General features: G+C 37.9%; 40 protein-coding genes. 9 read left to right on the top strand and 31 right to left on the bottom strand.

Annotated features, from left to right (window positions below; all coding sequences use genetic code 11):
- The first annotated feature begins 265 nt into the window (after positions 1-265).
- Positions 266-2,317 carry a methyl-accepting chemotaxis protein gene (locus tag Q9Q35_RS01040; RefSeq protein WP_304651748.1) on the top strand — a complete coding sequence of 684 codons (2,052 nt, stop codon included), beginning with the start codon at positions 266-268 and terminating at the stop codon, positions 2,315-2,317.
- Here the strand turns inward: Q9Q35_RS01040 and Q9Q35_RS01035 are convergent.
- The 7 genes from Q9Q35_RS01035 to Q9Q35_RS01005 all read right to left on the bottom strand — a co-directional run bounded on the left by Q9Q35_RS01035 (position 2,265) and on the right by Q9Q35_RS01005 (position 10,688).
- The gene (locus Q9Q35_RS01035) at positions 2,265-5,756 is read right to left on the bottom strand and encodes a MucBP domain-containing protein (RefSeq protein WP_304651747.1); all 3,492 of its coding nucleotides are present in this window, start codon (positions 5,754-5,756) and stop codon (positions 2,265-2,267) included. The two genes, Q9Q35_RS01040 and Q9Q35_RS01035, sit on opposite strands and share 53 nt — an antisense overlap.
- A gap of 676 nt (positions 5,757-6,432) precedes the next feature.
- The gene (locus tag Q9Q35_RS01030; RefSeq protein WP_304651746.1) at positions 6,433-7,662 is read right to left on the bottom strand and encodes a site-specific integrase; all 1,230 of its coding nucleotides are present in this window, start codon (positions 7,660-7,662) and stop codon (positions 6,433-6,435) included.
- Complete coding sequence (locus tag Q9Q35_RS01025; protein WP_304651745.1) at positions 7,659-7,874, bottom strand: DUF3173 family protein; 216 nt, start codon at positions 7,872-7,874, stop codon at positions 7,659-7,661. The genes Q9Q35_RS01030 and Q9Q35_RS01025 overlap by 4 nt, the downstream gene beginning before the upstream one ends.
- A 44-nt stretch (positions 7,875-7,918) precedes the next feature.
- Positions 7,919-8,500, bottom strand: coding sequence for a replication protein (locus Q9Q35_RS01020; RefSeq protein ID WP_304651744.1), 582 nt, complete (start codon positions 8,498-8,500; stop codon positions 7,919-7,921).
- A gap of 112 nt (positions 8,501-8,612) precedes the next feature.
- Positions 8,613-9,191 carry a hypothetical protein gene (locus Q9Q35_RS01015; RefSeq protein ID WP_304651743.1) on the bottom strand — a complete coding sequence of 193 codons (579 nt, stop codon included), beginning with the start codon at positions 9,189-9,191 and terminating at the stop codon, positions 8,613-8,615.
- Between the two features lie 2 nt (positions 9,192-9,193).
- Positions 9,194-10,273, bottom strand: coding sequence for an AAA family ATPase (locus Q9Q35_RS01010; protein ID WP_304651742.1), 1,080 nt, complete (start codon positions 10,271-10,273; stop codon positions 9,194-9,196).
- A 97-nt stretch (positions 10,274-10,370) separates the two neighbouring features.
- Positions 10,371-10,688 carry a hypothetical protein gene (locus Q9Q35_RS01005; protein WP_304651741.1) on the bottom strand — a complete coding sequence of 106 codons (318 nt, stop codon included), beginning with the start codon at positions 10,686-10,688 and terminating at the stop codon, positions 10,371-10,373.
- 217 nt (positions 10,689-10,905) lie between these two features.
- Between Q9Q35_RS01005 and Q9Q35_RS01000 the strand changes: the two genes are divergently transcribed.
- Entirely contained in the window at positions 10,906-12,189 is a 1,284-nt protein-coding gene (locus Q9Q35_RS01000) for a hypothetical protein (protein WP_304651740.1), read from the top strand.
- Positions 12,190-12,267: 78 nt separating this feature from the next.
- On the opposite strand, the gene Q9Q35_RS00995 is transcribed toward Q9Q35_RS01000, so the two are convergent.
- The gene (locus tag Q9Q35_RS00995; RefSeq protein ID WP_304651739.1) at positions 12,268-12,612 is read right to left on the bottom strand and encodes a helix-turn-helix domain-containing protein; all 345 of its coding nucleotides are present in this window, start codon (positions 12,610-12,612) and stop codon (positions 12,268-12,270) included.
- Between the two features lie 204 nt (positions 12,613-12,816).
- Here Q9Q35_RS00995 and Q9Q35_RS00990 point away from each other — a divergent pair, with 204 nt between their 5' ends.
- Positions 12,817-15,936, top strand: a complete 3,120-nt coding sequence (locus Q9Q35_RS00990) for an SEC10/PgrA surface exclusion domain-containing protein (RefSeq protein WP_304651738.1) — start codon at positions 12,817-12,819, stop codon at positions 15,934-15,936.
- Positions 15,937-16,133: 197 nt separating this feature from the next.
- On the opposite strand, the gene guaA is transcribed toward Q9Q35_RS00990, so the two are convergent.
- Together guaA and coaA are read right to left on the bottom strand one after the other, a co-directional pair.
- Positions 16,134-17,687, bottom strand: coding sequence for a glutamine-hydrolyzing GMP synthase (gene guaA, locus Q9Q35_RS00985; protein ID WP_304651750.1), 1,554 nt, complete (start codon positions 17,685-17,687; stop codon positions 16,134-16,136).
- Positions 17,688-17,823: 136 nt separating this feature from the next.
- Positions 17,824-18,744 carry a type I pantothenate kinase gene (coaA, locus tag Q9Q35_RS00980; protein ID WP_304651737.1) on the bottom strand — a complete coding sequence of 307 codons (921 nt, stop codon included), beginning with the start codon at positions 18,742-18,744 and terminating at the stop codon, positions 17,824-17,826.
- Positions 18,745-18,836: 92 nt separating this feature from the next.
- On the opposite strand from coaA, the gene Q9Q35_RS00975 reads away from it, so the two are divergent.
- Positions 18,837-19,400 (top strand): GDSL-type esterase/lipase family protein, encoded by a 564-nt coding sequence (locus tag Q9Q35_RS00975; RefSeq protein ID WP_304651736.1) that lies wholly within the window; start codon positions 18,837-18,839, stop codon positions 19,398-19,400.
- An 18-nt stretch (positions 19,401-19,418) separates the two neighbouring features.
- Here Q9Q35_RS00975 and Q9Q35_RS00970 read toward each other — a convergent pair whose 3' ends face one another.
- Both Q9Q35_RS00970 and helD read right to left on the bottom strand, forming a co-directional pair.
- The gene (locus Q9Q35_RS00970) at positions 19,419-20,651 is read right to left on the bottom strand and encodes an MFS transporter (RefSeq protein WP_304651735.1); all 1,233 of its coding nucleotides are present in this window, start codon (positions 20,649-20,651) and stop codon (positions 19,419-19,421) included.
- Between the two features lie 164 nt (positions 20,652-20,815).
- Positions 20,816-23,116, bottom strand: a complete 2,301-nt coding sequence (gene helD / locus Q9Q35_RS00965; protein WP_304651734.1) for an RNA polymerase recycling motor HelD — start codon at positions 23,114-23,116, stop codon at positions 20,816-20,818.
- A 128-nt stretch (positions 23,117-23,244) separates the two neighbouring features.
- Between helD and Q9Q35_RS00960 the strand changes: the two genes are divergently transcribed.
- Entirely contained in the window at positions 23,245-25,110 is a 1,866-nt protein-coding gene (locus tag Q9Q35_RS00960; protein ID WP_304651733.1) for a monovalent cation:proton antiporter family protein, read from the top strand.
- A gap of 63 nt (positions 25,111-25,173) precedes the next feature.
- On the opposite strand, the gene Q9Q35_RS00955 is transcribed toward Q9Q35_RS00960, so the two are convergent.
- A complete protein-coding gene (locus tag Q9Q35_RS00955; protein WP_304651749.1) occupies positions 25,174-26,958 on the bottom strand; it encodes a beta-galactosidase family protein in 1,785 nt (594 codons plus the stop codon).
- Between the two features lie 27 nt (positions 26,959-26,985).
- Complete coding sequence (locus Q9Q35_RS00950; protein ID WP_304651732.1) at positions 26,986-28,344, bottom strand: PTS sugar transporter subunit IIC; 1,359 nt, start codon at positions 28,342-28,344, stop codon at positions 26,986-26,988.
- A gap of 138 nt (positions 28,345-28,482) precedes the next feature.
- Between Q9Q35_RS00950 and Q9Q35_RS00945 the strand changes: the two genes are divergently transcribed.
- Together Q9Q35_RS00945 and Q9Q35_RS00940 are read left to right on the top strand one after the other, a co-directional pair.
- The gene (locus Q9Q35_RS00945) at positions 28,483-29,340 is read left to right on the top strand and encodes an AraC family transcriptional regulator (protein ID WP_304651731.1); all 858 of its coding nucleotides are present in this window, start codon (positions 28,483-28,485) and stop codon (positions 29,338-29,340) included.
- Positions 29,341-29,407: 67 nt separating this feature from the next.
- A complete protein-coding gene (locus tag Q9Q35_RS00940; RefSeq protein WP_304651730.1) occupies positions 29,408-30,079 on the top strand; it encodes a histidine phosphatase family protein in 672 nt (223 codons plus the stop codon).
- Between the two features lie 37 nt (positions 30,080-30,116).
- Here Q9Q35_RS00940 and Q9Q35_RS00935 read toward each other — a convergent pair whose 3' ends face one another.
- The 12 genes from Q9Q35_RS00935 to ulaG all read right to left on the bottom strand — a co-directional run bounded on the left by Q9Q35_RS00935 (position 30,117) and on the right by ulaG (position 41,999).
- The gene (locus tag Q9Q35_RS00935) at positions 30,117-30,917 is read right to left on the bottom strand and encodes an ABC transporter permease (RefSeq protein WP_304651729.1); all 801 of its coding nucleotides are present in this window, start codon (positions 30,915-30,917) and stop codon (positions 30,117-30,119) included.
- A complete protein-coding gene (locus Q9Q35_RS00930) occupies positions 30,898-31,620 on the bottom strand; it encodes a metal ABC transporter ATP-binding protein (protein ID WP_304651728.1) in 723 nt (240 codons plus the stop codon). The genes Q9Q35_RS00935 and Q9Q35_RS00930 overlap by 20 nt, the downstream gene beginning before the upstream one ends.
- Before the next feature lie 156 nt (positions 31,621-31,776).
- On the bottom strand, positions 31,777-34,290 hold the full coding sequence (locus Q9Q35_RS00925) for an excinuclease ABC subunit UvrA (RefSeq protein WP_304651727.1): 2,514 nt from the start codon (positions 34,288-34,290) through the stop codon (positions 31,777-31,779).
- A 64-nt stretch (positions 34,291-34,354) separates the two neighbouring features.
- Positions 34,355-34,876, bottom strand: a complete 522-nt coding sequence (locus tag Q9Q35_RS00920; RefSeq protein ID WP_304651726.1) for an HdeD family acid-resistance protein — start codon at positions 34,874-34,876, stop codon at positions 34,355-34,357.
- A gap of 113 nt (positions 34,877-34,989) precedes the next feature.
- Entirely contained in the window at positions 34,990-36,186 is a 1,197-nt protein-coding gene (locus tag Q9Q35_RS00915) for an acetate/propionate family kinase (protein ID WP_304651725.1), read from the bottom strand.
- A gap of 131 nt (positions 36,187-36,317) precedes the next feature.
- A complete protein-coding gene (locus tag Q9Q35_RS00910; RefSeq protein WP_304651724.1) occupies positions 36,318-37,013 on the bottom strand; it encodes an L-ribulose-5-phosphate 4-epimerase in 696 nt (231 codons plus the stop codon).
- A 15-nt stretch (positions 37,014-37,028) separates the two neighbouring features.
- On the bottom strand, positions 37,029-37,901 hold the full coding sequence (locus Q9Q35_RS00905) for an L-ribulose-5-phosphate 3-epimerase (protein ID WP_304651723.1): 873 nt from the start codon (positions 37,899-37,901) through the stop codon (positions 37,029-37,031).
- Positions 37,902-37,918: 17 nt separating this feature from the next.
- Complete coding sequence (locus Q9Q35_RS00900) at positions 37,919-38,560, bottom strand: 3-keto-L-gulonate-6-phosphate decarboxylase UlaD (RefSeq protein WP_304651722.1); 642 nt, start codon at positions 38,558-38,560, stop codon at positions 37,919-37,921.
- Positions 38,561-38,614: 54 nt separating this feature from the next.
- Positions 38,615-38,920, bottom strand: coding sequence for a PTS sugar transporter subunit IIB (locus Q9Q35_RS00895; RefSeq protein WP_304651721.1), 306 nt, complete (start codon positions 38,918-38,920; stop codon positions 38,615-38,617).
- Positions 38,921-38,949: 29 nt separating this feature from the next.
- Positions 38,950-40,434: a PTS ascorbate transporter subunit IIC gene (locus Q9Q35_RS00890; RefSeq protein WP_304651720.1), complete on the bottom strand. Its 1,485-nt coding sequence runs from the start codon at positions 40,432-40,434 to the stop codon at positions 38,950-38,952.
- A gap of 26 nt (positions 40,435-40,460) precedes the next feature.
- On the bottom strand, positions 40,461-40,919 hold the full coding sequence (locus Q9Q35_RS00885; RefSeq protein ID WP_304651719.1) for a PTS sugar transporter subunit IIA: 459 nt from the start codon (positions 40,917-40,919) through the stop codon (positions 40,461-40,463).
- A gap of 12 nt (positions 40,920-40,931) precedes the next feature.
- The gene (gene ulaG / locus Q9Q35_RS00880) at positions 40,932-41,999 is read right to left on the bottom strand and encodes an L-ascorbate 6-phosphate lactonase (RefSeq protein WP_304651718.1); all 1,068 of its coding nucleotides are present in this window, start codon (positions 41,997-41,999) and stop codon (positions 40,932-40,934) included.
- 209 nt (positions 42,000-42,208) lie between these two features.
- Between ulaG and Q9Q35_RS00875 the strand changes: the two genes are divergently transcribed.
- The gene (locus Q9Q35_RS00875) at positions 42,209-42,967 is read left to right on the top strand and encodes a hypothetical protein (protein ID WP_304651717.1); all 759 of its coding nucleotides are present in this window, start codon (positions 42,209-42,211) and stop codon (positions 42,965-42,967) included.
- A gap of 6 nt (positions 42,968-42,973) precedes the next feature.
- A complete protein-coding gene (locus tag Q9Q35_RS00870; protein ID WP_304651716.1) occupies positions 42,974-43,741 on the top strand; it encodes a DeoR/GlpR family DNA-binding transcription regulator in 768 nt (255 codons plus the stop codon).
- Between the two features lie 55 nt (positions 43,742-43,796).
- Here the strand turns inward: Q9Q35_RS00870 and Q9Q35_RS00865 are convergent, their stop codons facing one another.
- The 5 genes from Q9Q35_RS00865 to Q9Q35_RS00840 form a co-directional block, all read right to left on the bottom strand.
- Positions 43,797-44,564, bottom strand: coding sequence for a DeoR/GlpR family DNA-binding transcription regulator (locus tag Q9Q35_RS00865; protein ID WP_304651715.1), 768 nt, complete (start codon positions 44,562-44,564; stop codon positions 43,797-43,799).
- A 69-nt stretch (positions 44,565-44,633) separates the two neighbouring features.
- On the bottom strand, positions 44,634-46,025 hold the full coding sequence (locus Q9Q35_RS00860; protein ID WP_304651714.1) for a hypothetical protein: 1,392 nt from the start codon (positions 46,023-46,025) through the stop codon (positions 44,634-44,636).
- A complete protein-coding gene (locus Q9Q35_RS00855) occupies positions 45,988-46,302 on the bottom strand; it encodes a hypothetical protein (protein ID WP_304651751.1) in 315 nt (104 codons plus the stop codon). The genes Q9Q35_RS00860 and Q9Q35_RS00855 overlap by 38 nt, the downstream gene beginning before the upstream one ends.
- 153 nt (positions 46,303-46,455) lie before the next feature.
- The gene (locus Q9Q35_RS11930) at positions 46,456-47,094 is read right to left on the bottom strand and encodes a WecB/TagA/CpsF family glycosyltransferase (protein ID WP_370648864.1); all 639 of its coding nucleotides are present in this window, start codon (positions 47,092-47,094) and stop codon (positions 46,456-46,458) included.
- A 153-nt stretch (positions 47,095-47,247) separates the two neighbouring features.
- Positions 47,248-48,120: UDP-N-acetylglucosamine 1-carboxyvinyltransferase (locus Q9Q35_RS00840; RefSeq protein WP_304651713.1), on the bottom strand; the 873-nt coding region annotated here is incomplete at its 5' end.

Raw genomic sequence — 48,120 nt, 5'->3', positions numbered from 1 at the left:
TGTTCCAGATGCTGCTTGGGTTAGGGCTGGCAGAATTGCCTTGGGGCTGGGCGGCAATGGATGCGCTGCGGATTTGCCAGCGCATCTAGTATATGTAATTTTTAAACATCTTTTTAATGCAAGAATTAATGTAAGAATTTTCTTGGAATATACTATAAAAATATGGTATACTTGATTAGCAGGAAATTAATAAGCAGCAGGGCTGGGATTTAAACATGTTATATGTACTACAAATATTAAATATCAACAACACAAGGAGAAATAAATGAAATTCAAAAGTATATTTAGCAAATTCATGCTTCCTATGATATTAATTCTGGGCATATTTGCTACAGCCATTTTAGGCATTACTGGAAATCTTTTAGAAAAAACATACAACAGCCAGATTATTAAACATGACGCTGAAATTAACAGCTTTATATCACAGTCAGTTGGAAGTTTTATGAATAAAGCTTATGTAGTAACAGAAGAGCTTGCATATTCCAGGCCAGTCCTTTCCATGAATGGCAGGGTACAACAGCCAATAGTAGAAGGCGTTGCCCAGAGAAATGATTATTTTGAGCTTATATACATACAAGATACTAATGGAGACCAGACTTCCCGCTCTGTAGGTGAGCTTGGCAACAGGGCTAACAGATGGTGGTTTACACAGATGATGCAAATACAGAAACCTTTTATTTCAAAGTCATATTATTCAGTTTCAACCAATATGGCATGTGCATCCATTTTTTATCCACTGGTACAGAACAGCCAGATGAAGGGAATTCTGGCAACAGATATAAAACTGGCAACCCTCCAGTCACTTGTAGAGGAATATTCAGATAAAGAGGACGACAGGATATCATTTATTATAGATGGTGAAGGAACTATACTTGCACACCCGGAAAGTGTTTATTATGAAGAATTATATAATTATAAAAACTTTACAAAAACCATCTCACAAAAAGACTCTGCCGGTAATACCATGTATGATGATGCCGGAAATATTATAACTAAAGAAGAACCTATAAAAGTATCTAAAGAATTTTCAGGTATTATTTCACATGTTATGGCAGGCAAAAACGGTTCAAAAGAGGTTATTTATAATGGAAAAGCATATTATGCAAGTTATTCACCTGTAGAACTGGATGGTTACTCTGACACATGGTCAGTTGTTACCCTCCATAATAAAGAAAAGGCATTATCATTGTTGCAAAAGGTTAATAAATCTGGCATAACTGTTACCATTATTGCAATAATATGTGCAATAATGCTTTTTGCACTTATAACGAAAACTATTACAAAACCAATAAAATTATGTCTTGGGCGCCTAAAGCTTCTTGCAGATGGTGATTTAACTACAGTAATTCCAAAAGTTAAAGGCAATGATGAAAGTGCGGGTCTTTTAATTAATATTAATAAAACAATTGGAACACTGAAAGAAATACTCCAGGAGATAAATACTTTTGCAAAGAGAATAGCTGACGGCAATTTCACTGGTAAAATTTCCAATGAATTTAAAGGTGAATTTAATAATCTTGCTTCTTCACTGGCATTAATAAATGAAAGTATGGTAACAACAATAAACCATATTAATACTGCTACATCTGCAATTATTTCTGGCGCAAAGGACTTTGATGTATCAGCCCAGACACTTGCAGACGGGACATCAGACCAGGCAAGTGCCACAGAAGAATTATTTGCTTCATTAACAGGCATTACAGAGGAAATTAAACAGACTTCATATAATACAAAGCAGGCTGATGAAATGATGTCACAAATTGTAAAGGAAGTAGATGAAGGCAATAAAAACCTCCAGAAGCTTACAGATACCATGACTACAATAGAAGAAAACTCGAATGAAATAAGCAGCATTACAAACCTTATGCAGAATATTGCAGCAAAAACAAACCTGCTTTCCATGAATGCGTCTGTTGAAGCAGCAAGGGCTGGTGAGGCAGGTAAAGGATTTGCAGTAGTCGCATCTGAAATACGCAGCCTTGCTTCACAGTGTAATAACGCTGCACTTAAAACAGCAGACCTTATCAGCAAAACATGCAGCAATGTCCAGGATGGCATGGCAGACCTTAAAATTGCAGTTAATTCATTAAAGAATATAGAAGAGAAAAACCAGGCAACTGATAAACTTGTAAACAGTATTTCAATTGCTACAGAAGACCAGTCAGAAGCAATAACCCAGATACATGAGGCACTTGAGCAGATTTCCATTGTAACACAAGGAAACTCTGCAACGGCACATGAAAATGCCAGCACAAGCAAAGAAATTATATACCATGCAAGCCAGCTAAAACAGCTTCTTGAAAAATACAATTATTAACCTGGTAAAAGCAGTTTTCCATAACACACTGTATATGGGAAACTGCTTCCATTATAAAATTAGTCATATTCTGTAGCCAGAAATTCAAAATCTTCTGCTTTATCAAGTTTGGCAACTGCTTTTTCTTCAATCCGTTTGGATCGGTGATCGGTGGTGGGATATAGCCCTTTGTTGGATCATCTGGATCCACTGGTTTTAGTGGATCTCCATTTGGATCTTTTGGCGTATATCCTGGGATATACGGTAATGGTGGGTTATCTCCTGGTTCTTCTGGTGTTTCGTCATACGGCACTTCTGGTTCATCTGTCCCTGGGTTCGTTGGATCGTACGGATCTCCTGGATTTTGTGGGATATATGGGATATAGCTCCCCAATTCTTGATAAACATAGGTAACAGTTTTTGTTCCCTCACTCACTTCGCCTGTTGTTGCATCTGAAGTTACCAAGTGTCCAGCTTCGTCAACTGTTCCAATAGGATAATTTCCTGCCTTGACCAATAAATAACGTTTACCGTTTGCTCCTATGATACTCTTTTGAGCATGTTCACTCGTATCATATGTTGTTCCAGTAGAGCTAGATGGGGTATCAATAACTTGATCTTTGATAATATTTCCATCTGTATCAACATATGTTACCACTACGTCACCCTTGACCTCACGATAAACATATGTCACATCTGTATTTCCTTCCACTACCGTACCGTGCTCTTCACCTTTAGTCTTATCTGGCACAAGTTCGTAGGTTTTTCCATCTGAGGTAGTGATTCGATTTGGTTTATCGCCTTCATCTGTTGTGTCATAAGGTGTTCCTACATCTACATTTTCTTCATCCTTTACAGGATCTTTGATGACATTTCCTGCTTCGTCTTCATAATGGATAGTCACATTACCTTTAGGAACAACTAAAACATACTGATATACGATCGTTTGTGGCTGTTCTGTTACTCGTCCTGTTTCAGGCGCATCACCAGGAGCAGTACGGATCGGTGTGGTAGGCGACAAAATATAAGTTCTTCCATCTTTTATGATCGTTGAAGGTTTACTTGCCATATATTCAGTTCCGACCTGAGTTCCTTCAGGTTTAACGACCTCTGCTGCTTGAAGCTCTTCTTCTGTTCCTTCAATGACATAACGTGCATTTACTGCACCACCTTTTTGAGCCTCATAATAGTAAACGATCCGCATAGTTCCTTCAACAACTTTTCCAGTCTCACTACCACCTACTTTACCAGCTATTCGCTTATACACTAGCCCATCTTCTGTTGTGATCGTTTCCGGTCGGTTATCTGTTGTCGTATAATCTACACCTGTCGAACCGGTTGGAGTATCGATCACTGCACCATTCCAGGCTTTTTTCTCTACTGTTTCTGTATCAGAAACATTTCCGATCGTCATAGTCTTATCAGGTTGCCCCTCGTAATCGCTGCCGACCCCTGTAAGTTCTTTCCCATCTTCGGTCCTATAAAGTACAACAACGTCTCCTTTTACCTCTTCATAGACATAGGTCACTTCTTGTTTCCCTTGTTGCAATTCTCCAGTCTCAGGAGCACTACCACTTTTTATCTCCTTATACCGATACGTTTTTCCATCAGGGGTCTTGATCGTATTCTCTCGCTTATCAATAGTATTATATTCAACAGGTTTTCCATCGACTTGGATCACAGTGAGCTCAGTATCTGTTACCGGATCTTTGATAACATTTCCATCTGTATCAACATAGTTAACGACTACTTCACCTTGTGGCATATAGTAGTAAACAACGGTTGAAAAATTCACCTTACGATTTGGACTTTGAAGCCGATTATTAACACCATCACCAAGTAAAATACCGGTATCAGCATAAGGTAAAGTAAAACGTACTGTTTGATCGACATTTTGAGTGACAAGTGACGAGGTTGATAAGAATACCTGTATCGGCGTCTTTCCTTCAGGAGTATCCGCATACGGTCTAGCAAGGTAATAGCCATCTCTATCGTTGGAAGCAACATCACTAAACTTCACACCGGAATTAGTTGTTCGTGACATGTCAGTTGCTGAGGTGTAGATCTTATTATTATAGATATTATACTGATCCATGTTCTCAAAAAACTTCTTAGCATCTGTCTCTTCACCTTCATTTGCTTTCGGAGACATATAGATCGTAACTTTTGCGGTTTGGTTATCATCAATAAATTCAAGTTTTCGATAAATAGTTACCGGAGTTTCTTTGTCAGTATCAGTGACTCGCGTTTGTGCAGTCAGATACACAATATCTCCTTTATTACGTGGAACTGCTGTACTAACTATACCATTTACATTTGTTGTTGCATGAATATATTTATAATTCTCGATCTCGATCGGTTTTGTGGTATATTCATACCCAGTCCAACCTGATTGAATATATTCTTCATGAATAACTTCACCTGTTAATTCATTAACATATTTTGTAACTTGATCAGCTAAACGAATACTGGAGATATTTATTGATTGAACCTTCCCTGTACCAGACGTTGAAAGTGCGTTATATAATTCCGTGTAATAACCCGTGATATTTTTTGTAGCGATCTGTATGGTTTTAGAACCCGATAATAAATTGATCTCAGTATTGCCATACTCTGCCACCGTTCCTGGTTGAGCTTCACGATCGATCATTTTTGTAGATTCTACTGTACCATCTTTCATACGTGTTACATAAACATAACGCGCTGTTTTATTTCCTGTTAGATACTCTTGGCTTGTCTTATCTTTATCTATCGAAAAAACATATTGGTATCCTTCACTATCTTGGATCACTTGGAATGTATAGCGACCTTCGACTGGATCACTTATTGGTGATTCTGGAACCGTTAAAGTATAACCATCCTGTGTCTCCGCACTATCGGCTAAAGCTACAGGTGTTGCTTCGCTTGCATCTGTTGCTAGTTCTTTGGATCGTAAAGAAGTTGTTTTTTCTTCTTCAGTAGCAGTAACTTCATTTCCCTGTTGTTGAGTATTTGTTGATAACTCACTTGCGTTAATATCAGTTGATACATTTTCATTTAAAGTTCTGTCTGTTGCTTCAGTAGTCGAATCAGTAGTAAAAGGTGTTGCTTCACCATTTGATAAAGCGCTATCATTTCCTTGTATAGCTACATCATTTGTATTATCGATAGCAACTTCACTTTGTTCTTCAGTGTTTGTCTGTTCTTCACTAGAACTATTGCTTGTAGTTATTTCAGTTGCGGGCTCTGACTCTGTATTTTCTTCTGATACTAGATCACCTTCATCGTTATTTACAGTAGGCGTAACTTGGACTGTAGTTGGTGTTTCAGTATTCAAAGTACTATCAGCCAACGCTACACTGCAGCCTAAAAACATAAATGCCGAAATAGCAACTGAAACTACCCCCACATTTAATTTACGTATAGAAAAATGATAATTTTTATCTGACATAGTGCAGCGCTTAAAATAATTACTATTCATGTTGATATCCTCCTTTACCCTGAACATTAGCAACTGCCTTCTACGCTTAAATTATATAGCAATCTACATAAAAAATTCAATCAAAATGTATAACTAAAAAATTAGTAATACATAGTTTTTTTCGTATATAACTTGAACGTTATTTAAAACAAAAACTTTTATATTATAGAAAAAACCAATAACCACAACAATAAAAGCTATATTTTTATATATTTATATATTTTGCAATAAATAAAAAATTATAACAATATAACCACAAAAAACAGAACTAGTCATTACAAAATGAAAGCAAAACTCATTACTAAATTCATTTTTTCGATCTTCTCTTCTTTTTTTCAAATGAACAATGTTCCAACATTGGGAAAATTTTGGTTTCTATTACAAATAAGTGAACCGATCCATTTTAGTTTGATAAGAGGTGATCAGCGAGTATTCGAGTAGCTCTCCTGGTAGAATATCCTTTTTCACTATCTAAAATCTGATCAAACCGTTGGATACAAAATATTTGGATAACATAGTTAAGATAAAAAAGCTGGATATATAGGATCCAAAGAACCTATATATCCAGCTTTGATTTATCGATAATTGATCATGAAATAAGACTAACAGAATGTTATTCCCATTCAATAAGATCAAATCATTCTCAATTTTATCATTACAGTATTTTCGCTGACTTTTACTGATTTTGGCAAACATTTGGCAAACAATCATTCATAATAAACTGATTTCCGTTAAAATTAATTTTCTTTTCTTCTGAAAATTTAAATTTTATATTACCAGTCATCATTTCTGCCAACATATCATCATTTCTTCTCCATAAATGAGAGTAATGTTTCAAAGTAATATCAGGGCTAGAATGACCTAAGCGACGTGAAACAGTTAAAACATCAGCATTAAATTCATTGATCAAGTAGCTAACATGACTATGTCTAAGCCCTTTTGCTTCAATTTGAGGAACTTCGGCTAATTTGGCATATTTTTTGATGATCCTACTAATAGTCGAACGAACCATAGGCGTATCATCATATGACATAACAAAGTTTTTAACCCCATGATTTAACTGAATCCTTTGCCACTCCCTTAAATAATCAACTGTATCATTATCTAAAGAAATCATTCTTTTTCCACTTGACGTTTTTGTATAGGGCTTTATAGTATAGTTGCTCTTATTCTTAAAATCCAACGTATGATGAACTCTCATTCTTGAGTTTTTTAAATCTATATCAGCCCATCTTAATGCTAATCCTTCGCTAACTCGAACGCCCGTCATGAAATATAACCATATCAAAATGAAACAAAAGTGTTCGTAATAATCGTTGACATAAATTTTCGAAAGGACTGCTTCAAATTGATCTTTATTCCAATATTTAACAACTGATTTACCTTTCGAAATGGACTTAGTTTGCATGGATACATTGTTTTTGAGTATCCCTAACGTTACTGCATAATCTAAAGACTGTCTAAATGCAATATATACCATACTACAATAACTTTTTGAAAAGCCACTTTCAGTCAATAGCCACGTTCGGTATTCTTCGCAATCCATAACCGTTATATCCTCTAATAATTTATCCCCTAATTTACTGATTGCATATTCAAACGCTTTTTTGTGAGTCGAAAATGTACTTTCTTCAACATCTCCACTGTATTTAGGAATAAATTTATTAGTCATAAATGATCTGTATGTCATACGATATACTACTGAGCCGTTTTCTTCTAAATATTCATTTTTTAGGCGGATAGCTTCGATGTAGGCTAACCTTGCAGAAGTAAAAGGTCGTCCTTTTTCATCTTTACGCCCCTTCTTGAACTTCTGCTTTCCTGATATATCACGACCTAAAAAAATTTGATAAAAGAAATTTCCTTTATCGTCTTGATAGACATTCGGATATTTTGTCTTCTTCATTTAATATCATCACTTTCCATTTTTGCAGTGATGATATGTCCTAAAATTTCCTCTACTACTTGTATTGGAACAAGTCCCACCTTTCTTCCATTATAAAAACTATATCCTTGCAAAACAAGCTTAGTTTTAGCACATCGAATAATTTTTCTAGCCTGATTAGCAGGAAAACCAATTCTAACTAAGTCTCCATAACTGATCATTGTCTTTTCCATCAATCTGTCCTCCGTATATATAATTTTTATTTATTACAACAGCTTTAAGCATCTTCATGTTTTTCACCGTACTTGTAGCGTCTGGAGTCTAAAAACTTCGAAAAAAAATACGTATGCCTAAAAATTAGATTTAGTAATATTGAGTCTTCTTTCCGAGCATATTCCACTATTTCAGTAAATTCAGTGAAATCATTCTCTTCTATAATATCCACTACTGTATTAATAAGTTCCTGAGTATTTTGCTCTACTAAAAATTTGTTCAAATCGAAGCCACAACCAGTTTCAATCTCTTTAATATCATAAGATGTCTTATCTTTGTTTTCAGCATGCACAAAATAATCGTACATTCCCTTTGGTGAAATAACCGCTTCTACATGTTCAGGTCCATTCAAACTTTCACTAATCAAATTTGAAACTTGTCTATAGCTTTTGAGGGTGTCAAAATAAAATGCACCGTGTTTATGCGATTTTTTTAATTTCTTCGTTCTTTTATCTTGATCTTTATCGTGCCAAGGACTTAAGATATATGGCACATGCAAATCGTCTAAAATATCAATATAGTTTTCTGGCGCACTATCTTTGTACATCAAAAATGTCCACTTATTGGATCTTTGTTCATTTACCATTCTAGTTTCTCCTCTCTTTTTTTGATTACTGATTATGGACGAATGGGGGTCGTAGTAACCCCATTCGTTGAGTGCTCTGTGCTACTCACTTCGTGAGCGCAGAGCACTCATTTTAACGACGTTTTCCAAAGAAAAACAAACCTCTTCTTTCTCTAATTGGCGCTGAAATGTAGTAATCTGAATCAATATTAGCAATATATTCTTTTAACTGTTCTTCAACATCACTCAAAATTTTTTGCGCCTGATACTGTCGGGGAAATTTAATATACACTGTTATTGAATCTTCTCTTATATCAATCAAGCTTTTATTGACTGCCTTATTGAATACTCTAGTAACTACTGAATTTGAATCGCTCATCAACTGTTTCCCATTATCTATTTTTTTCAAAAAACGATGTAGCAGAAAGGTTTCCTTTATCGAATAGATAAAGTTACTTACTTTATCGCCATTAAAACGTTGTATTAACTCAAAGAGATTTACTAAAAAAAATACCAAAAAACATCCGACACCTCCGATCACTGAAAGCCCCCTCAATACTATTATTGATAATTCTAATTTTCCATTTAATATCGAATAGAGAGATTCTATATGCACATTTTTTAATACTAATTCAACACTTGAAAAAAATAACATACTTACAAACAAATATTTATCCAATAATATAATCTTCATTGTCTCAGTTTTCTTCACGATTATAAGACCCCTTTCTTTGTATAATACGTTGGGCATAATAAAGGTAAGACTTGATATGGGTGTTCGTTATCTATAATTTGTATCAAACCTGTTCCTTTTCCCGTAGGAATAACTATTCCTTTTGGATCTAAATCTGGAAATAAAAACTGTGTCGTTTTTTTATTAATATTTCCAATCTGAATCAATACATTCATTTGTTCTCTGACTGATGTCGGAATAGATGTGTGATCAAATCGTTGACCTACTAATAAAAGATGAACCTTAGTCGAACGTCCTAATAAAGCTATCTGAGATAACAAAGTAAAAAACGAATCTTTAATCGATTTATTAACCCCTTCTGACAATGCAAGTACTTCATCTATGGCTATAGTTAAATGTTTAAACTTTTTATTAGGATCATTGTAAAGTTGCTCTTGTCTCGTTTGTATCATATTTAGTGACGAACTTAATTTTTCATTTATTTCTGATACAAAATCTGATTTAGAACGATTCTTTTGTGGTCTAACAACAGGCACATTATTTTCTCGCGCCCATCTACTTGGCATATCAAATTTTGGATCAATAATGATCAACTCCGAAAACCTATTTAAAGCGCTTAAAAAATATGTTAGAGCATATGACTTTCCAGAACCAGAGTTTCCAGCAATCGCAATCGAAGTCACCTTATTATAGTTAATTGATAAATTTTCCATAATTGGAATATTTGATTCAGTTATATTTAACACATATCTATCAAGATCTGGTATAACCAACCTTTTTGATATTCCTTCTTTCCACGGGAAAAATAATCCTCTTTGAATATGAATATCTGTTGTGTTTATTGGTATGAAATATGCTGTATTCTGCTTTAATAACGTATATCTAGGATAAAGTGAAGCATTTGCGATCAGAAAAATTTTTTGATATAAATCATCATCAATGATATAGCCTGCAGGTAATCTAGGTAAAAATAGAAAACCATCATCCAGCACCTTACAATCAAAACTATTTGTATAACTTGTTTCTCCTTGCATCAGCGATCCTAAAGCCATATTCAAACTCTGTAACAGGTATTGCTCTAATTCTAATTTATTTAACATTGTTATATCCTTTCTTACTTAAAAAGTGAATTTATACCAGTCATAACGTGATATGGTACATCACGTTCATAGTATCCTTTAAACATCTCCAACATAATTATTTACCTACACTTTGGACATTTTCTGCTCTAAAATACACGTTGTATCGGATCTCACAGGCTTCCAAATTATCAAACTCAATAACGTCTAAAAACTCTGGTAGCTTGATCTTATTTGGAAATTTCACGTAAAATGGTGGTAGATCTTCTTGAATAAACCATGCTTTGTAAGAATCAATCTCTTCTGTTGGCTTTCCGTCTTTAAAAACATTTTGTTCTTCTAATTCCGTACTCAAACTATATACTGGTTTTTTCACGTCTATATAGTCGTATGCTGTCTCTGCTGAATAACCACTTTTTCTTTTTTTAATTTTCATTTTATTTTTCTCCTTAATTGAAAATTTCAATAATTTCTACTTGGTGTTTCGATATGTTATTTTTTTACATTAATATCACCTCCCTACCTTCAAATAGGGTTAATTATTTTCTAATACTATGTTAGCATTCTAATTGAGTATATTATTTTAATAATTCTCGTGACATATATAAAAAAATAACCTTATTAAAAATAAGTAAAACATGGAGGATCTAATTATGTCCCAAAAAAAGAAACATCTCCTATCTTCCGAGGAACTCATGGAGATAAGAGACAAAAATGAATGGATTACTTTTGAAGAGGCACTGTCACGTATATATTCTTGGTTTAGTCCAGAATATTTATCGTATACCCCTGATCGTATAAGGAAAATAATTGCTAATGATCTAGAAGCAACTAAATTGGAAAACATAAACGACAAGAAAATACCCTATTACCTTCCAAAACATCTACAATTAAAAGAAGAAAAAGATGCATTAAAGTTAGAGTTGGATAACACAGATAAGAGAGATAGAACCAAAATAAAAGCTATAAATGAGAGGTTAAAAAGGTTAGACAATATTTTTCCTAAATTTGAAGAAAGCCTTGTTAACCCAGAACCTAAATTTCGACTCGAAGCACTTAAAAATAACTATCCTAATGATGTTATAGAACCGCAAAACAGCATTGTTCTCCATACATTAGATGAATTTATCGACGGTGCTGATGATTTTGTCACTCATACATTAGATAAAGCTTTAACTGATCGAGATAAGCAAGAACTAAGAAGCATTGTTGAAGATATGGATTTAGAAGCTAGTGGAGAAAATAATAGCCGAGATACTTTCATAAAAAAAGGACGTCCTCAAATTATTATGACTAATCAATACCTTTATGCTTTGAAACATGAACTTGAAAGACTACAGCACGCCCCTGAAAATGACGCAATTAAGATCTTTACAAAAACAGAACTTAAAAAGATTTATGATGATTTAAAAGATAAGAGTATTCTATCTTTTATCAATTATGTATTTTTTAAATTAAAATTAGAGGTTAGTAATTTCCTAACCACTAAAATCGCTATCAGAAAACAAGAGTTCATTAGATATTTTTATATAACTACCGTTGTTAATAATGAAGATCCAATGGCTACCATGTTATGTAAAGATACAGATACACTCCTAACTGAAGAGGAATTTCAAACATTACTAAAATACAAAGAATATTTAGGGGATATAGAAAATATACCTTTTAATTTTAAAATTATTGATGATGCACATAAAAAAATGATATCTTACCAAGAACCACCAACAATTGATGCTGTGATCGACAAAATATTTATTAAAGAGCGCAATATTTTAAAAAAATTGAATCAAATAAAAAAAGAAGAAGGTTCTAAAATGTTAGAAATACAAACATTCAGAAAGGCACTACATCAAAAAATATACTCATTTTATCAAATAAAATATTTACTTTCTAAAGAAATGCTGTTACGCCTAGAAAATTTGGGATTCAACGCATAAAAATCAAACTAAGTAGAGAAAGTTACAAAACTTCCTGCTTAGTTTTTATTTACATAAATCTAATAATCTACCTAATAATTAATCTTTAGACGATACTCGTAAAATTTCTAAAAAATGCTTGCTAATAATTTCTGTTTTTTCGTAATCTAACTCTGAAAAATACTTATCTAACTGACGTTGATAAGGTCCTTTTTTTATAACCTTTCCTTCACAACCATCTGTCGTAAATAATGAATCCATGGAAATATTTAATGCACGAGCAATCTTAAACAAACTGTCTGCACTAATCTTTTTAGCTACACCACGTTCAACTTTAGATAAATAATTAATGGTTAGATCGCTAAACTCTGCTAACTGTTCTTGTGTCATACCTTGTCTTTTGCGTTCAAATGCTATATTTTTTCCCAAAATATTATTTTCCATGAAGTTCCTCCTATCTATCAACTAAATAAAAGGATATAGTGGTAAAATAATATTTTTAAGTTCCAATAAGATTATTAGTTTTGTAATCCATAAAGATTAGTAGTTCTATTGTATTTTTTTTTTTTTGTTTCTATAGGATTATATACGTAGTATAATAAAAAAGTGTTTAACACTTTTTTATTATACTTTAGGGAGGCTTTATATATGAAAAAAGAATTGCTAACAGCTAGTACTGCTCTAACATCAGCTTTATCATTATTTGCAGTGGCTAATCAGGCTCAAGCTGATACAATTAATAAAACATCTGGGGAAAACATCACTCAAACAGTTAGTCAAACACCAGATTCAAAGACTCAAAATTTGGAAAAAACTTATAACCAAGCTACTAATGAACAAACGCAAGTTCGAAATTCTATCAGTCAGGTTCAAAATACTCTTAATGACGCTAAACGTGAGTTAGATAATGCAGTCAACGAACAAGAACAAGCTAAAAATGATCTTGAAACGGCTAATAAAACACAACAAGAAGCAACACCTGATAATATCGAACAAACAAAACAAGATATTGAAGAGGCTAAACAAGACGTAATCGATAAGACCCAAGATGTTCAGCAAACACAGACAACAATTGAACAAACAAAACCTACAGTTGATCAAGCTCAAGGTGTTGTTGATAAAATCACAACAGATGTTAACAATGCCCAAGATAGTGTTAATAATGCTCAAGATGTTGTTAATAACGCCCAAACCGATTTAGATAATGCTAAAAATGATTTAAATAATACGCAAAACACGATCAATAATGGTCAACAAACAATCGAACAAGATAAAAATGATGTCGATCAAGCCCAACAAAATGTTGATCAAGCGCAACAAGAGGAAGCATCAAAACAAGATGCTATCAAACCGGCTCAAGATACGGTTGACCAAACACAACAAGATGTGAATCAAGCACAACAAGATGTAAATCAATCTCAGCAAACAGTTGATCAAGCACAACAAGGTGTCGATCAAGCACAAACAAACGTTGATCAAGCACAACAAAAAGTTGATGAAGCACAAGATATTTTAAACGGAACTAATGCTGATAAACTTCAAAATGATCTTGAAAATGCTAAAAATGAAGTTGATCAAAATCAACAAAATGTAACTAACAAACAATTTGCTAATCAGATAGCAAAAGATGAACATGAAAGTGCTAAAAACGAATTAGAATCATCTAAAACAGAAAATGATCAAGCTCAAGTCGATTTAAAAGATAAAGAAACAAATGCATCTAATACACAAGTAAACTTAGATAAGGCAAATGAGCAAGTAAATCAAGCTCAAAATAAATTAGATGAATTAACGGCTGATAATGTAGTTAACACCATCAATATGGGATCTGATTATAATACGTATAAAGATTTTATTCAATATGATGAAAATGGATTTCCTTTGCGTGATGAAAATGGCAAAATTAAGATCGATCAAGAAAAATATGATAAATTAATTGAAACAAGACATGAAACAGATTTATTAAATCAATTTCAACATAGTCCGAAAGACGAACAAATCATGGTTGATCCGACAAATTTAAGTGCTGAACAATTACAGGAATTGAACTTATGGATCGTAGATTTATTGAATCAAATTCCAAGCCAGTTGGGATATGATACGCATTATGTAGTAACGCAACAAACAATTGATTATGCGAAGGTGATTGCTGATGCCTCAACAGCTGCAGGCTTTAACCATAGTCAAGAAGCGTTAAAGAAAGGTTCCGATTATGTTCATGGAGCTAATTTCCAAGAAGAATCAATTGGAACAAGTTATAATAAAGTGATTTCTCTAGACGCATTAAAAGCTAGAATTTATGATGTTATGATGGCAATGTTATTCGGAGATGAAGGTTCTAATTGGGGACATGCCGATCATTTATCAACAAACTTAATGCAAAGTTTAGGAGCAAAAGAAATTTATTTTGGTTTTGCAATTGATGGAAACGGAACGCTTCATTTTGAATCATTCATTCCAGAAGATAAAGCCTTTGTTGATCAAGGTGGAATTTTAAACACACCAAAAGAAGATAACAAAGAACAACAAATTGCCGAAGCTAAAGCACAATTAGCACAAGCAAAAGACGATCAAACAAAAGCGCAAATTGCTCACCAAAATGCAAGTCAAGCACTCCAAGATGCACAAAATAAAGCTCAAACAGCAAGTCAAAAATTATCTGAAGCACAACAACTAGTAGCGCAAAAAGAACAAGCATTAAATGGAAGTTTTATTGCGTTACAACAAGCACAAGATGCCTTAAAGACATCGCAAGCTAAATTAGTGCAGGCACAAGCAGCCGTAGATAATTTAAATACGGACACACAAGAAAAGCAAGCTAAATTGGATGAAGCAAAAGCACAGTTAGAGACAGCTAAACAAAATTTAGCTGATAAACAAGCAACATTAGCTCAAGTACAAGCAGAACATCAAAAGATGGTTGAACAGTTAAATGATGCTCAAGCAAAGCATAATACAGCTGTTAAAACGTTAGAACAAGTAAACGCAGACTATGCAAAAGCACAACAAGCAACACAAAATGCAATTAAGACATTAAAAGAAAAGCAAGATAAACTAACAAATGATACCTTAGCTGTTGAATATGCTAAAGCTAGTTTAGATGACAAAAAGAATGCTGTGAATGAGAAACAAACAGCATTAGATAATGCCAAAGTAGAATTGCAAAAACAAAATGATGTGTTGAATAACTTGAAGACTAAGTTGAGTGAAGCTACAAATGATTTAGCAACAAAGAAAACAATTTTAGAACAAGCAAAAGCTGATCATGAAAAAGCAAAACAGGAATTAGCTTCTGCTCGTGATCATTTGATCGAATTAAATCATAAATTAGAGTCATATGAACAAGCATCTGAGAACGTTCAAAAAGCACAAACAGCCTATGAAGAAGCACAAAAGAAAGTAACCGATGCTCAAGCAAAATATGATGAAGCTGTAAAACATTATGAAGCAGTAAAATCTAATTTAGATGAAAAGAATAAACAAGTTGAAGCATTAAAACAACAATTAACTGTTATTGAAAACCATGAAACAGCAAATAAAATTGTTGATGAAGTTTTAAATAATGAATTTAAATCATCAACAAGTAATATTACTATGGGAAATCAACACAGTTTCAAGGCTCATGATCTATCCACCTCAACAATAAAAACAACTGAACTGCCACAAACTGGTGAAAAGAATTCCATTGACAGTATCTTAGGATTACTTTCACTGATGTCAGCGTCGGTTTTGGGTATTGTTTCATCTAAAAGAAAAAGAACTCACTAGATATAAATAACATCTATAAAAAAAACGCTATTCAAAAGATTATCTTTTGGATAGCGTTTTTTATAATCAAAGCTAATTACCAAAAATTTTGGCAAACTTTTGGCAAACAACTATGTTATTCTAAATGTTTTTTAGTGGTTTCTCGTCCTTCAAAAAGCTGGAAATCTAGGCTATATCATCTAAGTTACATATATCACTTATTCCCATTCGATCGTTGCCGGTGGCTTCGAAGTGATATCATAGACGACGCGGTTGACGTGTGCTACTTCATTTACGATCCGCACTGAGATCTCTTGTAAAACATCCCATGGGATCTTCGCAAAGTCAGCTGTCATTCCATCGATCGAAGTCACTGCACGAATACCAACAGTATAATCATAAGTCCGACCATCACCCATCACACCGACAGAACGGATCCCTGGTAAGACAGTGAAGTATTGCCAGATCTCTTTATCTAGACCGTGTTTTGCGATCTCTTCGCGTAAAATGAGATCAGAATCACGCACGATCTGTAATTTTTCTTCCGTGATCTCGCCGATAACACGGATCCCAAGACCTGGGCCTGGGAATGGTTGACGCCAAACAAGTTCGTGTGGCATGCCCAATTTTTCACCTAATTCACGGACTTCATCCTTGAATAATGTGTTCAATGGTTCGATCAATTCAAATTGCATATCTTCGGGCAACCCACCAACATTATGGTGCGATTTGATCGTTTGAGCTGTATCAGTCCCAGATTCGATCACATCAGTATAAAGCGTACCTTGGGCCAAGAAATCGATACCCTTGAGTTTAGTTGCTTCATCATCGAAGACGCGGATAAATTCATTACCGATGATCTTACGTTTCTTTTCTGGATCAGAAACACCAGACAGTTTTTCCATAAAGCGATCTTTAGCATCAACTTTGATGATATTTAAGCCAAACTTGCCACCTAAGCTTTCCATAACTTGTTCTGCTTCACCTTTACGCAACAAACCATGGTCAACGAAGATCGATGTCAATTGGTCACCGATCGCCTTGTGTAACAAGACACCAACAACAGAAGAATCGACCCCACCAGAAAGACCAAGCAAGACTTTACGGTCACCTACTTGTTCTTTGATCTTAGCGATCTGCATATCGATAAAGTCTTCCATTGACCAGTTATCACGAGCACCACAAACATCAAACGCAAAGTGACGCAAGATATCATTACCGTATTCACTGTTACGTACTTCTGGGTGGAATTGCAAAGCATAGAATTTCTTGGCTGTATTAGCCATTGCTGAGATCGGGCAGTTTGCACTTGTAGCGGTAACTTCAAAACCAGCTGGAACTTCTGTAACTAAGTCGCCATGACTCATCCAAACAGTTTGTTCCTTAGGGAGATCTTTGAACATCACTGCATCAGCATCAGCTACTGTGATCTTCGCTTTACCGTATTCCTTATTATCAGCAGCTTCAACTTTACCACCGAGTTCTTGTGTCATCAATTGCATCCCGTAGCAGATACCCAATACTGGGATACCTAAATCAAAGATCTCAGGATCGACTTTAAATGCTCCTTCATCGTAGACACTGTTTGGACCACCAGAGAAAATAATTCCCTTAGGTGCCATTTGTTTGATCTCTTCAGCCGTGATCTTGTGGGATAATAATTCAGAGTAAATACCGAATTCACGGATCCGACGAGTGATCAATTGGTTATACTGGCTCCCAAAGTCCAATACAATGATCTTGTCAAAAGCTTGCATGTCAACATTAGCCAAGATATTCACCTCATCATAAAATTTTTGCATGTATTATCTTACATTGTACTCATTGAGTCAAGCTGGGTCAATCGTTTTTCACGTACATTTTTCATGAATTTAATTAAATTTTAGCTAGAACCCGAATAAACCCGCTCTAGTATTTGCGTAACAGCAACTCATTTATCAAATGATTTTTCCCTTTAACGATGATCAGATCGGCACGATTTCTAGTAGGTAAGATATAATCGTGCAGATTAGGGTGATCGATCTCATCCCAGACTTTAGTTGCCATCTCAAATGCTTTTTTGCGATCTCCTAAAGCATAAGGATAGTAATAATTCTTAGGATCTTTAAACGCTGTATCTAACAGCATCCCGAAGCGCTCCAAATACCACTGCTTGATGTCTTCTTCTTTAGCATCGACATAAATAGAAAAATCAAAGAAATCACTTACATAGATCTTTTGCTTACTTGGCAGTTGCAAGACATTGATCCCTTCGACCAACAAAATGTCTGGCGAAGCGATCTCTTCGTATTCACCAGGAATGACATCGTAGACCTCATGTGAATAGACTGGCGCCTTGGCAGGTAAATTATTCTTAACATCATTGATGAACCTGATCAACCGCTCCATATCATAGCTTTCAGGAAAGCCCTTGCGACTCATCAAGCCTTTTTTCTTTAGCACCTTATTTGGATATAAAAAGCCATCAGTTGTGATCAATTCAACTTTTTTATCGGGATAAACTTCGCTGAGTAATGTCTTCAACAAACGAGCCGTCGTACTTTTACCTACTGCTACCGAACCTGCGATCCCTAAGATAAAGGGCACCTTGTGTGGCCGTATCCCTAAAAAATTCGCCTGATCATCTTGGAGCTTTTGATGAGTAGTCACAAACATCTTGAGCAAATGGATCAACGGCATGTAAATATCAGCCACATCTGTGGTCGAAATGCGGTCATTTAGCGATTTTATCTTTTGCAGTTCAGCTTCAGTCAAGGGAGCGATATGGTCCTTGTAAAAGCCACTCCACTCTTTGCGTGAGATCTTATAGTAATTTATTTGATTTTCCATGCGTATTATTTCCTTGTATAGCGTTTTCTATCTTATAATAGACAATTATAGCACGGATTTTATATAAATTTACCAATAAAGGAAGCGGAAACATGACTAAAGTAGTATTATTCGGTGATAGTTTAACAGCAGGGGTCGTTGATGGTCATTCTAGTCCGATCTTTACTCGACTTTTAGAGGATAAATTCCCTGATGTTGAGTTCATCAACCGTGGTTTACCCGGTGATCAAACACGAAACGCCTGCAAACGACTACGTGAGGATGTCTTAAATGAAGTCCCCGATAGCGTAGTGATCTTCTTTGGCACCAATGATGTTTCCAGCAAAGAAGTCTTTTTAGCTAATTACCACAATAATTTAGCTTATATGCTAACTTGTATCAGTCCTAATAAATGTCTCTTGATCACCCCGGGGATCGCGGGACCAACGCGTGCTAATCTTCGACCACTTTCCAAGATGGAGCAATATGCTAAAGAAACTTTGACTGTCGCAAAAGAATTTGAGATCCCAGCCTTAGATTGGTTTGATATCTGCAAAAATAAAGATCCAAAAGAACTATTACAAGCAGATGATCTGCACTACTCTGAGATGGCGTATCGGCAACTCGTCGAACATCTCACGCCACTGTTACAAAAGAAATTAGATAGTTTAAACTGATAAAAAGGAACACTGAGTTCAGTGTTCCTTTTTATCACTATACAACCATGAGCCAACGACAGCTAAGATCACACTAGCAAAAAAGAAGATCGCTCCTGGTGATAAATACTGAAATAAGGTACCAAAAAGAAAAAGTCCTAGCGGAGAAGCTAGTTCTAATATTGCAGCAGCGGTAGCATTGATCCGACCTTGTTTTTCCACCGCCACTTCTGTACGCATGTGCAGTGCATAAGGAACATTTGCTAAACAGATCGCTAACCCCAGCAAAAATAAACTCACCGTGAATACTGCACTCACAAGTAAAGTACTGCTATACAAAAGTACTAGCGCCATAGCTAACAAAGAAACGACCATCAAGAACGAAACTTTTGCCGTAAAATGACATTTTCCTTGTTTTACTTTGATATTTCCCATCAAAATAGAACCAACGATCATCCCAAAAGCTAAACTAGACATGATCCAACCATAGGTATGTGCGCTTACACCAAGATCTTTGACTAAAACTATCGGATCACCTACTTCTACTGCGGTCAGAACCAGATTAGCCACTACTCCAAAAATAAGTAGTGCTTTTAGTAGCTGATCTTCTTTGATATAATGCATCCCAGCAAAACTACCCGATAATATGTTTTCTCTTTTATCTGTCCTAGTTTCTCTTCCAAATGCCGTAAAATCCAACCGTAATAAGCTAAAAAAGACCCACGCTTCACCAACGATCTCTAAAAACATTATCTGCTTTAATGTAAATACCGGATATAAGACACCACCCAAGATCGGAGCTACTAACATCATCAAAGCAGAGATCGTCTGTTCACCTGTGATCAGCTTTTGATGATCAGCCTTAGCCACTAAGTTCAAGGTAGATGCTTTATATGCGATCGTTTGAAAGTCATCACATAATGTCAACCAAAAGACTAGTGCACCTGCAATGAGCACGATCCCTAGAGTGGTTTGAAACTTTGTAAACAACAACATACTCAAACTTACAAGTAAAATACTACTAAGCTGTGCTGCTAATGCGATAGACTTATGTGGATATCTATCTACCACCTGTCCAACTAGTGGACTTCCTAAGATAGTCGCTAGTGGACCTAACATCAAGATCAATGAAAACGAAAAGCTCGAATCTGTCGCTTTTAAGACGTAAAGACTTAAAACAAAGTTGAATATCCCACTGCTCAAATTCCCAATAAAATAGCTTCCAAGCGATAAATGCAGTTGTTTTTTAGAAAAATCCTTTGTTTTCCCCATAAGATCTCCCCCAATATGGCTTTAATGAGTTAATAATATAACTCAACCCCCCTAAAAAACAACACTTTTTATCATTAAATTTTTATCTATTTTTAATTTTATCTATAAACTTGAAATCATCTCTTCAAAAAAGCGGTGTTTCATCCCGAAACACCGCTGCTAGCTCAACGTTTGATCAATTCATATAAATTTTTATCCACAGTATCAAATAATGGGGATAACTCTTTTAGCGCTAAGATATCCAGTTGATGCATCGCACGTGAACAGATCGTATAGACCAACTGACGTTCACTTTCATCATGGTAATTTTCACGATCAGCATTCCACATGATAACAGCATCAAATTCTAGCCCTTTAGCCAGATAAGATGGGACGATCAAGGTCCCAGGAACTAAGCGCTGATTTTCAGTTCTGATCAGAGTCGTTTCAACACCTTTAGTCTGTAATAGTGAAAAAAGCTCTTCACATTCAGCTAGACTCTTCCCGATGATCGCTGTCGTCTGTTTAGCATCATCATTTTTAGCTAAAATATCCACAACATCATTCACTAAAACATCTTTGTCCTGGTCAACAATGATCGTTGGCTTCTTTCCCTTGCGTTCAAAAGCCGTCACCTTTTCACCGTTGATCAAAACTTCCTTGGTAAAGTCCGTGATCTGTTGGGTCGAACGATATGAAGTCGTCAACTGGACCACTTTGGTCTTTTCTTTTGGAAACATCGTGCTCAATTCCGTTAACAGCGTATGACTATTTTCTTTGGTGAAGATCGCTTGGTTGAGATCACCTAACATGGTGAATTTTGCACGTGGAAATTCATGTTTGAGATAAGCCAACTGAAAGGCAGTGTAATCTTGGATCTCATCGATAAAGACATGTCTGATATCTCGCTCACCTTTTTTCCCTGTGATCTGGTCATATAAGTAAAGGTATGGCGTCACATCAGTCAAAGAAAGACGCCTTTTTTTCAATAGATCGATCGTATTGTCGATCCCTTTTTCCCAAGCATCTCTGGTCAATTCAAATTCACTTAACTCTAGCAACTCTGGTACGCTACGCAAGAAATGTACATATTGCGCGTTGATATTTAAGAAGCGATTGCGCATGATCGCCACTTGGATCTTCTTATAATCTTGCATGACATATTGGCGAGCCAAAAAGTTTAGTTCCTTATCCCCATTTTCAAAATTACGTGGATGATCACCATATAACGCATTCAACTGCTGTTGTGAGAGATCTTGCACAGCTTTTTGGACCGCATCACTTTTAGCCGCAAGTGCAACTTTAGAATTTAGCCGCTTGATCAAAGCTTCTTTGGTCGCCGCCAAACGATTACCGAGATGATAGTTTTCATTAAAGCTGTAGTAAATATCTCTTATTTCTTTTTTGGAGAAGAAAATTTCACCATCATGCATGATGTTTTTAAAACGCATCCCATTTCTTTCAAGATATTTACCATAAGCTGTTGCTACCTTGAAAAACTTCAAACTATCTTTAGTCTCTTTGATCTTTTTGGAAAGTCCACTGTTATCTTCTTCAAAACGCTCTTGCAAAGTTTCGACTCTAACTTTAGGCAAACGTCGGTTGGTGAATTGATGATACGTCATCTGCACCATGTTTTGTTCTCCTAATTCGGGTAAGACCTGATCAATATAGTCATTGAACAATTGGTTAGGTGAAAACAACACTACTTGACCTGAGTTGAGCTTGCCACGATAGCGGTATAAAAGATATGCTACTCGTTGCAAAACAGCTGAGGTCTTACCAGAACCGGCTGCTCCTTGGACAAACAGTAATTCCGAATCAGTATCACGAATGATCTTATTTTGTTCTTTTTGGATGGTCGTGACGATACTTTTCATCTTAGTATCTGAACCTTCATCTAAGACCTCTAGTAGCATCTGATCCCCGACTGTCTCATCGGTATCAAATAAAGTCACGATCTGTCCATCTTCGACCATGAATTGACGTTTCAATTCTAACTCGACTTGGCGCTCACCTACTGGAGTCGTATACTTAACTTTTCCTAATCCCCCATCATAGTACACACTTGAGATCGGAGCACGCCAATCGTAAACTAAAAAGTTATCCTTTTCATCTGAAAATGAAGCTAGCCCGATATAGATCTTTTCGAGCTTTTGTTCACCTTGCTCTTTGATATCGACCCGTGCAAAGTAAGGCTTTTTTTCCATCTTTTCGAGCACATCTAAACGTTTGGCGGCTTGTGTTCGGTTGTTTTCTCTTTCGGCTAATTGTTGTTGTTGTTGGCGCACAGTTAGAGCGGTCTCCAGCATTCCCGAATAAGTTCCCGTCTTGATACGGAGATTATTCTTGAAATCATCTTGGATCGCCTGTGTATCGCTTTTAGCAGTAGCTATATTTTTTTGCGCCTTTTTTTGCGCTTTCTTGATCTGATCGACCACTCGATCCATGCGTTGTTGTTCTTGTTGCTTAATGCTTTCAGCCATTATTTACCCTCCGCTCAAACAAATTTTCGATATTCTATTGTAGCATATCTAATTTTCTTTGTCGTGTTTTTGAACTCAAGGAAATGATTGTGTATAATGAAACAAACATTTTCTAAGGAGGAAATTTCATGTCAGTTTCTGTACTGATAGTCACATTTGCTGCTTTTATCACGCCGATGGTCTTACAGCGCTTTAAGATCAGTGTCTTGCCGACTGCTGTCGCTGAAGTGCTCGTTGGGATCGTGATCGGTAAAAGTGGCTTTGACCTCGTTCAAACAGAAGGTACTTTAAGCTTTCTTTCAAACTATGGTGTTATCTTCTTACTTTTCTTGAGTGGAATGGAGATCGATTTTTCACTTTTCAAGAAAAACAATGGACCACTAACACCACTAGCACGCAAAAAAGCTGCAAATGCACCTTCAACTTCACCGGTCCAAGTTGCCGCGATCGCTTATGGCGGTAGCTTACTGATGGCACTTGCTTTAGCCTTGCTCTTTAAATTCTCGGGTCTATTTAGCAACTTTATCTTAGCTGCGATCTTGTTTTCGACTGTTGCTTTAGGAGTCGTGATCGCCGTTTTAAAGGAAAACGAATTGCTAAATAAACCACTCGGGCAAACCTTGCTTTTGGTCGCTGTCTTAGGTGAAGTGGTGCCATTGCTTTGTCTGACGATCTATAGTTCTTTTGTCTCCGGCAAAGGTGAAAGTGCTTGGTTGATCTTCTTGCTATTTATCGTCGGCGCTTTGATCTTCAAGCGATTTCGCAGTTTTTTCACCTCATTAGATGAGATCAACAAATCTACGACTCAGATCGACATTCGCTTAGCGTTACTGGTCATCACCACCTTAGTCGTTTTAGCAGAGTCTGTCGGAGCTGAAGATATCTTAGGTGCCTTTATCGCCGGGATCGTGATCAAATTGCTCCAACCTGCTCATAGTACCCAAGAAAAACTCGATGCGATCGGATATGGCGCCTTTATCCCGTTCTTTTTCATTTTGACAGGTGCTAAGATCGATATCCCAAGTTTACTCAACTCACCTAAGACGTTGATCTTGATCCCACTATTTTTTGCCGCTTATGTCTTGGCAAAAGCTCCTGCCTACTTGGGATTGCGCCAACGTTTCAAGCGCGTCAATGCTTTAGCAGGGGCGATGCTTTCACAAACAACGATCACGTTAGTCTTAGCTACGTTGACTGTCGCCCAGAATCTTAAAGTCATCTCAAGTGAACAATCTGGCGCCTTCATCTTAGCCGCTGTCGTGAGTTGTATCTTAGGACCTTTAGTCTTTAACAAGTTACATCGACCAGAACCAGAAGATCTGAAAAAGACTAAAGTCACGATCATCGGGGTCAACTTAGTCACGATCAACACTGCCGAACAGCTAAACGAAGACTGGTATGATATCCAAATGTACACTAATTGGGAGAAAAATTATAAGACTTATGATTACCGTAAAAACGTCCATCTACTGGATAGTGTCGAACCAAAAGACCTCATCAAACAGCAGATCTTTGACACAGATATCTTAGTCTTAGGTCACTCTGATGTCGATATCAATTATTCTTTAGCCTTAGCTGCTAAAAAATATGGTGTCGATCGCGTCTTGACTCGGATCCAAAACAGTGATCCGACTAGCATGGCAAAAATGGATAAACGTCTCTCTGACGCAGGTGTCGAGTTCTTTACGACTTTTGACACAACTGTCGGGATGATGCGTGCGATCATCGAATCTCCATCGACACTTGATCTGATCACAGGCGATTCCCGTTTATACGAAGTCATTGTGCGTAATTCTAAATTTGCTGGGCTTGAATTACGCAAATTGCCATTTATCAAAGAGATCACTGTCAGCAGGATCTTTAGACACCATAAAGCGATCCCAGTCAATGGCAACACCCAGATCCAAGTGGGCGATCACCTACTCTTTTCAGCCAACAAGGATGTCGTTAATGATATCCGCAAAAAGATCAGTAAACTAAATGATTATGAATAATTAAAATGCTCACAGGTAAAGCAACGATCGCTTTACTGTGAGCATTTTTTATGCAGTCACTTATCAACTACCATGACTTGTGCGCGGATGCTTACAAAATTTAAGTTCTGTGATCGTAACACCTTCAGTTTCAAAAATTACGATCTCATTTACACCCGTTTTTAAAAAATCTTTGGGGCAATAAAGTGTGTGAAGTGGGCCACAACTCCAATAACGACCTAAATTGATCCCATTGACGATCACGACACCTTTGCCATAACTACTACAATCGATAAAAGTATCACCGATCTCAGTTAGATCCAATATCACTTGATAAAATGAAGGTTGTTTAGGATCTTTTTTAGCGGTGTAATCGATCTTTTGCAACTGTTCTTTTGACAGATCTATTGCGTATTGCCGATATCCTTGATGAAAATGGATATCCTGCATGATCCCACCACGGATCCCTTTACTTTGTGTCGGACTATTCAACTTGAACCCATAATTCACCCGCCCCAAATTTTCGACCAAAACATCTAGCTTGATCTGAGCTTTGTTTGGCTCGCCTTGGATCAAGATCTCTTTTCCAAGAGTCTTTTGGTACTGGATAGCTTTCAACTCACCATCCGCAAACACGTGGATCCGATCGCTCGCCTCTACGACCTTTAACTTATTTTCACGATGATAATTTTTTAGCTCTACCGAATAGAGCATATAGCCATAACCTGTCCCTAGCGCTTCCATCGTTAATGGGTATGCCGTTTTTTTAGGCGCCACCAGTTTGTCTTTTATTGCTAATAGTGAAACACTATTTGTCACTGGATAAGTTCCTAATGCCTTGCACTTTTTTTCATGTGGCTTAGCCTGCCACACATCTGGACAGACCTCTTTTATAGCCTTTTGAACATAGAAATACTTTTCAGTCGGTTCTCCTGCTTCTGTCAACAAAGCATCATAGTCATAACTTGTCACTTGTGGGAGATCTAATGCTTTTCGCGCAGAACATCCGTTGTAAAATCCAAAATTAGTTCCCCCATGAAACATATAGAGATTTAAAGAACCTAACTTTAACATCTCTTTGACTTCATGAGCTAACTCTTGTGGATCACGCTTGATGAGAGGTTCTTTCCAACGTCCAAACCACCCATCCCAATATTCCATACACATGATCGGCCATTTTTTACCATGTTTTGCCATAAACTTTTTCATGACGGCTACGTTTTCTTTAGAATGGCTACCAAAATTCCCCGTTACCAAGACATCATCGGCGATCAAAGTCCCTGCATCTAAAGCCTCTTCCCATGTACCATCGGAAGTAAATAATGAGACGTTGATGCCAAATTCTTCCATCAAGTGCTTTGTTTGGCGCAGATATCTCTTTTCCATGCCATACGAGCCATATTCATTTTCTATTTGCATCATAATGATCGGTCCACCGTAAGTGATCTGAAGTGGGACCAACTTAGGTAATAAGACACTGTAATATGAGCGGACTTTTTCCATAAATGCCGGATCTGTCGAGCGCAAGCGCAAGTGCTTTTTTAACAACCAAGCAGGCATTCCGCCAAATTCCCACTCGGCACATATATAGACAGCTGGTCGCAAAATGACCATTAATCCTAATTCTTGTGCCATTAAAATAAAGGCCTCGACATCTTTTATACCTTCAAAATCGTAGACATTTTCCATAGGTTCATGTATGTTCCACGGAATATAAGTTTCAACTGTATTAGCACCAAGCGCTTTTAAATTATATAAGCTATCTTTCCATTGTGTTTGGGGTATCCGAAAATAGTGGATCGCCCCACTGATCAGCTTTATCGGTCTTCCATCCAACAAAAATTCTTCTTTTATCTCAAATGTTTGCATATCAACTTCTTCTTTCAAATATTTTTGTCATCTGATGTACTCTTTATTAGCCATCTTGACAAACGGCAAATAGATCAGTACCGCCAAGCCGAGGTTGATAACTGATAATATGAGCGCTCGCCAATCAAAACCAGTTGAAAACAAGCCGTATAAGACTGGTGGCATGACCCAGGTCACATTTTGTGTCACAGGTGCTACCAACCCTAGATATGTTGCTAAATATGCCACACCCGACATGACCGCTGGACATAATAAAAATGGGATAAATAGTATCGGATTTAGCACCGTGGGCAAGCCATACATTACGGGTTCACCGATATTAAACAAGGCTGGAACGATACCTAACTTAGCTACTTCTTTATAATGATCATTTTGTGATATCAAAAAAATAGCGATCAACAAGCCTAAAGTCGCATACCAGACAAAAGAACCATAAGAGACACTTGTCCAAAGATATGGGATCGTCTCATGTTTTTGGTATGCTTCTAAGTTAGCTAACAAGGCTACCCCAAATACACCTTCCATGATAGGTGCCATAACATTGCCACCATGGATCCCAAAAAACCAGAAAAATTGTGTCAACACTGCTATCAATATAACGACCAAAAAGCTCTGCGATAGACCTAACAATGGCGTCTGTAGCACCTTATATATCCAATCGATGATCAATGAATTTGTTACTTTATTGAAAGCAAAAGTAAAAATAGCTACTACGTACAGTGAAACTAGAGCTGGAATTATCGATAAAAAGGGTTTAGCGATCGCTGGTGGGACCGTATCTGGCAACTTTATCGTCCAATTTTTCTTCATCAACTTACAAAAGATGATCGCAGAAAGAAACCCGATAATTATAGCTGTGAAGTATCCATTTGAATTGATCTGCGTCCCTGGTAATACACCTGAAATGGTCACATTTAGATCGTGGCCTGTAACTTTTATCCCATCGAGCCCATCAAATAGCGCTGATAGTTCAATGTTTTTACTATTCTTCAAAGAGTATGTCGAAGTGAGCGAATCACCTATGGAAATGATAAAAGCTGACAAAGCTACCAATCCAGAAGATAAAGTATCCACCTTATATATTTTGGCAATATTTACCCCCAAACAGTAGATAAATAATAATGCCACTATCGATATGCTCCCCTTAAAAACTAGATTATTGACATCGACCCACCATTGAAATGTTGACGTTATTTTTTGCAAGTTGAACTGTTCGGGAATATCGACCAAAAAGGCATTGATCAGTAAGGCGATCGAACCCGTCATTATCACGGGCATCGTACCTATAAAAGAATCTCTAAGTGCAACTAAAAAACGTTGATTGCCGATCTTAGTGGCAATTGGCAAGATCTTACTTTGAATTGCATCCATTATTTTTTCACTCATTTACATCCACCACTTTCAAAAAGTATATTGGAAGCGCTATCCAAAATAGATTATATTATTTGCTTTAACTTTTTGAACATGATATTTTATACTCAAAACATGGAATTTTCTGCATAAATTATTTAAGGGATGATATCAATGGATGATTTTTGGTACCATGATCGCTCAATAGCAGCTCCGATCTATCTTTCACAATGTGGATGTGAGAGCTACCAAATAAATTCTTCGGTCCGTAATTACACCGTCCAACAAAAATGGATAATCCATTATGTACTATCAGGTAAGGGAACTTTAGAAATAGCTGGGCAACATTTCAAATTAGAGCAAAATGACATTTTCTTCTTTTTTCAAGGGCAAAAGGTAAAATATTATAGCGATAAGACCGAGCCTTGGACTATCATTTGGATAGGCCTTCAAGGTGATAAAGTGACTGAATTTTTAGAAGAAACGACATTATTAGATAAAAACATGGTCAAAACGCCTTTTGCTATGCAAGATACCTTAAAAAAGATCATCTCAGAGATAGTCTTTAAAAACAAAGAACTGATCGATGAACCTGAAACCTTAAAAGAACTACGGAATACGGCGACTCTATACCAGTTTTTATATCACATCAAAAAGATCTTTTTGCTACCTTCGTTGACGACAAATAAGCCGACCCAGATCAATATCATTGACTACATAAATAAGCACTACATGGATAGCATCTCTCCTTTGACGATAGCCAAATATTTCAATATAAGTTACAGTCAGTTATATAAATTATGTATCTCTACGTTTAACTCCAGTCCAAAGAAGATCATAACTAAGCATCGCATCAGAGTCGCGGTAGATCTCCTTTTAAACTCAGATAACACGATCAAAGAGATCGCCCAAAAAGTTGGATATAAAGATGAATTCTTATTTTCAAAAACTTTTTCAAAGAATATGGGGCACTGTCCATCTAAGTTTAGAAAACTAAACAAAGCTCAACTCAAAAATATAAGATTCAAATGATCACCTCTAGCAAAACCGCTTTCATGATATAATTAAAACAAATACATTTGTTGTGGGAGGAATTTTTATGGCATACTCGATCTACTTTGTCCGTCACGGACAGACATATCTCAATCGTTACAACAAGATCCAAGGTTGGTGTGATTCTCCTTTGACACCTAAAGGGATAAAAGATGGGCACCAAGCTGGCAAACGCCTGGCACATCTCAACTTTGCCCATGCTTTTCACAGCGACACGAATCGCGCCGCGCGGACATGTCGCTATATCCTAGAAGAAAACGTGACAAGCGCTAAAGATCTCACCCCAAAAGCTTTGCCGTATTTTCGTGAACAAAACTTTGGGTACTTTGAGGGCAGTGACACCAGTCAAGCTTGGTTGATGATCGGAGCTGACCACGGATGTAAGACTTTTAACGATATCATCACTAAGTATTCGATCGAAAAAGCACGTGATCTCACTAAAAAAGCCGATCCGTTCCATGATGCTGAAAACAATGCTGAATACTGGCAACGCCTTGACCAAGGATTTGAGTATATCGATAAGATCGCAAAAGATGGCGATAAGATCTTACTTGTTGCGCATTCGACTTTGATCCGTAGTTTGACCGCACACTTTGCCCCTGAGATCGATATCACCGTTAGCCCTAAAAATGGTTCTGTGACCCGATTTGATGTTGACGATAACGGGCAGATCAAGCTCGCCTACTTTGATCGATACCAAGATGACGCTAAATATTGAGCCAAAGAAGATCTGCGAAAATTTTGCAGATCTTTTTTCACCTTATCGATAACTGCAAAGATACCTTCCGTAAAATTCGTTGTGCTAGATACATCATCCCAAGTGTGAGCAAGAGATCCACCAAAATAGGTAGTGGCTCAAAAAAGCCAAATGCCACCGTCCTGATCGCTTTTAGTTGGTATGTAAGCGGATTGATCATGATCAAACATTTGACAAACAGTGGTAACTTATCAGAAAAAACATAGAGCGTCGGAGCTGCATACGATACAGGACTAAATATCAAGGTCATCACAATATCTCGCTTTTCATAGGTCGATATTTTAGTACTAAGTAAGATACCAAGGGCTGACCAAAAGCCAAGTGAGATGATCACAACGATAATGGACAATAAGAAAAAGCCAATGTTATATATCCCACCTGACATCATCCCAAGAATAAATAAGATCGAACACTGAAAAAGTAAGCCCACGATCGGAAAGCAACTCATTCCGATCAGATAATACCATGGTTGGATCCCGTTCAAAAATTTGAGCGCCAATAGCCCGTATTCTTTATCGATCGTAGCGCGGTACATAGCTTGTGACATCTGTCTTGTCACAAAAAAGGTCAATACACCAGTCAAGGCATACTGTTTATACAAAATAGCTACACCTTCTAAATTGACTGTTTTCAAACTAGTACTCAATGCCAAGACCAACAAACCATACGACAATACAGGTCCCATCCCCATTGATAGTAACAGACCTTTATTTCGTTTGAAAGCAACCCACTCACTGTAAGCAATGATCTTTATCGCACCGATCCCAGTGGAAATATTTCTAAAATTCATCGGATCCATGTTCTTCAGTCCTTTCTTGCAAGTATTTTTCTCGTAAACTCATACCCTGCGCTAAAAATTGCTGGAGACTTCCAAAATACTTTTGTTTGCCCTCATCAAGAAAGAGCAATTTTTCAGCATAATTTTCCAATAAGACTAGATCATGGGATGACACCAAGACCAGCGCACCTTCTTGACTACGTTTTTTTAGAAACGAAAATAACCTTTCAGAAGTTTCTACATCAAGTCCTGTTGTCGGCTCATCCAAAATATAGAGCTGTGGTTTTTTAGCTAATTCTCGCGCTATTTGAACTCGTTGCTGTTGTCCGCCTGAGATATGATCGGTCTGTTTATCACTTATCTTAGTGATATCCATCAGCTCGAGCGCTTGTTGACAAAGTTTTGTCGCCTCTTTTTTAGAAAATCCGACCAATAGTGGTCCTTGAAAAACATTATCGTATACATTCATGTACCAATCTATGATCTGATTTTGTGGACTAAATCCGATATCATTGAACGGATTTTTCCTTGTTGTATGTAAATCTACTGAGACCTCACCTGCAAGTGGCGCTAAGATCCCGACCGCTGTTTTCATCAATGTACTTTTACCTGCTCCATTAGCCCCGACTAATGCTACAAATTCCCCTTTTTCCAAAGTAAAATCAACGTTTTTGACCACTGTAGTAGCATCATATCCAAGTGATACTTTACTAAAATGTATCATCTAAGATCCCCCCTAGATCGATCTTAAAGCTATCCTGCCATAAAGTGAGCAAGAGCACAAGATTTTTTAGGTGTATCTAACTTTTTAGCTAGATCATTATCATATCAAGCTCTGACAAAAAAACGGTACCGCTCAAATCAAGCGATACCGAAAAGATCATTTAAAACGCATCAAGTAGTTAGCTAAAGCTTTAGCCGTTAAACTTGTTGGATGTTTTAGTAATTTTAAAAGTGTACCTGAAAAGACGATCTTACCACCGTGCTTTCCGCCTCGTGGTCCTAAGTCTAAGATGTTATCAGCATTAGCGATCAAATTCAGATCGTGCGTGATCGTTATGATCGTTGCACCTTGATCGATAAGTCTTTGCATGACTTTTAGCAAGACTTTCACATCTAATGGATGCAACCCGATCGTAGGCTCATCAAAGACAAATAGCGTCGTTTCTTGCTTATGATCCAAATGCTTTACCAATTTCAAGCGTTGCGCTTCACCACCAGAAAGGCTTGGGGTACTTTCACCTAGATGCAGATAACTCAGTCCAACTTCTTTTAGCAACTCTAATTCCCGTAAGATCTTAGGCTCAGTTTTAAATACACTCAAAGCTTGACCAACATCCATGTCTAAAACATCCACGATCGAATACCCATTCCATTTGACCTCTTGGATCTCAGGGCAATAGCGTTTCCCCGCACACATTGGACATGTCTGTTCCATATCAGGTAAATATTGGACATCTAAGGTCACGATCCCAGTTCCACCACACTCGAGACATCCACCTTGTTTATTGTTATAGGAAAAATAACTCGGCGTATAGTGGCGCTCTTTAGCCAGTGGTTGTTTAGCAAACAACTTACGCAAATTATCCATGATACTCGTATAGGTCGCAGTCGTCGAACGGGTACTCTTACCGATCGGACTTGCATCGACGCTGACAACATCTTTTATCGGTGAATCAAGTTCGCTCACTTGCGCTGGTAAACCTTCTCCCTTAGCTTTGGCCTTGATCGCTGGCACTAAGGAATCTAAGATCAAACTGGTCTTCCCTGCTCCAGAAAAGCCTGTTACAGCGGTCAAACGGTTAAGTGGAAGATCAACTTTGACATCATGTAGATTATAATACTTTCTCACAGCTAAAGTCAGTTTAGCTGTATCCACTGGCCGGATCGGACGCGCTATCAACTCAGCCGTCCCATTCAAATAAGGTCCGATCAACGAATTTTTATCTTTAGCTAACTGTGCCGGAGTCCCAGTGGCAATGATCTGGCCTCCATTCTCCCCCGAACCAGGCCCGATCTCAATGATGTGATCAGCTGCTTTGATGATATCAACATTATGATCGACCACAACAAGCGAATTTCCTTGTGCGACCAATTGTTTAAAGACATTCAACAAACCATTTATATTATCTGGATGTAACCCGATCGACGGTTCATCTAAAACATATAAGACACCCGTCGTTTCCGTGCGAAGGGTCCTAGCCAACTGGATCCGTTGCAACTCCCCTGTCGAAAGCGTGTTACCATTGCGAGCTAGCGTCAAATAATCCAGTCCTAGTTCTAATAAAGGTTTGAGGTCATCATCAAATTCAGCAAAGATCGCCTGTGCCATAGCATTCATCTCAGCGGGTAATGTTTTTAAGACCTGCATCTTCCAAGCCGGCAAAGCATGTAAGCTAAGTTCGGTAATTTCAGCAATATTTAGTCCACCTGCTTTTTGGCGCAACAATTTGGGTTTGAGTCTTGTTCCATGACAGGTCGGACAAGTCGAATAATGGAAAAATCCACTGATCTTTTTTTGCGCCCGTTCACTTTTACTGGTCTTTGCCGATTCTAAAACAGCCTGATGGGCATTTTCATACAAGACATTGAAATCGTGAAAGACTCGACCAGTACTTGTACGAAAATCCATCTTGAACTTCTTTTGTGGTCCATTTAAAACAAAGTCTTTTTCTTTGTCTGTCAATTCTTTAAAAGCTACATTGATCCGGACGCCTGCTTGTTCAGCTACATTAGGCATAAAGTTGCGCCCCGGTAAGCGCCAAGAAGCAATCGCCCCATCTGCCAATGACAAATTCTCATCAGCGATCAATTTACTCTCATCTAGCTGACGCATTCGCCCTGTTCCTTGACAAGTTTCACATGCCCCAGTTGAATTAAAAGCAAAATCTTCTGCACCATAGGCATAAAACTCAACTCCACAGGTAGGACATATCAGTAACCCCATCTTTTCACCTGATTTACTCATTGCTTGGGCAACTTTCAAATTCGGACCAAAGGCATGCCCATTGGGACAGACAGGTCGACCTAAACGCGAAAAGACTAAGCGGATCACATTCAATAATTCACTCATCGTCCCAACTGTCGCCCGTTCAGATGGGATCGCAGGCCGTTGGCGTAATGCTAAAGCTGACGGGATATGTTTGACACTTTCAACTTTAGCTTTATTTCCAGTCTTGAGCCGTCTTCTAGTATAAGTCGAAAGGGCTTCTAAATAACGCCTAGAGCCTTCTTCATATAATATCCCCATCGCAAGTGAACTCTTTCCCGAACCCGAAAGACCTGAGATCGCCACAAATTGATGTAATGGAATATCAATATCGATATTTTTTAAATTATGCACTTTCCCCCCACGGACTTCGATCTGTTGGGGCAATTTTGCTGTTGTTTTCATATAGTATTTCCTCACTAAAAAAGCGGACTTAATTGCTACCAAGTCCGCTTTGATCTTTGACGATTTAGAATGCTTGAATGATCTTAATGACCCCGATCAAGATCAAATAAAAGGCGATGATCAAGACCAAAGTCGTTGCTGCGATCAAAGGATTGAACAATAGAACAAACCCGATGAACAAAGCGAGGATGTTTAAGATCAAGTTCAAAATGTAATAGCCTCGGTTCAATTGTTTGAAATAGCCAGCTGTAGCAATTTCAGCGATCGAATCAAAGATGAACCAAAAGGCAAAAATATAGGCGATCACAATGATACCTGAAGCTGCTCTGAAAATAAACAAGAGACCTAAAATGATATCAACGATCCCCATAAAGAGCAACCAGCCTGAGCTTTCACCAAATAAATTGCCGATCCCACGTCTAAACCATAGCTCGTAGAATCCCTTGACTAAAGCACCGATCCCGATACAGATCGAAATAAATTTCAAAGTATCATCAGGATTCATATAGGATGCTATCCCAGCGATCACAAAAACGATCCCAACGATCAAACTAAACCAGTCGAAACTTCGACGTTTTGTTTGCATAACAAAAGACCACCTTAAAAAATTCTAATATCGTTTATCGATTTTAACACTCTCTTAAATAATTGTCATGCAAAAACACTTAAAAAAGTGAGCCAAATTGACTCGCTTTTACCCTATTCTTCTAAAAGTTCCCATACATGTTGCGCGATCATATACTCTTCATCAGTCGGGATCCGCATTACAGTGATCGTCGAATCTGGTCCTGAAATGATCGTTTCAGCTCCACGTTTTTTATTTTCTACTTCATTGATCGTGACTCCCATGTAGGCTAAACGTTTCATGATCTCTTCACTGGTCTCTGGTGAATTTTCACCGATCCCACCGGTAAAGACGATCCCATCGACACCACCCATTTCAGCGATATATTGTCCAACATAGCGTAAGATGCTGTTATAGAACAACTTGATCGCTAATTCTGCCCGCTCATTTCCAGTAGCAGCGGCTTCTTCGACATCTCGCATATCAGCTGAGACACCGGAGACTCCTAAGAAACCGGATTTTTCATTCAATAGATACACCATATCAGACATCGATTGGATATCTAGTTTCTTCATGATGTAGTTAGCAAGAGAGATATCGACATCCCCCGCGCGGGTCGCCATTTGGATACCGCTCAGTGGGGTAAAGCCCATTGATGTATCAAATGAGCGCCCGTGCTTTATAGCAGTGATCGACGCGCCTGCGCCCAAATGACAAGTGATCAATTTGAGCTCTTCAAAAGGGCGCCCCATCAATTCAGCCGCCTTATGCGCCACATATTCATGACTGATCCCATGAGCGCCATAACGCCGAACGCCGTATTTTTCATACCATTCATATGGTGTACTATACATATAATTTTCTTGTGGTAATGTTTGGTGAAATGCCGTATCAAAAACGGCTACAGATAAAGCATTGGGTAAATATTTCCGAAATGCTTTTATCCCATTTAAGTTGGCCGGATTGTGCAATGGAGCTAATTCTGCTAATTCTTTGATCTTAGCTATAACATCATTATCTACGACCACAGGCTGGCTGAAATACTCGCCTCCAGCCACGACCCTGTGTCCGATACCTTTGATCTCGCTTAGATCCGCGATCAAGTTTAATTCTTTTAATACATTTAGTAAAAGTTCGATCCCTTGTAGGTGATTGGTGATCTCATGGTCTAATTCATACTTCTTACCATCACCATATTTCACCTTGATCTTTGAGCCGTGGATCCCGATCCGTTCGATGATCCCACTTGCCAAGGTTTCATGTGTTTCATTGTTAAATAATTTAAACTTTAAACTCGAGCTCCCCGAGTTGATGATCATAATTTTTTCCATAAGCTCACCCCTTTAAAAATTTACCTAACTTTATAATAGTATAATCTTTTTATTCAATCAAATTTAAAATCTAAGCGCTTTCTTTTACAGCATAAAAAAGCTGGCTCTTTTTTATAGCCAGCTTTTTTTGATCATCTTTGGCCGTAATAAGCATTGGCCCCATGTTTTCGATAATAATGTTTGTCGAGCAAATATTGGGGAACACTCGCTTGTTTAGGAGTCAATTGCATCGTATAAAATGCCATTTGGGCACTGACTTCTAAAACCTTTGCATTATACACAGCTGTAGCCGCATCTTTGCCCCAAGTAAACGGACCATGTTGCCGTACGAGTACGGCTGGGATCGCTTCTGGATCGAGTCCATGGCCATTGAAAGTCTCCACGATCACTTTCCCTGTATTGGCCTCATATTCGGTTGCAACTTCTTCTTTTGTCAATGCTCTAGCGATCGGTACGGTTCCATAAAAAGTATCGGCATGCGTTGTGCCTAAAGCTGGTAATCCCACGCCTGCTTGGGCAAAAGCAACGGCCCACGGCGAATGAGTATGCACGATCCCACCGATATCTTTAAACTTCCGATACAGATAAGCATGTGTTGGGGTATCACTGGAAGGATTGAGCGTTCCTTCGACCACATTCCCATCTAGATCACAGACTACCATGTCTTTAGGCGTTAGTTTTTCGTAAGCAACGCCTGAAGGTTTGATCACAAACAGTCCTTGCTTACGATCGATCTGGGAAACATTGCCCCAAGTAAAGTTGACCAGATCAAGTTTTGGTAAACGCATATTTTGTTCATAAACAACTTTTTTTAATTCACTAAGCATATTATCCCCTGCTTTCTATTCTGCAACTGGACGTTGTTTGATCGCCAATTCAGCAAAGATCTGGTCAAAAAACGCCTTTGCACAAGCAGTCTCTTGACACGGATCATCTGTGGTCTCTTGTGACCAAAGTTCGATCGTATAAGTGCCTTCATATCCTAATCGTTGGAGCGTTTTTAATAAACCTTTGAAATCAACACATCCCTTGCCAAAATCAACATTCTTGAATTTACCAGGTGTTGTCTTTGTGACTGGTAAAGTATCCTTGAGATGGATCGCTGCGATCAGATCGATATGATCTTCGAGATCTTTAGCCACTTCATTTGACCAGGCACTAAGATTTCCTAGATCAGGATAGGCCTGTAACCACGGACTTTTGATCTGTTTTTTGATCTGAGCAACATCGGCTAACGTATTGATAAAAGGATCATCCATCGTCTCGATCGCTAACGTGACTTGATGTGCAGCCGCAAACTGCACACATTTGTGTAGATCTTCGATAAAATATTCACGGGTCAAAGCCGTCTTATCCTCATAAAAGACATCATAACCAGCCATTTGAATATTTCGGATCCCCAGTTTTTCAGCTAATATGACGGCCTTTTTTAGCATATCCAAGGCCTTTTGGCGTGTTTTTTGATCAAGCGACCCTAATGGATAACGCCGGTGCCCACTTAGCATCAAAGTATAGAGTGGAATGCCCGTTTTTTTGATCGCTGCATTGAGCTGGGCGATCTTTTCTTCACTCCAATCTAAGCGCGCTAGACGTTTGTCACTTTCATCGATCGAAAGTTCTACAAAATTAAATCCGAGTTCTTTAGCTAAATTCAACCGCTTTTCCCAGGAAATATCACGTGGCAATGCCTTTTCGTAAATCCCTAATGAGATCATTTACCACACCTCCGTTGCTACTTGCCCCAGATCCGCACGATCTCAGCTTGAAAATCGTTAGCTGCCTTTAATGGATCTGGTGCTTGTGTGATCGCACGCCCTGCGATGAAGGTAAAAACATCGATCCCTTCAAATAATTTGAGTGTCTCAACATTCAATCCACCAGTTACTGAGACCCTAAAGCCCATATTTACTAATTTTTTGACTTTATCCAAGTCTTTTTGGCCCCAAGTTTCTCCAGCTAATAAAGCATCACGGCTTTGGTGATATATTGCCTGGGAAATACCAGCATCCAACCATTTTTGGGCTTGGTCAAAGGTCCAATCCCCATACAACTCAACTTGGATCTCATCGACTTCTTTAGATGCTGCTTTCATCGTCTCGATCGTTGCCGAACAGATACAGGTCATCCAATCTGCCCCGGCATCAGCACAGTTTTTAGCAACTGTTCCCCCAGCATCGGCACATTTAGTATCCGCAACGATGATCTTATCTGGATAAAGGGCTCTAAAACTCTTAACGACTTCTTGACCACCTTGTAAGATCAAGATCGTCCCTGCTTCAATGATATCAACTGCATCGCCGACATTTTTCAGATCCGCTAAAGCGCTAGGGAGATCATTATAGTCACAAGCGATCTGTAAGTTTGGTTTTGCCATCTCGTTCATCCTTTCTTTGAAAAAGAGGCCATCCACGCAAGCCTCTTTTGATCTTTATTTATTTAAGAAACGTTTCGGTAATGATGATTTTTCGGTAGCTTCCGCGATCTCTTTAGCTGACATTGGATTTTTGATCCCGATCACTTCGACCCCACGTGCAGCGGCATCTTTGAACATATCGGTAAATGTTGTTGGTGTATAAACAACATCATAGTTACGCGCTGTATTTTTCCCCTCTGAGATCGAACAGTGATGAATATTAGTGATATCAAAGCCCAAACCTTCCAAAGCCTTTTGGGCTGTCCGCATCATCATCAAACTTGTACCTGAACCATTTGCACATGAAACTAAAACTCTCATTTTAAATACCTCCATTTATGTGTGTTTGTCTAAGCTTGAGCAGCCTTTTTTTCTTGCAATTCAAGCCATTTATCATAATCTTCAGCTTTCAAGAAGTAACCTTTTGGATCGGCGCGATATTGTAATTGCGGAATGAGTACTAAGATCAAAACGACTAAGGCGATACCAACATAACCAGCATATTTCATCAAGACTGTGAAGAACGGCCAGACCGTTGCCCAGTCAAACATCCCGATATAACCACCATATTGGGCTAAACCGACCCATGTTGCGATAAAGGCCGATCCAAGCACCTGGATGATCCCTGAGATAAATGGGAAGAGCACTGCAGCCTTGATCCCGCCACGGTTATTTGCATAGACAGCAATAGCAGCGTTATCAAAAAAGAGTGGGATAAAACCGGCAACGACGATCGTTGGTGAGTGTAACACGATCAGTAAGATGATCATCAAGAATTGACCTAACGCCCCCATTAAAAATCCGATCGTAACTGCATTTGGTGATCCAAAGGCAAAGGTCGCTGCGATATCGATCCCAGGTACAGCCCCTGGCAACCATGTATTGGAGATACCTTGGAACGATTCTGTCAGTTCTGCCACGAAAGTCCGCACACCTAGTTGCAAGATAGCCAAATATACCGCAAACATCAATGATGTTTCCAAAATATAAAAGACAAAGCTTTGTCCTTCTGCCATAAATTTAGCTTGTACCAAATAATCTGGACCTAAAACGACTAAAATGATCCCAAAAAACAAGAGCATCAAGATCGAAGTTGCGACCATGTTATCATTGAACATGGATAGAAATCCTGGTAGTTCAATATCTTCCAACCGTTTATTAGATTTTTTCTTCTTGAAACGTTCAGACCATCGGGCAAACAGATAGATCCCAAACATCTGTTGGTGAGCGATCGCAAAACTGGCCCCTTCTGTAAGATCTTGGGTGATCCCAACTGTCAAGTTCGAACCAACAGCCCAGTAAAGTCCTAAGATCAGTCCCATGATAAAAAGAATGTGTAGCCGTCCCATATCTGGGAAACAAAACAGCAAGAGCCAAAAAGCCGTCGCAGCTTGTTGGACTTGAACATTACCAGTCGTGAACACGGCACGCAACTTGGTGTACTTTTTGAAACGAACTAGCAAGATATTAAAGATAAATGCGATCAATAATAAGAGCATCGTATCACCAAAAGTACGGCCAAAAGTTTTTTCGATCCCGGCAGTCACGGCATTTTGACCAAAATATGGATCAGTTACCATCGCACTTAAATGGAATCTTTCCTTTAAGCCAACTAGGATCGGGCGAAAACTAGTAACCAATCCAGTGGAACCGACCGTTAAGATCAGATAACCGACTGTCGCTTTTAAAAAACCTGAGATACATTCATAGAGTGGCTTTTTCAAAAGCAAATAACCGATCAAAACGATAAAACCGATCAAAAAGGCGGGTTGAGTCAAAATGTTTTGGGCAAAATAATCCCAAATACCCATCAAGATATTTAAAATCGCCTCCATTGCTTTATCCTCCTTTTATAATTGAGCTAGAGCTGATATTTCTCCATCACAGTGACATAATCTTCCATTGTTTTTACCTTTTTGAGATCATCGATCAAACCTTCCGTCATTAAAAGATCTGACAAATTAGCGATATTTTCCATATGTTCTGCTGGATCCTTAGCCGCTAACATGAAAAAGAGTTGCGCATCTTTTTCAGGGTTCCCTTCCTCAAAAGAAACCTTTTCTGGTAAAAGTGTAAGACCGATCCCCGTTCCTAAAACACCTTCATTTTTAGCTGATGAGTGTGGCATTGCGACTCCAGGCACGATCACGATATAAGGACCGTATTCTTTGACATCATTGATCACCTGATCGACATATTGGTCAGTGATCAGTTCATTTTGCTTTAAGATCTCTCCACTCAATCGGATCGCTTCTTGCCAATCTTTTGGTGTCTTTTTACTGATCGCAACTAAGTTATTATCATAAAAGTAACGTAACATAACGATCTCCTCCTATAGAAATGATGGGAAAGGCACATCATTTTCTTTAGTGAAGACATCTTTAAAGCCTCGATCATACATGAATTCAAGGCGATCTTTGTCTTCTGGATAGGTGAATTTACCCCCAACTTGCCAGATAAATGGTTTGAAATCATATTGCAATCGATCCTTGCGTAAACGCCAAAGTTCAATGATCTCTTTTGGATCAGCATAAAAATTGGTCCAAATATCATAGTGTACTGGGATCACAACTTTAGCTCTCAATGACTCTGCCATGCGCAAAATGTCGATCGAAGTTACCTTATCCGTGATCCCCCGTGGATTTTCACCGTAAGCTCCCAACACTACATCGATCTGATTTTCATTGCCGTGTTTTGCAAATTCATTAGCATAATGCGAATCAGCGGCGTGATAAAGGTTGCCTCCAGATGTTTCAAATAAGTAATTAACAGCGATCTTATCCATATCCTGTGGTAGTTTGCCCGCTAATTTAACTTTAGGATCACTTTCTGTTACTAAAGCTGTTCGGTCGAAAGCTTCCATCGCTTTGACCGTGACCGCACCGACCTTGACTTCATCGCCTGGCTTGACTACGATCAGTTTTTCTTCTGGCACGCCCCATTTTCTCCAAGTTGCTACAACTTCTTTGGGACCGATAAATTTAGCTTCAGGGCAGTTTTTTTCGACTGCCGCTGCTGTGTTGATATCCAAATGATCAGAGTGGATATGGGAAACACACAGCGCATCGACATCCTTGATCGCAAATGGATCGATCACAAATGGTTGATTGCGCAAGTTTGGTTGTTGGATCTGGCAGCCTGACATTCGCATCATCTGATGACCAGCCTTCATCTTACCCGTTCCGTGTGTCTGTTTACCTGTTCCACACCACAGATCACATAAAATATTCGTGTCTTCATGGGTCTTTAGCCAGATCCCTGTACAACCAAGCCACCACATTGAAAAGCTACCGGCTTTGACCTTTGTCTCAGCGATCTCTTCATTTAAGTATGTGCCCCATTCTGGGAAAGTTGACAAGATCCAACTCTTGCGCGAAATATCATTGATCGTTTTTGCCATATTACTTCCTCCATTTCAAGTTTTTCTCTACGCTTATAGAATATCACTTTTGAAAACGCTTAACACAACTTTATATGTTAATATAACGTATTTTATGTTAATTATCATAAAAATAAAGGATTTAAGGTTTAGAAAAACTATTTATTGTTAATGTAAACGCTTTTTGTTATCATATAATCAGAAAATAGTCGAAAGGAGTTGCTCGCTTTATGAAAAAGATTTTTTGGAATTCTTACTCAGTCACTAAACAGCTTGGACTTTTGCTCATCTACCTTATTTTTACGTTCTATATCGTCACGGCTACCATAACTACCCCTGCCTTGAGTGCCAAATTGCTCTATGCACTTGGTGGTGGTGTGATCTTAGTTGGTGCATTGTACTACGAATACTTGAAATTTCTCTACACCAAAATGACGACAGCTTTGACGATACAGACCGATCTGCCTCAAAGTAAAAAAGCCCGTGAAAAGTTAGTCAAATATGACATTTTTAACGGATTTAAGGGCTCACTGATCATTTTTGATTCTCTTCTCTTGATGGACGAAGGTAACTATCAAGGTTGTCTAGAACATATGGAACAACACCATGATTTTTTCCACGGTTCACCCGATTATTTGTTCATTTTTTGGCACAACCAGCTTTTATGTTATTATTTTCTAAAAGAGCCTACAAAAATGCTTTACTGTGGCGACAAATTACGTGAATTCAAACACAGTGATCAAAAACATTTTAGTCCACTTTTTTCATTTGATGAGATCGACGCCTTGATCGCTTCAGCTAACGGTTTGCACCAAAAGAGCATTCGTTACTTGGATAAGATCTCACCTAAACGACTAAATACGCGCGAAAAGGCTTATTACTATCAGCTTTTGGTAAATGAATATCGCATCTTAAATGATTCTAAACAGGTGGGGCACTATTTAAAACGCGCCCGCCAGTATCAAAATACGATGCACTTCAGGGGGTGATTTATAATGAAAAGCTCTAATCAAGTGATCAAAAAAAGGCGCGTTGCTTTGACCGACTATCTTAAAGAAAAACAAACTGTCACGATCAGCGAACTGAGTCAGCAATTTAACGTTTCTGAAATGACGATCCGTCGTGATTGCGAGATCTTAGCAAAGATGGGCTTATTAGAACGCTCCTTTGGTAAGATAGTTTATGTCGAACAAGCTGTCGATAAGATCGGTTCTGAAGATCCGCTTGATAAATTAAAGGATAAATTAGCTAAAGAAGCCAGCAATATGATCAGCGACGGTCAGATCATATTTATCAACTCGAGTAATACTGCTGTCAAAGTCCTTGAATATCTGACTGATAAAAATATCACCGTTTTGACCAATAATCTTCATGCTTTAGGCTATCAAAAAAATTCAAAAACTAATGTGGTCTTGAGCGGTGGTGAAGTCAATTTTGCCAAAGAAGTCATGATCGGCGACATTGCTTTTAATTCATTCAATAGCATGCGTTCAAATGTGACATTGATCGGTTGCAATGGTCTAAGCGACCAAACTGGGATCTCAACTTCCCAGATCAATGAAGCCCGGATCAATCGCAAGATCATCCAAAATTCAGGGCAAGTCGTCGTTTTAGCTGACTACACCAAGCTCGGCAAGGTCTCTAATTTTACTGTAGGTAGTATTGATGATGTTGATGTTTTGATCACAGATTCATTTGCCGATCCTAAACTCGTTGCTAAATTTGAAAAAAACGGGATCCAGGTCATCGAAGTACCGATCTAGTTAAAAAAACCTTAAACTCAAAAGTAGAGCTTAAGGTTTTTTTGGTACATCAAGATCAGTCCGTATATTTATCCACTTCGATCTTGGTATACTTTTGATAATGTTCTAATGTATCAAGAGCCACTGAACTATTGGTCAATAGGGCATCCACATTATATAAACTATAAAAGTTATAAAAATCATTACGATTGAACTTATATTTATCCATCACGACATATCTTTCTTGCGCATTGTTCAACCCTAACGCTTCAGCTTGTCCTTCTTCGGTATTAGCCGCCATCATATTGTCATTATTGACGCCGTTGACACCAACAAATGCCTTGGTGAATTTGAGATCTTCAAGTAACTTGATCGTTAAGCCCCCGATAAATTCACCTGAATGGCGCCGATAATTGCCCCCGACTAAGATCAATTCTGCTGAAGTTTTTTGCCACGCTTCAAAGACTGGTAAACTATTGGTCACGATTCGCAAAGTTTCTGGTTTTTCAACATAATTTACGATCAATTCAAGGGTCGTGCCAGCCCCAATATAGATCGTATCTTTTGGCTTGATCTTTTGTGCAGCTAGTTTAGCAACTTCTTGTTTTTCGACCAAATGGAGCTCTTTTTTCTGATTACGCGAGAGCTCGACTTCCTCGATATTAGCGATCTTTTGAGCGCCTCCATGTAATCGGATCAATTTACCACTCTTATCTAGTTCGTCTAAGTCCCGCCTGATCGTCATATCTGAAACACCTAGAGTAGTGATCAACTCATTTACCGTAACGATCTCTTGTTGATCAACGATCTCTAAAATTTTTAATAAACGTTCTTTTTTTAACATCGTCTTAGCCCCTAATTTTAGGATAACTCAACTATAACATAAACAGACAAAAGCAAATAGATTTCATCATCATAGCCCAAATTCTCCCGCTAATTCTTGATCGTCAGCGATCCGTTTCTTGATGCTCTTGTCAAATGCTCTATCGAAATCAGCTAGATCTTCTTTTAGCTGTTTTAGTGGTTTTAATTGCTCATTTAGTTTTTCAACTGGCTTGGTATATAAGCTTTTCCTATCAGCCCCAGCATAATGCAAGACCTCCAGTATTTCTTCTTCCGTGAGATCTGTCCCGATCTGGCGCGCCATCTGCAAAGTCTCGTTCCAATTGGCTTCTAACTTTGCTTCGATCTGTTTTTGCGTCTGTTCGAGCACTTCGATCCCGGCTTGTCCGTGTTCTTTGATCGCAGCTTTTAGTGCATGAGCCAAAGCTGCATCTAGTTTGATCTTGCCACCTTTGACGCTATATTTATGTCCATACTTCTTTCGTGATCCACATATCTTAGATAAACGATTGGCTAAATTCGTATCAGCTTTTGCCACTTTTGTTTCAAACGTGGCCTGTGTTTTTGAAACTGTCACTTTATGATGTGAATATCTAAGCTGGCCTTTTTCAGCGAACCAGTTAGCTACGTTATGATTTTCATTGATGAGCTTTTCTAATTTTTCTTTACTTACAGAGATCGTCTGACCATTTTTCAAAATAAGTTTGCCCTGTGAAAATGAGCGCAATGTCTTTTCCAGATCGATATCACCCATCCCTGTCCCGTTTTTATAGTAATGCTGAAAATCCCCCTTGAAAAGTCCACCAAACAAGGTATAGCTGCTGTTATAATTACCGATAAGATCATCAGCATTCAAATAACTAGTAATTTTAGTCGGATTATCTAAGATGTACTGCTTATCTTTTTTACTCAACTTATCTTTGGGTACGGGTGCATTAAACGTTACTGTCTTTAGGTGCTTTTTGGCACCAACAGTCAAAGCTAGTGAACCACCTAAAGAATGTCCCGTCACTGCGATCTTTGCTTTAGGATAGCGTTTTTGAATATAGTTGGCATAGCCTAAGGCAGTATCAAACTGACTCACTGGGGGACAAAAGAGTTCGATCAGATTTTTGGTTTGAGATAAAGTACCATCCACATCGGCGACATCGATCACATCAGTAACTAGATCGACTTTATCCTCTGGGTTAGTCCCAGCATAAGCGATCGTGAGCTGACTGTAGTCCACCACCCCATCCTTTACTGGTGCAACTGTCATCGCCTGCATGTGGTTAGGAACACCGTACTGCTTTTTGTTGCCATAGGTGCCGTTGCGAGAGATATCGAGGATTTTATAGGCTGTACCATGTAGTTTTTGATCTTTAGAATATTCTGCACCCTTTAGAGGATCAACGTCATATACTTTTTTTGATAATAAATTATAATCATTGATATCTGGAATCACTTTTGTATCTTTCATCATGTTGTTTTCCCTCCCAGTAAATCACCTTAACACTATCTAATGTCTTATTTTTCATAGTCTTTCCAGTATAGCTATACTCATTATCATCAAAAGATCCACCTGGATCAGTTGGATTGTCGTCTTCATCAACGCTTATACCTTCAATAATATTCTGCTTCTTTGCATTTATGATGACTGATACACTTCGTCCACCTGATCCTAAAATTCCATGTGTATATATCTTTCCTACCTCAATTGTCTTGATTTCTGGCCCTTCATAATGCTGTACGACCCACAATGCGATCTTTTGTCTGGCCTCGGCTTGCTCTTTGACTTCTTTTTTACTTTCCTTGATCGACTCGGCTTTTTGACGTTTTTTTCTTTCTCAGCCGCCTTTGCAACATCGGGATTTTCGGTCTGAGTTTTTACCCAGTCAATTCCGCCTGTAATATCACGGCAGGCAAGGAGCATACCGCTGATTACCAATTCCTTTACCGCATTGGCATTGGCGCCGGGCGTATTGAATACTACGATACCTTTCTTTGCACACTCCTCCAACTCCTACTAAAATACCTTTTTCAAATGCTTCTAAATTTTCATAAATTAGCATTTCTTGGATTGGTGCTCCCAATGCCACTAATACAACATCTGGTTTTGTTTTAGCTACCTCTTGCATTGCTTTTTTCTTATCCTCTACATAGCCATCTTGTCTTCCTGCAAGAATTGCATTTGGGTAATCTCTTTTTAGCATTTCTTCCATTTGCTCCGATACCTCTCTACTAGCTCCAAATAGATAAATGCTTTTTTTCTTTTCATTTGCATATTCCAGTAACTTTTTCGCAAGGTCAACACCCGTTACATTTTCCTGCATTTTAATTCCTGCATACTGTGCTCCCTTAATGACACCCACTCCATCTGGAATAATCGTAGTTTGGTCATCCATTAACATTTTTTCAATTTCTTTATCTTGATGGGCTCTCATAAAGGTTTCTGGGTTTGCTGTTACAATAAACATTTTTTGTTCTTTGTCTAAGTTTTCTTCCACCTTGGTATAAAATGCCTCATTGGTTCCATTAAAGCATTTTTTCATTCCCTTCAAAAATCCTGCTTTTTCTCTTTTTCATTTGCTCATCTTGTCCATGATGCATGTAATACAAATTCATGTTAATCTCTTTTACTTTCTTTGCCATCTTTTTTCTCCCCTTATTTATTGGTTAATTGTTATAAAAGGAGGGGCTTTCTATTAGCCCTCACTTTTTATCAGTTGAATATCTACCCCTAATTTTTTCAGTTTTTTATCAAATTTCTCATATCCTCTTAAAATATATTCGATATTTTCAATTCTTGTACTTCCCTTTGCATATATTCCTGCCATGACTAAGGCTGCTCCTCCTCGCAAGTCAGTTGCTTTTACATTTGCTCCATATAGTTTTCTTACCCCCTTAATTACTGCTGTTTTTCCTTCTACTGTTATTTTAGCTCCCATGCGAATTAACTCCTGCGTATATTTGTATCGGTTTTCAAATAAATTCTCTACAATGACTGATGTTCCTTTAGCTACTGTTAGGGTTGTTGCTAATATAGATTGCATATCGGTCGGAAATCCTGGATATGGCATCGTCTTTATATCTACTGCCTTCAATCTTTTTGGTGCTTGTATTTGTATCTCATTTTTTGTTATTTCTAACTTACAACCTGTTTCTTCTAATTTATGAATAACTGGCGTAATATGGTCAATATTCATCCCCTTTACTTTGATATTTCCTCCTGTCATTGCTGCCATACATAAGAAAGTTCCTGTTTCTATTCGATCTGGCATAATATTATAACTTACATCTTTTAGTTTTTTTACTCCTTCTATTTCAATAATATCTGTTCCTGCTCCTTTTATTTTAGCTCCCATTTTATTTAATAGATTTTGTAAATCCATTATTTCTGGTTCTCTTGCACTATTGGTTATAATTGTTTTACCATTAGCTAAAACAGCTGCTAATATGGCATTTTCTGTTGCTCCAACACTTGGAAAGTCTAAGTCTATCTTTTCGCCAGTTTCCATATTCTTTAAGTTAGCTTTTTGTTTAGCTAATTCAGTTTCACCTAAAGTCAAAGTATATTT

This window comes from uncultured Ligilactobacillus sp. (assembly GCF_948826705.1).
Lineage (GTDB): Bacteria > Bacillota > Bacilli > Lactobacillales > Lactobacillaceae > Ligilactobacillus.
This window is presented reverse-complemented; position numbering and strand designations above follow the sequence as displayed.

Coding starts and splice junctions, on each gene's coding strand:
- Q9Q35_RS01040 (WP_304651748.1), top strand. CDS start 266: ATGAAATTCAAAAGTATATTTAGCAAATTCATGCTTCCTATGATATTA.
- Q9Q35_RS01035 (WP_304651747.1), bottom strand. CDS start 5,756: ATGAATAGTAATTATTTTAAGCGCTGCACTATGTCAGATAAAAATTAT.
- Q9Q35_RS01030 (WP_304651746.1), bottom strand. CDS start 7,662: ATGAAGAAGACAAAATATCCGAATGTCTATCAAGACGATAAAGGAAAT.
- Q9Q35_RS01025 (WP_304651745.1), bottom strand. CDS start 7,874: ATGGAAAAGACAATGATCAGTTATGGAGACTTAGTTAGAATTGGTTTT.
- Q9Q35_RS01020 (WP_304651744.1), bottom strand. CDS start 8,500: ATGGTAAATGAACAAAGATCCAATAAGTGGACATTTTTGATGTACAAA.
- Q9Q35_RS01010 (WP_304651742.1), bottom strand. CDS start 10,273: ATGTTAAATAAATTAGAATTAGAGCAATACCTGTTACAGAGTTTGAAT.
- Q9Q35_RS01005 (WP_304651741.1), bottom strand. CDS start 10,688: ATGAAAATTAAAAAAAGAAAAAGTGGTTATTCAGCAGAGACAGCATAC.
- Q9Q35_RS01000 (WP_304651740.1), top strand. CDS start 10,906: ATGTCCCAAAAAAAGAAACATCTCCTATCTTCCGAGGAACTCATGGAG.
- Q9Q35_RS00995 (WP_304651739.1), bottom strand. CDS start 12,612: ATGGAAAATAATATTTTGGGAAAAAATATAGCATTTGAACGCAAAAGA.
- Q9Q35_RS00990 (WP_304651738.1), top strand. CDS start 12,817: ATGAAAAAAGAATTGCTAACAGCTAGTACTGCTCTAACATCAGCTTTA.
- coaA (WP_304651737.1), bottom strand. CDS start 18,744: ATGGAAAATCAAATAAATTACTATAAGATCTCACGCAAAGAGTGGAGT.
- Q9Q35_RS00975 (WP_304651736.1), top strand. CDS start 18,837: ATGACTAAAGTAGTATTATTCGGTGATAGTTTAACAGCAGGGGTCGTT.
- Q9Q35_RS00970 (WP_304651735.1), bottom strand. CDS start 20,651: ATGGGGAAAACAAAGGATTTTTCTAAAAAACAACTGCATTTATCGCTT.
- helD (WP_304651734.1), bottom strand. CDS start 23,116: ATGGCTGAAAGCATTAAGCAACAAGAACAACAACGCATGGATCGAGTG.
- Q9Q35_RS00960 (WP_304651733.1), top strand. CDS start 23,245: ATGTCAGTTTCTGTACTGATAGTCACATTTGCTGCTTTTATCACGCCG.
- Q9Q35_RS00955 (WP_304651749.1), bottom strand. CDS start 26,958: ATGCAAACATTTGAGATAAAAGAAGAATTTTTGTTGGATGGAAGACCG.
- Q9Q35_RS00950 (WP_304651732.1), bottom strand. CDS start 28,344: ATGAGTGAAAAAATAATGGATGCAATTCAAAGTAAGATCTTGCCAATT.
- Q9Q35_RS00945 (WP_304651731.1), top strand. CDS start 28,483: ATGGATGATTTTTGGTACCATGATCGCTCAATAGCAGCTCCGATCTAT.
- Q9Q35_RS00940 (WP_304651730.1), top strand. CDS start 29,408: ATGGCATACTCGATCTACTTTGTCCGTCACGGACAGACATATCTCAAT.
- Q9Q35_RS00935 (WP_304651729.1), bottom strand. CDS start 30,917: ATGGATCCGATGAATTTTAGAAATATTTCCACTGGGATCGGTGCGATA.
- Q9Q35_RS00930 (WP_304651728.1), bottom strand. CDS start 31,620: ATGATACATTTTAGTAAAGTATCACTTGGATATGATGCTACTACAGTG.
- Q9Q35_RS00925 (WP_304651727.1), bottom strand. CDS start 34,290: ATGAAAACAACAGCAAAATTGCCCCAACAGATCGAAGTCCGTGGGGGG.
- Q9Q35_RS00920 (WP_304651726.1), bottom strand. CDS start 34,876: ATGCAAACAAAACGTCGAAGTTTCGACTGGTTTAGTTTGATCGTTGGG.
- Q9Q35_RS00915 (WP_304651725.1), bottom strand. CDS start 36,186: ATGGAAAAAATTATGATCATCAACTCGGGGAGCTCGAGTTTAAAGTTT.
- Q9Q35_RS00910 (WP_304651724.1), bottom strand. CDS start 37,013: ATGCTTAGTGAATTAAAAAAAGTTGTTTATGAACAAAATATGCGTTTA.
- Q9Q35_RS00905 (WP_304651723.1), bottom strand. CDS start 37,901: ATGATCTCATTAGGGATTTACGAAAAGGCATTGCCACGTGATATTTCC.
- Q9Q35_RS00900 (WP_304651722.1), bottom strand. CDS start 38,560: ATGGCAAAACCAAACTTACAGATCGCTTGTGACTATAATGATCTCCCT.
- Q9Q35_RS00895 (WP_304651721.1), bottom strand. CDS start 38,920: ATGAGAGTTTTAGTTTCATGTGCAAATGGTTCAGGTACAAGTTTGATG.
- Q9Q35_RS00890 (WP_304651720.1), bottom strand. CDS start 40,434: ATGGAGGCGATTTTAAATATCTTGATGGGTATTTGGGATTATTTTGCC.
- Q9Q35_RS00885 (WP_304651719.1), bottom strand. CDS start 40,919: ATGTTACGTTACTTTTATGATAATAACTTAGTTGCGATCAGTAAAAAG.
- ulaG (WP_304651718.1), bottom strand. CDS start 41,999: ATGGCAAAAACGATCAATGATATTTCGCGCAAGAGTTGGATCTTGTCA.
- Q9Q35_RS00875 (WP_304651717.1), top strand. CDS start 42,209: ATGAAAAAGATTTTTTGGAATTCTTACTCAGTCACTAAACAGCTTGGA.
- Q9Q35_RS00870 (WP_304651716.1), top strand. CDS start 42,974: ATGAAAAGCTCTAATCAAGTGATCAAAAAAAGGCGCGTTGCTTTGACC.
- Q9Q35_RS00865 (WP_304651715.1), bottom strand. CDS start 44,564: ATGTTAAAAAAAGAACGTTTATTAAAAATTTTAGAGATCGTTGATCAA.
- Q9Q35_RS00860 (WP_304651714.1), bottom strand. CDS start 46,025: ATGATGAAAGATACAAAAGTGATTCCAGATATCAATGATTATAATTTA.
- Q9Q35_RS11930 (WP_370648864.1), bottom strand. CDS start 47,094: ATGAAAAAATGCTTTAATGGAACCAATGAGGCATTTTATACCAAGGTG.